Source organism: Pseudonocardia zijingensis, assembly GCF_042657305.1.
Classification (GTDB): domain Bacteria; phylum Actinomycetota; class Actinomycetes; order Mycobacteriales; family Pseudonocardiaceae; genus Pseudonocardia; species Pseudonocardia zijingensis.
Genome location: NZ_JBHSKO010000029.1, coordinates 55,091 through 96,812, shown reverse-complemented (window position 1 = coordinate 96,812; position 41,722 = coordinate 55,091). Strand labels below are relative to the sequence as shown.

The following is a 41,722-nucleotide window of genomic DNA, read 5'->3' as shown; positions in this document are numbered from 1 at the left end:
CGGTTATCACCGCGGGAGAGCCGTCTAGGGTTGGACACCGACATCCTCCTGTCGTGGTTGGGACACCAAGCCCGAGCACCACAACAGGGGGATGTCCTCGTTTTCAACCACTCAGGCACTTACTAGGGGGATGTCCTCGTTTTCAACCACTCAGGCACTTACTAGGCCCGGCGTACGTTGCCGGGCGTGGGCGTCGTGGTGGTGGGTGCGGGCATCGCCGGGGTGGCCTGCGCGGTCGAGCTCGCCGCGGCGGGCGTGCCCGTGCGGCTGGTGGACCGGGCCGGTGCGGTCGGCGGACGGATGGGTGGCCGGGTGGTGGCCGGCAGGCCGGTCGACCTCGGGGCCGCCTACTTCACGGTGCGCGACCCGGGCTTCGCGCAGGTCGTGCGGCGCTGGGAGGCGGCAGGGCTGGCCCGGCCGTGGACGTCCGAGCTCGCGGTGCTGGGCGACGGCGGGCCGGATCGGGCGCCCGGGCCCCAGCGCTGGGCGGCGCCCGGCGGGCTGGCCGCGCTCGTCGCCGACCTGGCGGCGGGGCTCCCCGTGGAGCGGGGCCGGGAGGTGCGGCGGGTGGGCCCGGGCCCGGTGGTCGACGGTGAGCGGGCGGACGCGGTCGTGCTCGCGATGCCCGACCCGCAGGCGCTGCGGCTGCTGGAGCCGGGTCACCCGGTGGCCACCCGGCTGGCCGGGCGCGGGTGGCAGCCCGCGATCGCCGTGGCCGCGGGCTGGGCCCAGCGGCAGTGGCCCGAGCTGCCGGCCGCGTTCGTCAACGGCCACCCGGTGCTCACCACGATCGCCGACGACGGCGACCGCCGCGGTGACCGCGCGCCCGTCCTGGTGGCCCACACCACCGCCGACGTCGCCCGGGCCCACGCGGCCGACCCGGAAGGCGCGGTCGCCCCGGTGCTCGACGCGCTGCGCGAGCTGCTCGGTGTGCGCGCGGCGCCGGAGTGGACGCTCGCGCACCACTGGCCGCACGCCTCCCCGGAGGGCACCCGCGACGAGCTGTTCCACCTGACGCCCGACGGCATCGGGCTGGCCGGTGACGGCTGGGGCAGCCCGCGGGTGGAGACGGCCTGGCGTTCGGGCCACATGCTGGGAAAGGAGCTCGCCGAACGCGTGCGGCGCGACCGTGCGGCGGGTTAGCGTGCTGAGCTGTGCCCGCCCCCGCTGATCCACTCGCCGATCCACTCGCCGATCCACTGGTGGTCGATCTACTCGCCGCGCTCCCGGCCGACCGCGTCCTCGTCGACCCGGACGTCGTGGCGCCCTTCCTCCACGACGAGGCGGAATGGGCGGCGTACGGGCGGGCGAGCGCGGTGGTGCGGCCGCGGACCACGGCCGAGGTCGCGGCGGTCGTGCGCGCCTGCGCCCGGCACGGGCGACCGCTGGTACCGCGTGGCGCGGGCACCGGCCTGTCCGGCGGGGCGAACGCGGTGGACGGCTGCGTGGTGCTGTCCACCGAGCGGATGCGCGAGATCGTCGAGATCGACGAGGCCGAGCGGCTCGCCGTCGTGCAGCCCGGCGTCGTCAACGACGATCTGCGCGCGGCCGCCGCGGAACGCGGGCTGTGGTACCCGCCGGACCCGGCGAGCTCGCCCTGGTCGACGATCGGCGGCAACGTCGCCACCAACGCGGGCGGCCTGTGCTGCGTGAAGTACGGTGTCACCCGCGACTACGTGCTGGCCCTCGAGGTCGTCACCGCCGCCGGTGAGGTGGTGCGCGTGGGGCGGCGCACCGCGAAGGGCGTGGCGGGTTACGACCTCGCGGGCCTCATGGTCGGCTCCGAGGGCACGCTCGGCGTGATCACCGAGGTCACGGTGCGGTTGCGGCCACTGCGCACCGGCAGCCCGCGCACGGTGGTCGGCTTCTTCGACACGCTCGCCGCGGCGGGCGACGCGGTGTCCCGGGTGACGGCCCGCGGGCTGCAGCCCTCGGCGTTCGAGCTGATCGACCGGGTGTGCCTGCACGCCGTGAACGCCTGGAAGCACGCGGGTCTGCCCGAGGACGCCGCCGTGCTGCTGCTCGCGCAGACCGACCTGCCCGAGCCCGCGGCCGAGCAGGAGGCCACGGCCATCCACGCCGAGTTCGAGGCGGCGGGTGCCCGGGAGGCGGTCTTCTCCACCGACGCCACCGAGGCGGAGGCGCTCTTCGACGCCCGGCGGCTCGCCTACCCCGCCCTGGAGCAGCGCGGCGACGCCATGCTCACCGAGGACGTCTGCCTCCCGCGCGGGCGCCTCGCCGAGATGCTCGCCCGCGTCGAGGAGATCGCCGCGCGCCACGACGTGCTGATCGCCAACATCGCCCACGCAGGCGACGGCAACCTGCACCCGCTCCTGATCACCCCGCACGGCGACGAGGCCGCGAAGGCCCGCGCGCAGGCCGCGTTCGCCGACATCGTCGACTCCGCGCTCGCCCTCGGTGGCACCGTCACCGGGGAGCACGGCGTGGGGCTGCTGAAGCTGCCGGGCATGCGCGCCGAGCTCGGCCCCGAGGTCCTCGCGCTGCAGCGCGCGGTGAAGCAGGCACTGGATCCGAACGGGATCCTCAACCCCGGCAAGGTGGTTTCGTGAATCCGCTGTTCCCCGCCCTCCTCGACCCGGACGACCGGCCCGCACTGCGGTTCGGCGACGACGCGCTGACCTACCGGCAGCTCGCCGGCGCCGCGGGTGCCCTCGCCGGATCACTCGCGGGCCGCGGGCGGGTGGCCGTGCACGCCACCCCGACGATCCACACGGCGGTCGGCGTCACGGCGGCGCTGCTCGCGGGCGTCGCGGCGGTGCCGGTGAACCCGAAGCTGGGGGAGCGCGAGCTGGGGCACGTGGTGGGTGACTGCGCACCCGAGCTCGTGCTCGCCGCGCCCGGCGTGCAGCTGCCCGGCCCGCTCGGCGCGCTGCCGCGGCTCGACGTCGACCTCGGCGCGAACGGCCCGGTGCCCGCGCACGAGCCCCCGGCGGACTCCCCGGCGCTGGTGATCTACACCTCCGGCACCACCGGCCCGCCGAAGGGTGCGGTGATCGCGCGCAGCGCCGTGGCGTACGACCTCGACGCGCTGGCCGAGGCCTGGGACTGGACGGCCGACGACCTGCTCGCCCACGCCCTGCCGCTGTTCCACGTGCACGGGCTGGTGCTCGGCGTGCTCGGCCCGCTGCGCCGGGGCGGGAGCCTGCACCACATCGGCAGGCTCGACGCGCCCGTGCTGGCGGCGGCCGGGGCGTCGATGGTGTTCGGGGTGCCCACGCAGTACCACCGCCTCGCCGACCAGCTCGAGTCCGACCCGGAGTCGGCGAAGGAGATCGGGCGCGCGCGGCTGCTCGTGTCTGGTTCGGCCGCGCTCACGGCCGTCGACCACGCCCGGCTGCACCGCGCCACCGGCCTGTCCGTCCGCGAGCGGTACGGGCTCACCGAGACGCTGATCCTCACGGCGGCGCGTGCTGCCGACGAGCCCGAGGTCGGCACGGTCGGGCGGCCGTTGCGCGGCACCGAGATGCGCCTCGCGCCCCTGCCCGGGGGCAGCGACGACGGGCTCGGCGCGGTCGAGGTACGCGGTCCCAGCCTGTTCACCGGCTACCTCAACCGCCCCGACGCCACGGCCGCCGCGCACACCGAGGACGGCTGGTTCGCCACCGGCGACATCGGCCGCTGGACCGAGAGCGGCGCGCTCGCGATCGTCGGCCGCAGCGCCACCGACCTGATCAAGTCCGGTGGCTACAAGATCGGCGCGGGCGAGATCGAGAACGCGCTGCTCGAACACCCCGGGGTGGCCGAGGCCGCGGTCGTCGGGGTGCCGGATCCCGACCTCGGGGAACGGATCGTGGCGCACGTCGTGCCCGCGGGTGCCGCGCCGGGCGAACGGGAGCTGATCGACCACGTCGCCGCGCTGCTCGCCCCGCACAAGCGGCCGCGCGAGGTGCGGTTCACCGAGGCGCTGCCGCGCAACGACATGGGGAAGGTGCAGAAGTCCCGCCTTCCGCAGGAGTGATTGCGTAGCGCGATTGGGGGACCCTTCTCGGATGACGGACACGACGACCCGCACAGAGAGCCGCACGTTCCGCGGATCCGCCGAGGCCGGAACCCCCCGATACGACGCCCTCCCCGGCGTGCGGCGGCAGGAACCCCTGCCGCGCCAGGTGATCGAGGTCGAGCGGTTCGACACCGCGGACCGCAGGCTCGCCGCGGCCGGCATCACGCTGGCCGTGCACCGGGCGGAGGGGGAGCAGCACCACTGGCGGCTCGACCTGCCCGACGCCGCGCACGCCGAGGACCTGCGCGTCCCCCTCGCGCCGGACGCGCCGCCGGTGCCCGAGGTGCCGGGTGAGCTGGCCGAGCTGGTGCGGGGCGTCGTCCGGGAGGGTGAGCTGCACCCGGTGGGGCAGCTGCGCCGCATTCGGACCGGCGTGAAGCTGCTGGGCGACGACGACCGTCAGATCGGCACGATCGTCCACGACCACGTCACGGTCGCCACGCTGGGCTCCTCCACCGAGGGGTCGGCGTGGACCGAGGTGCAGGTGGGCGGGGGAGCCGCCGACGAACTGGCGGACGCCGCCGCGCGCCGGCTCGCCGGGGTCGGGCTGCAGCCCGCGTCGACCACCGCGGAGGCCGAGCTCGACCGGCTCCTGCGGCCCGCCGACCCGGAGCCGGGCCGTCGCCCGGGCGGGAAGCGGGCGAAGCCGGGTTCGGCCGGTGAGGCGCTGGTCGCGTACCTGGCCCAGCACATCGACCGGCTCGCGGCCGAGGACCTGCGGGCGCGGCGCGGCGAGCACGACTCCGTGCACCAGCTGCGCGTGGCGTCGCGGCGGGTGCGCAGTGCGCTGCAGGCCTACCGCGGGTTGCTCGACCGCGATCGCACCGAGCCGATCGTCCACGCCCTGCGCGAGTTCGGCCGAGCCCTCGCCCCGGCCCGCGACGCCGAGGTACTGCACGCCCGCATCCGCGACGGCCTCGCCGAGCTCGACCCCGAACTCCTGCTCGGACCCGTGCAGGCGCGGGTCACGCGGCACTACGGGCGGGTGGAGCAGGAGACCGCGGCCGCCGTGCTCAGCACCCTCGACGGCGAGGCGTACGCCCGGCTGCGCCGCGACCTGGACGACCTCGTGCGCAGGCCACCGCTCGCGAAGCGGGCCCGCCGCAAGGCACGCAAGGAACTGCCGCGCCACGTCGCCCGCGCCGCGCGGCGGCTCGACCGGGCCGTCAGCGTGGCGGTCGACCCGGAGAAGCCCGCCGAGGAGCGCGACCCGGCCGTGCACGCCGCCCGCAAGGCGGGCAAGCGCTTGCGGTACGCCACGGAGGTGGCGCGCCCGGCCGTCGGGAGGGACGCCAAGCGGTTCGCCAAGTGCATGAAGGGGTTCCAGCAGGCCCTCGGCGAGCACCAGGACACCGTGGTGGCCCGCGACGCACTGCGCGAGCTCGCCGCGCTGTCGCACGAGAGCGGGGAGAACGGGTTCGCGTTCGGCGTGCTGTACGGGCGGGACGAGGCACGGGCCCAGCGCATCGAGGAGGAGCTCCCGCGGCTGTGGGCCGACGCCTGGCAGCCCCGCAACCGCCGCTGGCTCCGCTGACCGTGCGACGATCGCGGGCGTGACCGACCCCCGGGACGCCGTGGCCGACCTGCGGCGCATCGCCTTCCTGCTGGAGCGCGCGCACGAGTCGACCTACCGGGTGCGGGCGTTCCGCACCGCGGCGGCCGTGCTGCGCAAGCGGGACCCGGAGGAGATCGCGCGGCTCGTGCGCACCGGGGAACTGGTGCGGCTCAAGGGGATCGGCGAGGTCACGGCGAAGTGCGTGGCGGAGTCGGTGCGCGGCGAACCGCCCGCGTACCTGCAGAAGCTCGAGGAGATCGAGCCGACCCCGCTCGATCGGGCCGCCGAGGCGCTGCGCGAGGCGATCCGCGGCGACTGCCACAGCCACACCGACGCCTCCGACGGCGGCTCGCCGCTGCGGGAGATGGTCGAGACCGCGCAGGCGCTCGGCCACGAGTACCTCGTGATCACCGACCACTCGCCGCGGCTCACCGTCGCGAACGGGTTGTCGGCCGAGCGGCTGCGCGCGCAGCTGGCGGACATCGCGGAGCTCAACGCCGAGCTCACGGGGTTCCGGGTGCTCACCGGCATCGAGGTCGACATCAACGAGGACGGCTCGCTCGACCAGGACGAAGAGCTGCTCGCCCAGCTCGACGTCGTGGTCGCGTCGGTGCACTCGAAGCTGCGGATGCCGCGCGCGGAGATGACGGAGCGGATGCTCACGGCCATCGACAACCCGCACGTCGACGTGCTGGGCCACTGCACCGGCCGCATGGTCACGGGCAACCGCAAGCGCCCGGAGTCGCAGTTCGACGCCGACGCGGTGTTCGCGGCGTGCGCCGAGCGCGGCGTGGCCGTCGAGGTGAACTCCCGACCCGAGCGGCTCGACCCGCCGCGGCGGCTGCTGCGCCAGGCCGTCGAGGCGGGGTGCGAGTTCACGATCGACACCGACGCGCACGCCCCCGGCCAGCTCGACTGGCTGCGCAACGGCTGCGAGCGCGCGGCCGAGTGCGAGGTGCCCACCGAGCGGATCCGCAACACCTGGTCGCCGGAGCGTCTCACCCGTCCGCGTGGCTGATCTCGCGCCACACCCTCCCGCCGGTTCCAATGGGGCAGGAGGTGTCAGTGGTGCAGATGTCCGATTTCCTGCCGGCGGTGATGAGCGCGCTGGCCGTGCTCGCCGCAGGCCAGGCCCCGCCCGCGCCCGCGGACCCGTCCGAGTGCGCCACCACGGCCGCCGAGCGCTTCGGCTGGGGTGAACCGACCCGCCGCTCCGACTTCTCCGACGGCCTGCCCGGCGACTGGCACCCGTACGGTCCCGAGCCCGGCCACAGCAAGGAGGGGATCCGCACCCCGGAGGCGATCACGGTGGCCGACGGCGTCGTCACGATCTCGGCCACCGAGGACGGCACCACCGGCGCGATGAGCTGGCACCCCGGACAGCGCTACGGGCGGTGGGAGGCGTGTGTGCGTTCCGAGGCGGCCCACGGCGGCTTCAACGCCCTGCTGCTGCTCTGGCCGGTGGCCGAGGACTTCCCGGTGGGCGGCGAGATCGACTGGATGGAGATCACCTCCGACGACCGGCAGGAGACGGACTTCTTCCTCCACTACGGCCCGGAGAACGACCAGGACCACGGGTCCGTGCGGCACGACGCCACGCAGTGGTCGGCCTTCGCCCTCGAGTGGACCCCGACCGCGATCACCGCGTACGTGAACGGCGAGGAGTGGTACTCGAACACCGACACCGAGAAGTTCCCGCCGCGGCCGATGAACATGACGATGCAGCTGGACTACTTCCCGCCCGCGGGCGGGCCGGCCGCGATGCACATGGACTGGGCGAAGCAGTGGGCGTTGCCGGAGAGCGAGCCCGCCGAGCTGTCGCTCGCCCCCGGGGACCCGGCCACCGGCCAGCCCGACGACTACCCCGACCGCGCTCCGCGCCGCCTGCCGTGATCCCCATCGGCGTGCTCGCGGTGGCCGTCGCGGTCTGCTGCGGGCTGGCCGCGCCGACCCCGGCCCGCCACGTCGTGGACCCCGCTGGCGGCGATGACGGATCCGGCACGGGCGCGGAGCAGCGGCCGTTCCGGACGATCACCCGGGCGCTCGCCGTCGCCGGGCCCGGCGAGACCGTGCTCCTGCGCCCCGGGACCTACGACGAGGCCGTGGTGACGGTGCGGCCCGGCGTGACGATCGAGGGCCCGCGGGACGCGGTGCTGAGGGGCGCGGCCGGCAGCCAGCGGGTGGTGGACGTCCGACACGACGACACGACGCTGCGCGGCTTCACCATCGACGGCCGCGTCTGCGCGGAGCTCGTGGAGGCGTGCTTCCGCGGGAAGGGGATCTGGGTGCAGGGCACGGTGCCGCACGACGGCGTGACCGGCGCGCGGATCCTCGACCTGCGGGTGACGAACCTGGGCGACGAGTGCATCCGCCTCAAGTACTTCGCCTCGGACAACGTGGTCGCGGGCAACACGATCGGCCCGTGCGGCGTGCACGACTTCGCCGTGCCGAACACCGGGTCGGGCCAGAACGGCGAGGGCATCTACATCGGTACGGCGCCCGAGCAGCTCGACCGCAACCCCACCCCGGACCCCGACCTCAGCAACGGCAACCTCGTACACGGCAACACCATCGACACGCGCGGCGGCGAGTGCGTCGACATCAAGGAGGCCGCCCGCGACAACGACGTCGCGCACAACAGCTGCACCGGCCAGCAACCCCGCAACGGCAGCTCGGGCGCGATGGACGCGCGCGGCCCGTCCAACACGTTCCGCTACAACCACATCCACCACAACGCCGCGGCCGGCATCCGGATCGGTGGCGACCGCCCCGGCGACGCGGTGGGCAACGCCGTCCACCACAACGTGATCACCGACAACGCCCGCGGTGGCATCAAGGTGCAGGACCCCGGGCCGCACGGCGCGATCTGCGGCAACCTGATGCACGGCAACGTCGGCGGCGACGTGGTGGGCGCCCACACCGACGGCATGGACGACCCGACGCGCCCGTGCTCACGCACACCCGGGTTCGGCTGAACCCGCACCGTTGGTGGGAGGGCAGCTAGCGCTCGCGCGTGGTGCTTGATCGTCGTATCGGTGCGTTCCCCGACGCGAGGTGTCGGGAAACACGCCCGGCCGGTGATCATGGTTCAGCGGAACGCGGCCAGGTCGTCGGCGGTGGGCGGGTCGGCGCCCCGCCGGCTGCAGGTGATCGCGGCCGCCAGGGCGGCTTCGTCGAGCAGGGTGTCGAGGGTGTCGGCGTCGACGGCGCGCAGGGCGGGGCGGTTGGCCGCGCCCAGCAGCCCGCGCCGGTGCAGCCCGGCGAGCAGGGCGGCGGAGAACGTGTCGCCCGCGCCCACGGTGTCGATCACCGTGATGGGGACGCCGGGGCGGCGGGCGCGCACGCCCGACGCGGTGCCGGCCAGCACGCCGTCGCCGCCGAGCGTGATCGCGACGACGGCCGGGCCGCGCGCCAACCAGTCCTCCACCACCTGCTCGGGGCGGGTGCCGGGAAGGAGCCACTCGAGGTCCTCGTTGCTGACCTTCACGACGTCGGCGACGGCCAGCAGCTCGTGCACGCCGGCCAGCACGTCGGCGGGCTCGCCCATCAGCAGGGGGCGGCAGTTGGGGTCGTAGCTGATCGTGGCGGTGTCCGCGGCCTTGGTGATCAGCTCGCGCAGTGCGGCGGCGCCGGGCGGCATGGTGAGCGCGAGCGACCCGGAGTGCAGGGCGACGACGGGCCCGTCGAGCGCGCCGTCGAGCTCGTCGGCGCTCCACTGCCAGTCGGCGGTGCCGGCCACGCGGAAGTCGTAGCTCGCGCCGCCGTCGGGGCCGACGGACACCATCGCGAGCGTGGTCTGCTCGGTGGCGCGGACGGCGTGGTCGAGCTGCACGCCGTTGCCTGTGAGGTGGTCGCGGACACGGCGGCCGAGCATGTCGTCGGCGATCCGGGCGAGCAGCCGCGCGGGCACGCCCAGCCTCGCGAGCGCCACCGCCACATTGGCGGGGCTGCCGCCAGGCGCGGCCTCGAAGTACTCCCCGACGGGCGCCGGAACCATGTCGACCAGCGCCTCGCCCGCGACGGCGACGATGCCGTTCTCAACCCCTGCGGTGATGGTGACCCCCTCAGCCGCGCAGCGTGGTCGCGAGATTCGCGAGCACGCCGTCGTGGATCCGCTGCAGGCCCTTGGGGGCGAACGTGCGCTCGAAGAAGCCGCCGATCCCGCCGGCGCCGTTCCAGCTGCTCTCGACGGCGACGACGCTGCGGTCGTCCCCGGCGGGCGTGACGGTCCAGGTGGTGACCATGCTCGAGTTGGTGTCGCGCTCGACGATCCGGTCGGTGCCGGGGGTGCTGACCTCCACCAGCTGGTCGCGCACCCGCTTGCTGGTGGCCTGCAGCAGCCAGTGCACGCGGGTGCCCTCGCCCTGGCCGCCGGCCTCCACGCGGTAGTCGCGGTAGTGCTCGGTGAGGATCGCCGGCCGCACCTTCTCGTAGTCGGCGAGCGCCGCGCGCACCCGCTCGGCGGGGGCGTCGATCGTGCGCTCGGTCCGCGCCGTCACCTGTGCCATGGCGCCATCCTGCCGCCACCGGGCACCGGTGGTCACGACGGGGCCTGCCCCCACCCGCGTTCCCCCTGCGCGGCGGTGGCGTGCTGCTTGCCGTACTCGACGAACCGGGCGGCCCCGATGTGCTCGGCGGCCCGTTCGGCGTCGCGCACGACGGGCCGGGCCGCGCCGACGACGGCGGCGCTCTGCCGGATCGCACCGCTGATCTGCGCGGCGGTGCCGCCGGCGAGGATCATCGCGTCGAGCAGCCTGCCCACCAGCCGCGAGAGCTGGTGGGCGAGGGAGACGGCGCTCGTGATCAGCCGGACAGCGCCGACACCCAGCGCCCCGCCCGCGGTGACCAGCGCCGCGACCCCGGCCAGCACCGCCGTCTCGACGGCCTCGACGACCCACCCGACGATCCCGTCGCGGACCAGCGCCCGCACGGTGCCCACCTGCGCACCGGAGCCGAGGATCAACTCCGCGAGCCGGGCGGCGTCGCGCCCGGCCTGCTCGAGCGCGCCGCCGAACAGGTCGGCGGCCACGCGGTAGCCGTCGGCCGCGACGCCCTCCCACGCGCCGAGGGCCTCCGCGGCCGCGCGGTGCTGCTGGGCGACCGCGCCGAGCTCGACGCCGACGTGGTGCCAGGTGCGCGCCTCGGCGGTGATCTGCGCGGGATCGCCGGCGAGGGCGTCGAGCGGCTCGCGCAGGAACCACACGTGCTCGACGAGCCAGCCCAGCCCGGCCGTGAGCAGGCTGTCGAGGGGGTCGGCGACGAAGCCGAGGGTGTCGAGGCCCGCCCCGGCGGCGGTGAAGGCCACCTGGAACGGGTCGACGTGCTCCGCGGAGAGGGCGGCGCCCAGGTCGGCCCAGCTCGACGCCACGCCCGCGCCCTCCCAGTCGAGCGGCTGCGCGGTCACGGGTCGATCCCGCGCAGCGGTGCGGCGGCGCGCCGCTCGGCCTCCAGGTACTCGTGGACGGCGGCCCGCACACCGTCGCCGAGCGCCCGGGAGCCGTCGGCGAGCCGGCCGACCGAGCGGGACGCTTCGCCTGCGGCGTCCACCACCGCCACCGCGAACACCCGGCCGATCACCCCGTACGCGCCGAGGTCGAGCGGGGTGCCTGCCCCGCCGGCGGTGCGCAGCCGGGCGGTGAGCGCGTCGACCTCCCTGGCGTGGCGCGACAGGTCGTCCTCCTCGAACCGGAACCCCTCCATCACCGCTCCGGCACGGCGAGGTGCGCGCGCAGCACCTGCATGGCCGCGCTGCGCTCGCCGAAGACCGGCACGAGCGCGGCCTCGGCCCGCCGCGCCGCGTCCTGCCGGGCGAGGCGGGAGGTGTCGAGCACGGTGGCGGCGAGCTCCTGGCGCGACAGCGCCTCCGCGTGCGTGGTGAGCTCCAGGTGCTGCAGCGCACCGGACTGGTCGACCGTGACCGTGACCGCGCCGTCGCGGCTCGTGGCCGTGCCGGAGACGCCGGCCAGCTCCTGCTCGGCCCGGGCCGCGCGGGCCCGGACGTCCTCGAGGCGGTGGCGGTAGTCGGCGAGCCATTCGCGTCCGTCCATGGCTGGGACGGTAAGCGGCGGCCACCCGCTCGCGGGGCCGTTTCACAGAACTGCCCGCTACCCCAGCGCGAAGGACGCGAGGTCCTCCAGGAGCGGGCGGCGCGGGGCGGACCGGTCGGCCACGAGGGCGACCCGGTGCGCGGTCCACTCCGCCACGACCGGCCGGCCGGCGAGCGCGGCGGGCACGCGGCCCCGGGCCAGCACGACGTCGGCCTGGAACGGCTGCGGGTGGGTCACCGGCACCAGGCCGACCGTCGCGTCGAACACGACGGCGGCGAGGTCGTCCAGACCGGAGACCGGTGCCCCGAGCCACTGCCCGCCCAGCCTGCGGGTGGCCGGGCCGAGGGTGCAGCGCGCCGGCGGCACGCCCGCCAGCTCGTCGGACAGCGCCGTGGCGAGCGGCCCGACGAGGTGTTCCGGCACGTGCCCGAGCGGGCGCAGCTTCACCACCCACTGCTCGGGCACCGACCACGTGACGCCCGCGACGGGCTCACGGGGCAGTGCGGCGAGGACGTCGACGACGTGGGCGGGCGGCCGGACGGCGACGAACAGCCGCATCGCCCCAGCGTAGGGTCCGTCAGCCGCCCGTGAGCACCCCCCGCACCGAGGGCCATGCGGCGAGGGCGTCCCGGACGTCGGGGTTCGCCTCGTTCCGGATCGCCTCGGCGTGGGCCTCGGCGAGCACGTCGTCGATCAGCACCCGACGGCCGCTGTCGGCCGAGCGCACGGTGGCCTCCACCATCGCGAGGCTCAGCACGTTCTCGTGCACCTCGCCCATCGGGGGCACGCCGGTGCGCAGGGCGTCGGTGAACACGACGAGCGCGCCCTCGATGCCGGAGAACGGCGACGGCGTGCGGGCCGCGGGGGTGAACTCGGCCTCGAGGACCGGGTCGTGGTCGCCGTCCCAGTGGGCGGAGCCCTTCTCGGCGGACAGCCGCCACTCCCCGTTCCAGGACGTCTGCCTGCCCGGGCTGCACCAGCTGCCCGCGTAGGTGTAGCGGACACCGCCGGTCATCTCGAACACCGCGGTGGCGGCGGCGTCGCCCGCGAACCAGCTCCAGGGCGGGTTGTGCGACTCGCAGTACGCGGCGACCGGCTCGGCGCCGAGCACGAACCGGGCCGAGTCGAACGGGTGGATGGCCATGTCGACCAGCAGCGGGTGGGCCATCTCCTCCCGGAACCCGGGGAAGTGCGGGGCCCGGAAGAACTCGGTGGTGAGCGAGCCCGCGGCGCCGAGCTCCTCCGCCATGGCCCGCAGCGCGAACAGCTGCGGGTTCCACCGCCGCGACTGGCTCACCATGAACAGCCGCCCGGTGACCTCGCTGGCCGCGGCGAGGGAGAGCGCCTGCGCCACGGTCGGGGCCACCGGCTTCTCGCCGAGCACGTCGAGCCCGGCGAACAGGGCCGCGGTGGTGACGGGGTGGTGGGCCTCCGGCACGGTGACGTTCACGATCGCGCGTGCCCCGGTGGCGGCGGCGAGGGCGACGCCGTCGGTGCCGGTGGGGACCGGCCTGCCGAGCGCCGCCGCGGCCTCCGCGGCGGCGGCCGGGTCGATGTCGGCGATCCCGGCCAGCTCGACGTCCGGGGCGGCCTCGATCGTGTCGCGCCAGGCCCGCCCCATGAGGCCTGCGCCGACCAGCACCACCCGCAACGGGTCCGGGACGGTCATCCGAGCGGCCCCGTGTAGCCGGCGCCCTTGAAGAACTCGCCGGTCTCGTAGCGCAGGAGCACGGGTGCGGTGCGCTCGGGCCGGTCCGTCCTCGCCCACTTCACGCCGTTGGCGATCACCCGCCGGACGTCCTTGTGGTGGTAGGTGGGGTAGTCCTGGTCGCCGGGGCGGAAGTAGAAGATCTTGCCGTAGCCGCGGTGGAAGGTGCAGCCGCTGCGGAACGCCTCCCCGCCGGAGAACGTACTGATGAAGATCAGCTCGTCGGGGGCGGGGATGTCGAAGAACTCCCCGTACATCTCGTCCTCCTCGATCTCGAGGGGGTGCGGCACGCCATCGGCGATCGGGTGGGTGGGGTCGACGGTCCAGATCAGCTCGCGGTCGTGCTCGCTGCGCCAGCGCAGCGTGCAGCTGGTGCCCATGAGCTTCATGAAGATCTTCGACCAGTGCCCGGAGTGCAGCACGACGAGGCCCATGCCGGACAGCACGTGCTGGTGGACCCGCTCCACCACCTCGTCGGCGACCTCGCCGTGGGCGGCGTGGCCCCACCAGACCAGCACGTCGGTGTCCTGCAGCGCCTCCTCGGTGAGCCCGTGCTCCGGGTCGTCGAGGGTGACGGTGCGCACGACCGCACCGTCACCCAGGTTCTCCCGGATGCCGTCGGCGATCGTCTCGTGCATGCCGTCGGGGTAGATCTTGCGAACGTGTTCCTCGATCTTCTCGTGGCGGTTCTCGCCCCAGACGGTCACGCGGACGGGAGTCACAGAATTGCGTCCTCTCTACTTCACCGCGCCGCTGGCGACGCCTGCGGCGACGAATCGCTGGGCCACGAGCAGCAGCACCACTGCCGGGATGGAGGCGAGCACGGCGGTGGCCATCACCGAGCTCCAGTCGTTCACGTACGTGCCGATGTACTGGTAGATCCCGAGGGTGACCGGCCGCACCGTCTCGGTGGTGGTGAGCGTGAGCGCGAACAGGAAGTCGCTCCACGTGAACAGGAACGTGAACAGCGCCGCCGTCACCAGCGCGTTGCGGCTCATCGGCACGACGATCGAGACGAACGCGCGGATCTGCCCCGCCCCGTCCACGCGGGCGGCCTCGATGACCTCGCCCGGGATCGCGAGCAGGTACGCCCGCATGATCAGGATGGCGAACGGGATGCCGTGCGTGGAGTCGGCGAGGATCAGGCCGGGGATCGAGTTGAGCAGGCCGAGGTCGCTGTAGGCGTCGTAGAGCGCGTTGGCCACGACGATGCCCGGGATCATCTGGCTGATCAGGATCCCGAACAGCACCACGCCCGCGCCGCGCACCTTGAACTGCGCCAGCGCGTACGCGGCGGGCGTGGCCACCAGCAGGCTGAACACCACGCTCCCGGCCGCCACCACCAGGCTGGTGACCAGGTTGCGGCCCTGGTCGCGCAGTGCGGTGGCGTAGCCGTCCAGCGACGGCTCGAGCGGGATCCACGGCGTGCCGACGGCCGAGCCCGCGGGCTGCAGCGACACGTTGAGCATCCAGTACAGCGGGAACAGCATGACGGCGAGCAGCAGCACGCCGACGGCGGTGCTGCCCCACCCGCGGGTCTGTGTCACGGCGGGCCTCATCGGAGCGCGGCGCGCCGGTTGGCGCGCAGGTAGAGGAGTGCGAACACCAGCGAGATGACGATGAGCACGTTGCCCATCGCGGCGCCCTCGCCGAAGCGGAACTCCTGGAACGACAGGTGGTAGGCCTGGGTGGCGATCGTCTGGGTCGCGTTGGCGGGGCCGCCGTCGGTGAGCCCGAGGATGATGTCCAGCACCTTGATCGTGTAGACCACGCCGAGCACCAGCACCACGGTCACCACGGGGCGCAGCAGCGGCCACGTCACGTGCCGGAACGCGCGCCAGCCGGTGGCGCCGTCGAGCGCCGCGGCCTCGTACAGCTCCGGCGGGACGTCCTGCAGCCCGCCGTAGAGGATCGTGGTGTTGAACGGGATCCCGATCCAGATGTTCACGCCGATCACCGCGATCAGCGCGAGCGAGGTGCTCGTGAGCCAGCCGGGGTGGTCGGCGAGGCCGATGCCGGCGAGGAACCGGTTGAGCGCCCCGTGGTCCTGGTCGAGGATCCAGCGCCACACGGCCCCGGACACGATCAGCGGGATCAGCCACGGCAGCAGCAGCAGCGAGCGCAGCAGGCCCGAGAGCGGGAAGCGCCGGTGGAAGAAAAGCGCGATCCCCAGGCCGATCACGAACTGGCCCGCGATCGAGCCGACCGTGAACAGCACCGTGTTGAGCAGGGCGGTGCCGAACACGTTCGACGAGAGCACGGCGACGTAGTTGTCCAGCCCGACGAACGGCGCCTCGCCCGTGTAGAAGGTGCGGGTCGAGTACTCCTGGAACCCCATGAGGACGTTCTGGACCACGGGGTAGCCGAAGAAGAGCAGGACGTAGGCCACCGCGGGCACGAGGAAGGCCAGCTGCAGCAGCCGTTCCCGCCCGCGCGGCGACCACCACCCGCCCGCGGGCCCGCGCGGGGGAGCGGGCGCCGCGGCGGGTGGGGCGATCCGGTCGGGTGCGGTGGCCGTCTCAGCCATTCTGGGCCTGCTGGAGGGCCTGCAGCGGGGGCGCGCCGCCGGTGATCGCCGTCTGCACCGCGGTGTAGATGCGGGTGGCAGCGGCCGGCCACTCGGGGCCGAGCTTGCCGGTGCGGGCCCGCGCGGTCTGGACGATGTCGGTGAACGCCTCCATTCGCGGGACGTCGGCCACGAACCGGTCGCGCAGGGCCGTCTTCGTCGGCACCGTGGTGCGCTCGGTGGCCAGCGCGATCTGGTTGTCGTCGGTGTTGAGGCAGGCCACGATCTCGGCGGCCTTGGCCTGGCGGGCGGGGTCCCCGGTCTGCGGGATCGTCCACGTCTCGCCGCCGAGCGGGGCCACGACGGCCTCACCCGCCTGCGGCACCGGGATCGGCACGACCTCGTAGTTCAGGCCCTCGACCTTGTCGAGCGCCGGGAACTGCCACGGCCCGTTGACCATCATCGCCGCGTTGCCCGCCGCGAACTGGTCCTTGACGTCGGCCTGCTTCCAGTTCAGCACCGACCGCGACGCCGCCCCGGAGTTCACGAGGTCGACCCACAGCTGCAGGGCCTCGGCGGTCTCCGGGCTCGCGATGTTCGTCTCGTCGCCGCCGTTGGTCCACATGAACGGCAGGAACTGCCACGCGCCCTCGTAGTCGGCGACGGCCGAGAACGCGATGCCGTAGCGCTGGCCCTCGGTGAGCGCCGCGGCGGCGGTCTCGAGCTCGTCCCAGGTCTTCGGCGGGGTGATGCCGGCCTCGGCGAGCATGTCGACGTTGTAGAACAGCCCGATCGAGTTGGTCACCGGCTGCAGGCCGTAGACCTGACCCTCGAAGGTCGAGGCGGCGCGGACGCCCTCCTGGTACCCGTCGGCCGAGAGGCCGAAGTCGCTGAGCGGGGCGAGCGCGCCGGTCTGGGCGATCTGCTGCAGGTCCGGGTTGTCGAGCATGAGGACGTCGGGCAGCGTGCGCGACGACGCCTGCTGGAGCACCTTCTGGATCAGCGAGTCGCCGGGCACGACCTCGCGTTCGATCGTGACGCCCGCCTGCTGCCCGCACGCGTCGAGCGTGCGCGCGTAGACGGATCTGTCGGGTTCGTTGTTGTAGTAGTCGAGCACCCGGAGCGAGGTGACGTCACCGCCACCTCCGCCGCCTCCGCCGCCACAGGCGGTGAGCCCGAGTGCGGCGGCCGCGACCAGCGCGGGAAGGGCGGTCCGCAGCGGTGCTCCTCGTCGAGCCATGTCCGGTCCTCTCGTCGATACGTATCGATGACGGGCGTGGGGCGGCCGGCGGGCCGCGCGTGGGTGGTCAGGGGGCGGGCAGGGTGGTGTCGCGGCGGGTGAGCCGCGGGCGGATCAGCTCGACGAGCTCGGTGGGGCGTTCCCCGGACCGGTCGAGCAGGCGGAAGAGGATCTCCATCGCGCGCCGCGAGACGTCCCGCGGCTCGAGCGACACGTTCGTGACGGCGGGCGTGCTCGCCTCCGCGGACGCGTCGGTGCACAGGCCGACCAGGGAGACGTCGCGGCCCGGGACGACACCGCGGTCGAGCAGGGCCTGCAGCACCGGCTGGACCGCGGGCGAGTTGGGAACGACGATGCCGGTGCGCTCGCCGCCGCGGGCGAGGGCCTCCCGCACCGCGTCCTCGGCCCCCGCGCGGTTCGGCGGCACCGGGCTCACGAGCTCGATGGCGACGCCGTGCTCGTCGGCCGCGGCATCGGCGCCGCGCTGGAACCGGCGCACGAAGTTGATGTCGCGCTCCACGACGTCGGGGGCGTGGCCGATCACCACGATCCGGTCGTGCCCCGCGGAGGCCAGTTCGTCCACGGCGAGGCGCCCGGCCTCGGCGAAGTCCACGTCGACGCAGTGCAGTCCGGCGCTGTCGTCCGGGACGCCGATGAGGATCACCGGCACCCGCAGCGACGCGGCCACCGGGATCCGGGCGTCGTCGGCCTCGATGTCCATCATCACGATGGCGTCGCAGAGCGTGCGGCCTGCGAGGCGGGTGAGGCCCGCCGAGCCCTCGTCGGCCGTGACGAGCAGGACGTCGTGGTCCTCGGCGCGGGCGCAGCCGGCGATCGTCTCGATGAACGGGAGCAGGCCGGTGGTGTCCGCGCCCGGCCGGAACCGCACGACGAGGCCGATCACCTGCGTGCGCTGGCTCGCGAGCGCACGGGCCCCGGCGTTGGGCTGGTAGGTGAGCTGCTCGATCGCGTCGAGCACGCGCTTGCGGGTCTCGGCGGAGATCGACCGGCGGCCGCTCATCACGTAGGAGACGGTGCTCTGCGAGACCCCCGCGACGCGGGCGACGTCCCGGCTGGTGACCACGGCGCGCCCCCCTCCGTCGGAAGTTGTCGATACGCATCGACAGTGCGCGTGACGGTAGCCACTCGAAAGGGTGATCGCAACCCTCCGTGCGCGGGTACGAACCGATCAGCGGTGCCGGCCCGCCGGCGGAGCGGATCTACTGGCCACGACGATCGCGAGGTGACGGATGCCCAGTCCGAACGTGGACCCCAACGCCATACCCGCAGGCGAGCCCGTCGGGGTGGGCCGGCCCGCCGCCGAGGCGCAGGAGCACCCGCCGGTGTGGGACTCCCACCCCAGCCACCACAAGTGGGAGTACGTGCAGGAGATGGGTGGGTGGGTGCGCGACTACGACCCGGACTCGCTCTGCAACTCCGTCGCCGCGATCCCGTTCCAGCCCACCTTCGGCTACCCGCCACCGCACCCGCGCTGCCTCCTGGGTGAGTGCGGCTGCGGGGCCGAGGCGCCTGCGAGCTGATCACCGGGCGGCGGCGCCCGGGGTGGGAGGCTCGGACGATCGGACGGGTCCGGCGACCGGGGGTGCGAGGCAGTGGCCGCGACGATGCGCGATGTGGCCCGCCTGGCGGGGGTGTCGGTCAAGACCTTGTCCAACGTGGTCAAGGACTTCCCGTACGTGAGCGGCCCGACGCGGGAGCGGGTGCTGGCCGCGATCGCCGAGCTCGGCTACCGGATGAACTTCTCCGCGCGGAACCTGAGCCACCGGCCTCGTGCAGAGCGGCGCGACGCCCCCGGCGAGCATCACCGCGGAGCTCGCCGGGCAGCCCGACCCCGAGCAGACGCTGATCGGCCAGGGCCGGGCGGCGATGCGCTTCGGGTGGTCGAACCTGCTCTCGGCGTACCGGCAGGCCTCCGGCGCCGACCTGATCATGCTGCGCGCGCCGGGGGAGACCACGGCGCAGGGGCCGGCGATGTGGCTGCAGGCCTCCCAGCTCTACACGATCAGCAGGCGCAGCGAGCACCCCGATGCGGCCGCCCGCATGATCGACTTCCTGGTGTCCGACCCGCGCGCCGCCGACGTCATCAAGGCCGACCGGGGCATCCCGGCCAACCCGCAGATCCGCGCACACCTGGAGAGCGGCCTCGACGAGAGCCGGAAGGTGGAGTTCGCCTTCGTCGACCGGATGGCCGGGCTCGTCGACGGCCACTTCGTGATCGGCCCGACCGGCTCCACCGAGACGCTCGGCATCGTCACGCGGCTCAACGACTCGGTGCTCTTCGGCCGGCTCCCGCCGGCCGAGGCCGCCGAGCGGCTGGTCACGGAGATGAACGCCGCGGTCTCCTGATCACGGCCCGGTCGGGACGCCCAAAGCCTCGGCCGTGCGGACGATGGCCGCCCACGTGTTCACCGGGAGCGGCACGCCGCCCGCCAGCCGCGCCTCGCGGTTGGCGGCCTCCGGGTCGCCGGGGGCCAGCACCGGTTCGGCCGGGTCGATCGGGCGGGCGGCGAGCACCCAGTCCAGGTACTCGCGGGCGATCCGCTCGAACTCGTCCTGCGTGCCGAAGTGGGCGGGCGACAGGTAGATCGACAGCATGCCGTTGGCGATGCCCTCGCGCGGGCCCTCCAGCGGGCCGGCGCAGCCGTTCGCGGTGAGGGCGCCTGCGAGCAGCTCGCACATCAGCGCGAGCCCGGACCCCTTGTGGTCGCCGAACGCCCGGATGGCGCCCTCCCCGCCCCCGGGGGTGCGCAGGTCTGCGGGCCCGTAGTCGCCGTAGAGCACGCGCGGGTCGGTCGACATCTCGCCGTCCGGCGAGATCAGCGCATCGGGGGGCAGCGGCCGCCCGCCGTACGAGGCCACCTGCACCTTGCCCTCGGCCACGAGCGACGTGGCGAAGTCCAGCACCAGCGGCCGGTCCGGCAGCGGCAGGCCCACCGCGAACGGCGCGGTGGAGAACCGCCGCTCGGTGGCCCCGAACGGCGCCACGAGGGGTGACCCGGCGACGTTGACGAAGTGGATCGAGACGAGTCCGGCGGCCAGCGCGGTCTCCGCGTACGCGCCGACCCGGCCGATGTGGCCCGAGTTGCGCATCGCGACGATGCAGGTGCCGTTCGCGCGCGCCCGCTCCACGCCCAGCGCCACGGTCTGGGTGGCGATCGTCTGCCCGAACCCCTTGTTGCCGTCCACCACGAGGAACGCGCCGCCGTCGGTGACCACTTGCGCCGACTGCCCCGCGCGCACGTAGCCCCGGCCCAGCCAGTCGACGTAGAGCGGTACGCGCACCACGCCGTGGCTGTCGTGGCCCGCGAGGTTCGCGCCCACGAGCTCGCGGGCGATCAGCGTGGCCTCCTCCTCGGCGCACCCGGCCGCGGCGAAGATCGCACGCACGGTGGTTTCCAGCTCCGCGGCGGCGATCAGATGCACCTGACCGGTCCGGGCCGCACTCGTCTCCCCGATCGTCACGTGCCCAGCATGACTCATCGCCCCGCGCCGTCGGCGGGTCCTTCCAACGAGTGAGAAGCCAGGTTGCCGTGAACACCCTGTGACGACACCCTCACGAGCCGCTGCGCCGATGCGGGAGGCGGTCGTTACAAAAGGCTCACGCGACTGATCCCCGTTGTTACCCGAATCGGGTAGGAATTACGCCTCACCGCCGCATCGGGATTCGCGGAGTTGTTCGTTACCGGGCCTTTACGGTGTGCGACGCCCTGGTTACGCGCTCTTGGCATGGTCGGGCGGCCTGGGTCATCCGCCCGTTCGATCGCCGAACGTCGATCCGCCGGTCACGAGAAGGAGATGAGCGTGCCAGTAGTCACCTACGTGTACGACGACGGTTCGGAGCACACCGTCGAAGTGGATGTTGCGACGAGCCTGATGCGGGCCGCGCTGCGGAACCAGGTGCGCGGCATCGTGGGCGAGTGCGGGGGCTCCGCGACCTGTGGGACCTGCCACGTCTACCTCGACCACAGCACGGAGCAGTTCGGTCCGCCCTCCGGCGACGAGGACGAGATGCTGGAGTTCACCGCCGCGCCGCGCGCGGAGAACAGCAGGCTGAGCTGCCAGCTCGTGCCGAGCGACGAAGGGGCCCGGCTCGTCGTCCGCGTCCCGGCAGAGCAGATCTGACGTGCGGGGGTCGCAAGTGCGCGGGGTCGTGGTGATCGGTGCGGGGCACGCGGGCGTCGAGACGGCGGTGTCGTTGCGTTCGGGTGGCTACAGCGGGCCGGTGACGGTGGTGGGTGCCGAGCGGCACCTGCCCTACCAGCGGCCGCCGCTGTCGAAGGAGATGCTCGCCGACGCCGGCGATCCGGACGAGCTCACGCTGCGTTCCGGGGACTTCTTCCGCGACCAGCGGATCACGCTGTGCCACGGCACCGCGGTGGACATCGACCGGGCCGGGCGGCAGGTGCACGTCGTGGGTTCGCGCCCTGTCGACTACGACCACGTGGTGCTCGCCACGGGCGCCGTGCCCCGCCGGTTGGAGCTGCCCGGCCGGTCGCTGCGCGGGGTGGCGGAGCTGCGCAGCCTCGACGACGCGATCGCGTTGCGCGCGTCGCTGGCGGGCGCGCGACGGGTGGTGGTGCTCGGCGGCGGGTTCATCGGCATGGAGGTGGCGAGCGCGGCGCGCAAGCGCGGCGTCGAGGTGGCGGTGCTCGAGCTCGGGGACCGGTTGCTCAAGAGGGCGGTGTCGCCGCCGGTGTCGGAGGCGGTCGCGGCGTACCACCGCGCCGAGGGGGTGCAGCTGTTCTTCGGCGAGCACGCCACGGAGCTGGTCGGCAGCGCAGGCCACGTGGTGGGCGTGCGCACCGGGTCGGGCCGGGTGCTGCGCGCCGACGTCGTCGTGCTGGGGGTCGGCGCCACGGCGGTGGACGACCTCGCCCGCCGCGCGGGCCTCGACACGGACGGCGGGGTGGTCGTGGACCGGTGGCTCGCCACCTCGGACCCCCGGATCACCGCGATCGGGGACTGCGCCGTGGTGTGCGATCCCGCCGGCGGCACGCGGCAGCGGCTCGAGTCCATCCAGAACGCCACCGACCAGGGCCGCTACGCCGCGGCGCGCATCCTCGGCGAGCAGCGCCCGTTCCACGCGCTGCCGTGGTTCTGGAGCAACCAGGGTGCGCTGCGGCTGCAGCTCGTCGGGGTCGCCGGTGACGTCGACAAGCTGGTCGTGCGGGGCAGCGAGGGGCGCTTCTCGGTGTTCTGCCTGCGCGGTGGGCGGCTGTGCGCCGTCGAGTCGGTCAACGACCCGGGGTCGCACATGGCGGCGCGCCGGCTGCTCGAGCGCGGCACGCCGAACGAGGCGGAGCTCCTGGCCGTCGACTTCGACGTGCGCGTGCTCGCCCGCCGGGCGCGGACGAGGGAGAACGCCGTCGCCTGAGAACATGATCTGACGAATTCGTCAAAGGGCCCCCGGTCCGGCGCAGAATCGCCGGACCGGGGGCCCGTTGTCGTTTTCTGGGAAAAAGCGTGCGGCGGGCCTCGTTGTCAACGAGCGGGAGGTCGGTCGGTTACGGCTGTCGGCGGTTAAGTTCGGTTACCGGATGGCTCACACGGTGTAGTCCGTTAGGACTAGTGCCTTGTAACGGAAGAGTAATGCATATGCACCCATTGGTTACTCCTCGGGTGCAAACATTGCGCATCGCGCCACCCCGGAGTGACGCGCTGATTACTCCCCGCAGGGTGTTCTCCCGGGTCTCGGGGCGATCTTCGCTGGCCGAGTGACACAGCTGAGGAAGAAGAGGAAATACATGTCCGCAATCGCTCCCCAAGGCCCTCCGGGGCCTGGTAAGAGACGACGTCGACTCGCTGCCGTGACGCTGATGGCGGCGGTCGGCGCGACTACGGTGACGGCCACCCCCGCGGCCGCCCAGCAGCCGATCGGCGTCGGTCCGCTGCCGATCACGTTCAACCTGACCGACAAGAACGGCGCGTGGTTCGACTCCGGGCTGAACCTGTTCGGCAGCAGCTCGCTCGCGGTCGCCGTGCTGCCGCGGCTCGGCACGGACGTCGCCGTGCCCGGCATCGGCGGCCCGGTGCTCGAGGAGGACCTCGGCGGCCTCGTCAACGGGGTCACCGGCGGGGCGACGGAAGGGCTCACCGACGGCCTGACCGAAGGCCTCGGCGGGATCGTCGGCGGCCTGCTCGGCGGTGGCGAGGAACCCGCCGCCGCCCCGGCGCCCTCCAGCGCGCCGGCCCCCGCTCCGTCGACCTCCGCGGCGCCCACCTCGGCACCGTCCACCTCGGCGGCAGAGGACGAGGAGGACGAGGACGACGAGGACGCCCCGACCACCTCGTCCACCTCGGCTGCTCCTGCTCCCGCCGCGGCGCCCGCGCCCGCCCCCGCTCCTGCTCCCGCACCCGCGGGCGGCGGCGGCCTGCTCGGCCTCGACGCGCTCGGGCTGGAGCAGACCCTCTCGGCGGTGAAGGGCATCGGTGCCGCCAAGCCGGAGGCGGCGGGCCTGGCGCTGGAGGCCGAGTCGCTGATCGGCGAGCTCAACGGCGTGCTGGACGGCCTGCCGGCCGACGCCCCGGTGAACCTGCTCGACCTCCCGGTCGGGGTGAACCTGCAGGGCGTGCTCGACCGCCTCGCGGAGTTCGCCGTGGTGGGCCCGCCGGTGTCGGTGACCTTCAACGTCGACCCCGCCCGGTCCGAGGGCATCCGCAACCCGATCGGGCTGATCGCGCCCGATGGGGCCAAGGAGTTCCCGTACATGGACGCGGGTGGCGCGTTCTTCGGTGAGAAGACGATCCAGCTCACCGAGCCCGGCCTGTACGCGTTCACCGACTCGGTGGCGCCCTACATGCTCGGCGCCGTCGTGGTGGACGACCCGCTCACGCTGGGTCTCGACTTCGGCAAGAAGCTGCGCGTGAACGGCAAGGACGCGGCGGTCCCGTCGAACGCGGACATCATCCAGCGGCTGGTGAACACGTTCTTCACGGTCACGAACCCGAACAACTGGCAGCGGTTCAGCGAGACCGAGGACGTGGCCTGGAACCCGTTCCAGCCGCCTGCGCCGATCCTGCAGTACGACGGTGCCGGAAACCCGGTCCTCATCCCGAACCTGGACGCCTACTACGACCAGAAGTTCGACTACCCCCGGACGCTCCCCGCGCTGAACAAGAAGCCGGACGTGCCCGGTGTCGGTGAGGTCTGGATCGCCACGCAGATGGAGGACTTCGCCGGCAAGGAGAAGCACGGCTCCATCACGAAGATCAACGCCGAGGACTGGTCGATCGACCGGAAGATCGCCGCTCCCGGGATCGACATGAACAACCCGCACAACATGTGGACGGACAAGGACTACAAGTACGTCTACGCGAACGAGTGGTTCGACAACGAGACCGACGTCTTCGACCGCGAGACCGGTGAGACGATCCGGCAGATCGAGGTCGGCCCGAACCCGGCGCACGTGATGACCCGCCCGGACACCGACCAGCTCGTGGTCGGCATCAACGCCGGAACGGACATCGTGGAGCTGGCCCCGGGCGGCACCGAGATCACCCGTCGCATCCACGTCGACCCGGAGAGCGGCATCACGCCGCACCCGCACGCGCACTGGACCAGCCACGACGGTAAGACGGTCGTCGCGCCCAACACCATGACCAACGAGGCCGTCATCGTGGACATGGAGTCGGGCACCGTGAAGCACGACCCGGTCGGGGCCTTCCCGATCGCCACGTCGATGACGCCGGACTCGAAGAAGGCCTACCTGTCCGACTTCCTCGGCATGAGCATCTCGTGCGTCTCGCTGGCGGAGGACGCGTGCGCGACCCCCGACGGCGGCGTGGCACACGGCTCCTCGATCGACCTGTGGAAGAACTACAACCCGCTGACCGGTCCCACCGGCCCGTGGGGCGGCCTGACCATCCAGCTCCCCGTGAGCCCGGACGGCAAGGCCCTGCTGGCCGCGAACACCCTGTCGCAGACGGTCTCGGTGATCGACCCGAAGACCAACAAGGTGGTCAAGGACCTGCCCTGCAACGCCGGTTGCCACGGCGGCAACTTCGGCGCCAAGAAGGGTGGCGGCTACTACGCCTACATCTCGAACAAGTTCTCCAACGCGGCGCAGGTCATCGACGTCGACCCGAACAACGACGGTGACATCAGCGATGCCGCGGTGGCCGGCCAGATCGTGCTGGACGGGAACAGCGGCACCGCGACCGACGACCAGATCGTCGCGCACGCCGGTGTGGGCGGTCAGGGCGTGCTGCCCATCCCGCTCGTCTACAACGGCTGGTCGCAGAAGGTCCCCGCGGGCTGGCGTGAGGAGCTGACTCCCGCGCAGATCAACCCGATCGGCTGATTCCGGCCCGTCACATGCGGTCCGGGGCTGCTCCCCGGCCCCGGACCGCACCCGCGGTTCCCCTTCCCCGTGAGGAGCCCCCATGGCCTGCAACCGGAGATCGATCCCGCACGTCCTGGCCACGGCGTTCACGACCCTGCTGGTCTGCGTGCTCGGCACGCTGCTCTCGGCACCCGAGGCAGCGGCCCGGGTCACCGTCGTGCCCGGTGCGGTGACGGGTGGCGGCACCGAGACCTTCGCCGTCCGCCTGTCCAACGAGCAGTCCGACCTCGTCACCACGCGGCTCGAACTCACCTTCCCGGAGGACGTCGTGGTCCCGCTGGCCGAGGTGACGGCCGTCGGCAAGTGGAAGGCGACGGTCAGCATGCGGCGGGTGGACCCGCCGGTCACCATCGAGGGCAAGGAGGTCGACACCGCGGTGGAGTCGATCGTCTGGACGGGCGGCAAGGTGGGCCCGAAGCAGTTCGAGCAGTTCCTCGTGACCGCGGGCCCGCTCCCCGCCGAGGGCGGTGACCTCGTGCTCGCCGCCGCGCAGGGCTACGCCGACGGCTCCGTCGACCGGTGGACCGCACCGGCGCGGCCGGGCTGGCCCGGAGCACCGGTGATCACCATCGCCGCGGACCCCGCCGCCGCGCCCACCGGACCGGCGCCCGCGGACGCTCCGGCGGCGCCGCAGCCGAGTGCTGCCGCGGCCGCCCCGGCGGCGCAGGCGGAACCCGCCACCCGGTGGACCTCGGTGCTGCCGTGGGTGCTCCTCGTCGCCGGTGTGCTCGTGGCGGGCGTCGGGAGCGTCGTCGGCTACCAGCAGCAGGAGCGGCGCAAGCGCGTGGCCGAGCGGCGGCGCACGCGCGCGGCCCGCCACCGGCTCGACGTCACGAAGATCGAGGAACTGCCGACGGGAGCGGGCAGGCGATGACCGCACGAGCCAAGGCCACCCGATCCCTGCTCGGGCTGCTCGCCGTGATCGCCGCCTGCTGGGGCACGCTGCTCCTCGCGAACCCGGCTCCCGCGCCCGACCCGGTGCTGGTGGCCACCACGCCCGCCGAGGGCGAGGTCGTCACGTCACCGGACGAGGTCCGGCTCACCTTCGACCGGCCGGTGCCCGCCGGGCTCTCGACCGTGCGCATGACCGTTCCGGGTGGTGCGCAGGTCGTCGAAGGCAGGCCGTACGCGGTGGCGGACGACCCGAACACCATCGCCGTCCGCATGCCGCCCACCCGCTACGCCGGCACGTACTCGGTGGCGTGGTCCGTTCCGTCCAGCACGCTGCGGCCGATCACCGGTACGTCGGAGTTCCACGTCTTCTCGTCCGCCCCGCCGACGGCGGTGCCGCGGATCCCGGTCGACCGCGACCCGGTCGTCGCCGCGGTGTACGACGTGTTCCGCGCGGCTGCGACCGCGGCGTTCGCGCTCGGGCTCGGGGTCGCCTTCGCGCTCGGGGTGGCCTGGCCCGCCGGAGCCGAGCACGCCCCGGCGCGTCGCACCCTCGTCTACGCCTGCTGGGGCCTGGTCCTGGCGACGCTCGGCACCATCGCCTCCTACGGGGGGTACGCCGGCCGCCTCCCGCTCGCCGAGGCGTTCGACCCCGCCGTGGTGTCGGCGGCGTTCGGGTCGGAGGTCGGGGCCGTGCTCCTGGCCCGGCTGCTCGTGTTGGTGCCGGTCACGGTCGCGCTGCTGCAGGTGCTCGCCCGCCCGGCCGGCTCGGCCGGCGCGCGGTGGCTGCGGGCGGGCGCGGTGCTCGGCGCCGCCGCCGCACCCGCCGCCACGTGGGGCCTGGCCGAGCCGCACGGGTCGGCGGGGTACGACCTGTTCGCCGTCGGCACGCAGATCGTGCTGCTGCTCGCGCTCGGGATCGGCGCGGGCGGGCCGGTGCTGCTGTGGGTGCTCGCCCGCACCCAGGGCGACTCCGCGCTGCGGGTCGCCGCACCGCGGCTCGCCCGGCTCCTGCCCGTGGCGGGTGTCCTCCTGCTGGTGGTCGGCCCGCTCACGACCGCGGGCCGGCAGGTCGTCGCGTTGCTGGTGCTGGGCGTGCTCGTCGTCGGCACCGGGGTCGCGGCCGGGTGGTGGACGCGCCGCCGGGCGCAGACCCGCGGGCGTGACCTGGCCGGGCGGGAGCGGCTGCGCCGGTGGGCGGCGATCGGCGCGATCGCCGCGACCGTGGCGCTCCTCGCCGCCGCCGGGCCGGAGCCGGTCGTGCAGGCCGACGGCGTCCAGCCCGTTTCCGCGGGGTCCGCGCGATGACCACCCGCCCCGCCACCCCGCTGGCCGCCCAGCTGCGCCCGCTCGCCCGCCGGGTGCACTTCCTGGCCGGGATCCTGGTGGCGCCGTTCGTGCTGCTGTTGTGCCTCACCGGCCTCGTCTACGTGTGCAGCCCGCAGATCCACGAGGACCTCTACGCCAACCAGCTCTTCGTGCCCGCCGTCGGCGACGCCGCCCGGCCGGTGACCGAGCAGGTGGCCGCGGCGCTGGCCGCCCACCCCGAGGGCGAGCTGCGGGCGGTGGTGCCCCCGCCCGGACCCGACCGCACCACGCGCGTGGACCTGGCCGTGCCGACCCTGACCCGGCCCGGCGAGGCGCGCACGGTCTTCGTCGACCCGTACACGAACCACATCAGCGGGGAACTCACCACGGTCGACGGCCGGATGCCGGCCAACGTCTGGCTGCGCGAGCTGCACTCCGACCTCCACCTCGGGCCGATCGGGCGCCTGTACTCGGAGGTGGCCGCTAGCTGGCTGCCCGTGCTCCTCGTCGGAGGGCTGCTGCTGTGGATCGCCAAGCAGGGACGCCGCAGGCGCAGCGTCCGCGAGCTGCTGACCCCACTGCCACGGGGCAAGGGGGAGCAGGCGCGGATGCGGGCCGTCCACGGGCCGCTCGGGATCTGGACGACCGTGGGCCTGCTCGTCCTCAGCGTCACCGGCCTCACGATGAGCCGGTTCGCCGGGTGGGGCCTGCCCGCCGTGCAGGCTCCCGAGCTCGCCGCGGAGCCGGTCGCGGTGGCGGGTGGCCTGCGGCCCGTCGGGGTCGACCGGGTGCTGCAGGTGGCGCGCGCGGAAGGGCTCGACGGCGAGCTGCGCGTGGTGGCGCCCACCGCGCCCGACCGGCCGTACACGGTGGCGGAGACCTCGCCCGGCCTGCCGATCCGCCGCGACAGCATCGCGGTGGACCCGTACACCGCGCAGGTCACGGAGCGGGTCGGGTGGGACGACTACCCGGTGCTCGCGCAGCTGCGGGAGGTCGGCCAGCAGGCGCACACCGGCACCCTCTTCGGGGTCGCCAACCAGATCGTGCTGGCGCTGCTCGTGATCGCCACCATCGTGCTGGTCCTCGTCGGGTACCGCATGTGGTGGAAGCGCAGCCCCTACCAGGAGCGGGGGCTCCCGCCGGTGCCGCAACCCGCGCTGCGCGAGCTCACCCCGCGGGTCGGGGTGCCGGTCGTGCTGGTCACCGTGGTCCTCGGCTGGCTGCTGCCCGCGTTCGGGCTCAGCCTGCTCGCCTTCATCGTGGTGGACCTGGCGGTGCGCGCCGTCCGGGAGCGGCAGGAGCGGCTGCGCAGCGGCATCACCGCGGGCGCCCTGCTGGTGGCGGGGTCCGCGCTCGGCGCGGCGGTGGTGCTCGCCGCGCCCCCGCCCGTGACCCGGGTGGACGCCGCGATGATCCCGAGCCGGCCCGCACCCGAACCGGTGGCGCCGCTCGTCGAGCCCCCTCTGCCGGTCGAGGTGCCGCCCGCCGAGCCCCCGCACGCGGACGGGGCCGGTACGCCGCAGACCCCGCCCGGCCCGGCCGTCCGCGGCGTGGCTCCGCCGGCACCGGGCCGTGCCGCGGGTCCGGCTGCTGCGGGTCCGGGTGGCGCCGGTCCGACTGTCGCGCCGCCCACCCCGGGAGAACGGCCCGCGGCCGCCGATCCCGCGCGCGACACCGGCGACGACGCCGACCCCACGACCGACGACGACGCCGACCGGGGTGATGGGTCCCGGGAGGACCGCGACCGGGACGACGCCCGCGATCCGGACCCCGCGGCTCCTCCAGCGGAGACCCCGATCGGTGTGGCCGCCGGTCCCCCGGCCACGGCCCCCGCCCCGGCGTCCCCGCCCGCCGCGCCGGCCCCCGCTCCGCAACCGGCCGTGGAGAGCCCCGGCCTCGTGAAGGGGCTCGTCGGCAGCCTCGTCGAGACCGTGGACCGCGTGACCAGCCGGATCCTCGGCGGCTGACCCCCTTACGTGGGCGCGCGCGCAAACTCGGGGTGCGCGGTCGGCCCACCGCGCCGGGTGGCCCCGTCCCCCTCAGCGGGGCCACCCGGCGTCCCGGGCGCACGCGATAGTGAGTGCGCGCTCATTTAAGCTGGCTCCGTGACCACCCCGCACCGCCGGGCCCGGCGGATGGCGCCCGCACAGCGCCGTGCCGCCATCATCGAGGCGGCGCGGCCGCTGGTGATGCGCCACGGCTCCGCGGTGACCACCCGCCAGATCGCCGAAGCCTGCGGGATCGCCGAGGGCACGATCTTCCGGGTCTTCCCCGACAAGGAGTCGGTGGTGCACGCCGTGGTCGCCGAGGTCTTCGACCCGGCGCCCACGCTGCGCGCCCTCGCCGCCGTCGATCGCGGGCTCCCGCTGCGCGCGCGGCTCGTTGCGGCCACGGCGGTGCTGCAGGAGCGGCTGTCGGACGTGTTCGGCCTGCTCGACGTGCTCGGCTGGTTCCGGCCCCCCGAACCGGAGGAGGTCGAGCAGCGGTCGCAGCTGCCCGCGGCGGTAAACGACGCGCTCCGCGCGGCGATCGCCGATATCGTCGGCCCCGACGAGCACCTGCTGCGGGTCCCGGCCCCCGAACTGGCCCACGTGCTGCGGTTGCTCACCTTCGCCGGCACCCACCCGAAGATCTCCGACGGACGCCTGCTCGCCCCGGAGCAGATCGTCGCGGTCGTGCTCGACGGACTCGCGACGACCACCACCGAGGACGCCCCATGTTGATGCGCCTGCTGCGCACCCACCTGCGCGACTACTCCCGGCCGTTGCTCGCGGTCGTCGCGCTGCAGTTCGCGGGCACGATGGCCTCGCTGTACCTGCCCAGCCTCAACGCCGACATCATCGACCGGGGCATCGCCGTCGGCGACACGGGCCACATCCTCACCGTCGGCGGGTGGATGCTCGTGGTCACGCTCGTGCAGATCGTCTGCTCGGTGGCCGCGGTGTACCTGGGCGCCCGCACGGCGATGGGGTTCGGTCGCGACGTCCGCGCTGCCCTGTTCCACCGGGTCGGCGAGTTCTCCGTGCGCGAGGTCAACCGATTCGGGGCGCCGTCGCTGATCACCCGCGGCACCAACGACGTGCAGCAGGTGCAGATGCTCGTGCTGCTGTCCTGCACGATGCTGGTCACCGCGCCGATCATGTGCTTCGGCGGCGTGGTCATGGCGCTGCGGGAGGACACGCACCTGTCGTGGTTGATGCTCGTGTGCGTGCCGGTGCTGCTGGTCGCGATCGGCTCCGTGATCATGCGGATGGTGCCGGGGTTCCGGGAGATGCAGACCCGCATCGACGCGGTCAACCGGATCCTGCGCGAGCAGATCACCGGCATCCGCGTGGTGCGGGCGTTCGTGCGGGAGCCGCAGGAGAGCGCCCGGTTCGCCGCCGCCAACGGCGACCTCACCGCCGTCGCCACCCGCGTGGGACGGCTGATGGCCATGGCCTTCCCGATCGTCATGGTGGTGCTGAACCTGTCCAGCGTGGCCGTGCTCTGGTTCGGCGCCGAACGCATCGAGGCCGGTCAGATGCAGATCGGGGCGCTCACGGCGTTCCTGGCCTACCTGATCCAGATCCTGATGGCGGTCATGATGGCCACCTTCATGACCATGATGATCCCGCGCGCCGCGGTGTGCGCGGAGCGGATCGTCGAGGTGCTCGACACCGAGTCGTCGGTGGCTCCGCCCGCCGCGCCGGTCACGCCGACCACCCCCACCGGCACCCTCGAGCTGCGCGGAGCGGGCTTCACCTACCCGGGTGCCGACGCCCCGGTGCTGCACGACGTCACGATCACCACCACCCCGGGCACCACGACCGCGATCGTCGGCAGCACCGGCGCGGGCAAGACCACGCTGCTCGGCCTCGTGCCGCGGCTGTTCGACGCCACGAGCGGGGAGGTCCGGGTCGACGGCGTCGACGTGCGCGAGCTCGACCCGGAGTACCTGTGGAGCCGGGTCGGGATAGTGCCGCAGAAGCCGTACCTGTTCTCCGGCACCGTGGCGAGCAACCTGCGCTACGGCAACCCGGACGCGAGCGACGACGAGCTGTGGGCCGCGCTCGAGGTGGCCCAGGCCGCCGACTTCGTGCGCGCGATGCCCGAGGGCCTCGACGCGCCGGTCGCGCAGGGCGGCACGAACGTGTCCGGCGGCCAGCGCCAGCGCCTCGCGATCGCCCGGGTACTGGTGCGCCGCCCCCAGATCTACCTGTTCGACGACTCGTTCTCCGCGCTCGACCTCGCCACCGACGCCCGGCTGCGCGCCGCGCTGCGGCCGGTCACCGCCACCGCCACGGTCGTGATCGTCGGCCAGCGCGTGGCGAGCATCCGCGACGCCGACCAGATCGTCGTGCTCGACGACGGGGCGGTCGTCGGGGTCGGCACCCACCACGAGCTGCAGCTCACGTGCCCGACCTACGCCGAGATCGTCACGTCCCAGTTCATCCCGGAGGAGGTGGCATGACCCGGCCGAAGCCCGCCGCGGACACCAACCGTGCCGCGCGCGAGATGACCGCCGCCCGGCGCGGCGGCCCGCCATGGGCCGGCATGGGCATGCCCGCCGAGAAGTCGATGGCCTTCGGGCCGTCGGCGCGCCGGCTGCTGCGTCGGCTCGCGCCCGAGCGCGTCGGCGTGACCGCGGTCGTCGTGCTGGGCGTGCTCAGCGTGGCGCTGTCCTCGATCGGGCCGTTCGTGCTCGGCCGCGCCACCGACGTGATCTTCGCCGGGGTGATCGGCAGGCAGCTGGAGCCCGGGGCGTCCGTGGAGGAGGCCGCGGCGCGCGCCCGGGCCGAGGGCGACGACACGTACGCGAACGTGATCGAGGGCGCGGGCGTCGTGCCCGGTCAGGGCATCGACTTCGGCCTCCTCGCGCAGGTGCTCGCGGCCGTCGTGGTGATCTACGTGGCCTCGTCGCTCTTCGCCTGGCTGCAGGGCTACCTGCTCAACGGCGTCGTCCAGCGCACGATCTTCGCGCTGCGCCGCGACGTCGAGGACAAGATCAACCGGCTGCCGCTGCGCTACTTGGACCGCCAGCCGCGCGGCGAGCTGCTCAGCCGCGTCACCAACGACATCGACAACGTCTCCCAGAGCTTGCAGCAGACGCTCTCGCAGCTGCTGACGTCGCTGCTCACGGTGGTCGGCGTCGTGCTCATGATGCTGGTGATCTCCCCGCTGCTCGCGCTGGTGGCGCTCGTGTCGATCCCGCTGTCCCTGCTGCTCACGCGGGCCATCACGCGGCGCTCGCAGAAGCAGTTCGTGGCGCAGTGGCGCCACACCGGCGAGCTGAACGCGCACATCGAGGAGGCGTTCACCGGCCACGAGCTGGTGCGGGTGTTCGGCCGCCGCGGCGAGGTGGAGGCCGAGTTCGCGGCGCGCAACGAGCGGCTCTACGGCGCGAGCTACCGGGCGCAGTTCATCTCCGGGATCATCATGCCGTCGATGATGTTCATCGGGAACCTGAACTACGTGCTCGTGGCCGTGGTCGGCGGGCTGCGCGTCGCGTCGGGCGCGATGAGCCTCGGCGACGTGCAGGCGTTCATCCAGTACTCCCGCCAGTTCACCCAGCCGCTCACCCAGATCGCGTCGATGATCAACCTGCTGCAGTCCGGGGTGGCGTCGGCCGAGCGGGTGTTCGAGCTGCTCGACGCCGAGGAGCAGACGCCCGACCCGGAGCAGCCCGCCGTGCCGCGCACCCGCAGCGGGCGCGTGGAGTTCGAGGACGTCTCGTTCCGCTACGAGCCCGACCAGCCGCTCATCGAGCACCTCTCGCTGGTGGCCGAACCGGGGCAGACGGTTGCGATCGTCGGGCCCACGGGGGCGGGCAAGACCACGCTCGTCAACCTGATCATGCGCTTCTACGAGCTGGACTCCGGCCGCATCACCCTCGACGGCGTCGACATCGCCGCCATGGACCGCGCCACCCTGCGCTCCACCACGGGAATGGTGCTGCAGGACACCTGGCTCTTCGGCGGCACGATCCGCGACAACATCGGCTACGGCAACCCGGCCGCCACCGAGGAGGAGATCGTGGCGGCGGCCCGCGCCACCTACGTCGACCGTTTCGTGCGCAGCCTCCCCGACGGCTACGACACCGTGATCGACGACGAGGGGTCGAACGTCAGCGCGGGGGAGAAGCAGCTGATCACGATCGCGCGCGCGTTCCTCGCCGACCCCACCCTGCTCATCCTCGACGAGGCCACGAGCTCGGTGGACACCCGCACCGAGCTGCTCGTGCAGCAGGCGATGGCGGCGCTGCGCACCGACCGCACCAGCTTCGTGATCGCCCACCGCCTCTCGACGATCCGCGACGCCGACCTGATCCTCGTGATGGAGTCGGGCCGGATCGTGGAGCAGGGCACCCACGAGGAGCTGGTCGCGCGGGGCGGTGCATACGCCGCGCTCTACGAGAGCCAGTTCGCGGGAGCTGTCACGTCGCACGACTAGGTGAGAGGATCTTGCCGTGCGCGTCGTCGTGATCGGTTCCGGAATCGCCGGGGCGTCCTGCGCCTACCACCTCGCGCGGCGCGGGGTCTCCGTCGTGGTGGTGGACGACGCGCGACCCGGCGTGGCGACGGACGCCGGCGCCGGGATCGTCTCGTCGTGGGCCTCGGCCGACGAGGCGGTGTTCGCCCTCGCCGCCCCCGCGTCGGCGTACTACCCGGAGCTCGTGGCCGCGCTGGCCGAGGACACCGCCGAGCCCACGTCGTACTCCGTGGTCGGCTTCCTCGTCACCGACCCGGATCCGGCCGCGCTGGGGGAGGTCCAGCGCCGCGCCGCGGCCCGGGCCGCGCAGCACCCGGCCGCGGGCACCGTGTCGTTGCTGGACCCGCCGCAGGCCGGGGAGCTGTTCCCGCCGCTGGACCCCGGGCTCGCCGCCGTGCACGTCTCCGGCGGAGCCCGCGTCGACGGGCGGCAGCTGCGGGCGGCCCTGATCGACGCCGCCCGCAGGCGAGGTGCCGAGCTGCGCACCGGCACCGCCGTGCCCAGCGCCGAGGGCGTGCGGGTCGACGGCGAGCCGCTCGGCGCCGACGCCGTGGTCGTCGCGGCGGGGGCGTGGAGCGGCGAGCTCGCGGCGGCCCTCGGCGCGCAGCTGCCCGTCGCCCCGCAACGCGGGCAGATCACCCACCTCGGCCTCGGGGACGACCACGACACCGCGAGCTGGCCGACCGTGTCGCCGCACGGCACCGGGCACTACCTGCTCGCGTTCCCCGGCGGGCGGGTGGTCGTGGGCGCCACGCGGGAGACCGGGTCCGGCTTCGACCACCGCGTCACCGCCGCCGGGCAGCTGGAGGTGCTCGACCACGCCCTCACCGTGGCGCCGGGGCTGTGCGACGCGACGTTCCTGGAGACCCGCGTCGGGTTCCGCCCCGCCACCCCGGATGGGCTGCCCGTGCTCGGCCCGCTCCCCGATCACCCCCGCGTCGTGCTCGCCACCGGGTTCGGGCACCTCGGGCTCACGCTCGCCCCGCTGGCCGGCGCGCTCGTCGCGGCCACGGTGCTGGGCGAGACCCCGCTCGTCGACGTGCGTCCCTACGGCCCCGAGCGCTTCGCGACCGCGGGCTGAGGGGCACCTGCCAGCTCACGGGACACCAGCGCCACCGCCTCCGCGACCGACGCCGTCTGCGGGATCAGGCGTTCCCCGGGCAGGCCGAGCAGGTCGCGAGGCAGGAACCACTCCCGCATCTCGGCCTCGCCGAACTCGGCCGACTGCGGGCGCGTGGCGTGCCGGCGCAGCGTCTCCTCCCACGGCACGTCGAAATAGAAGACGGCGGTGCGCCCGCGGTGCGCCGCGCACAGCTCGGTGAGCACCGCTCCGTAGCGGGCCCGAGCGAGGATGCCCTCGAGCACGACGTGGTAGCCGTGGTCGAGGGCGTAGCGCACGGTCTGCGCGATCAGGCCGGGGGCGATGCCGCCGTCCACGTCGCGCTCCCGCAGCAGGACCCGGCGCAGGTAGTCCTGCTCGACGAGCGCGCAGCCCCGCCCGTAGCCCGTCCGCACGGCGCGCGCCACGGTGGTCTTCCCCGACCCCGAGTTGCCGCGCAGGACGATCAGCCGCGTCCGTTCCGTCCCGCTGGGGGTCACCGGGCGAGCATCGCACCGGCGGGACCGGATGCGAGACTCGGCCGTCGTGAGCTCCCCACTCCTGACCCGGCTCCTCTGCGCGCTCGGCGCCCTGCTCGGCGTCGTTGTCGCCCCCGCGGTGGCGCACGCACAGGAACCGGGAGCCGAGTTCGCCCCGACGATGGTGGTGCTCGACGCGTCCGGGTCCATGACGGGCACCGACCCGGCGGGCGGCACCAAGATGGACGCCGCGCGCAGCGCCGTGCACGCCTTCCTCGACGCCGCACCGGACGCGGCCCCGGTCGGCCTCGCCGCGTACGGCACCTCCACCGGCAACTCCGACGCCGAGCGGGCGCAGGGCTGTCAGGACGTCTCCGTGGTGAGTCCGGTCGGGCCGCTCGACCGGGACCGCATCGGCGCCGCCGTCGACGGGCTCACCCCGCGCGGGTACACGCCGATCGGGCGGGCCCTGCAGGTGGCGGCGCAGGAGCTGCCGCAGGAGGGGCCGCGCTCGATCGTGCTCGTCTCGGACGGGGTCGACACCTGCGCGCCGCCGCCACCGTGCGAGGTGGTGCGCACGCTCGCCGGGCAGGGCGTCGACCTGGTCGTGCACGCCGTCGGGTTCGGCGTCGACGGCGAGGCGCGCGCCGAACTCAGCTGCATCGCCCAGGCCACCGGCGGCACGTACACCGACGCCCCGGACGCCTCCGCGCTGCAGCGGGTGCTCCCGCGCGTCACCGGGTCCGCGCTGCGCAACTACCAGCCCGCGGGCAGCCCGATCACCGGCGCCCCCGCCGTGGCGGAGGCCCCCGTCGCCGCGCCCGGCCAGCACCTCGACACCATCGGGCAGCGCGAGCAGCGCCACTACGCCGTGGACGTCCCGGAGGGCGCCACCGCCTACTTCAGCGCCACCGTCTCGTTCCCCCGCGTGCCCGGTGTGGACATCCTCGACGACTTCAACTCGCTCCAGCTGCGCACGTACGGCGAGGCGGGCGAGGACTGCCACGAGTTCGAGTCCGAGCAGGCGAGCGACTCCAGCGCCGGGCAGGCCCTGACCGTCGCGACGACGTGGACGGGCGCCACCGAGCCCGACACCGGCAGCGAGAGCGGCGACCGCTGCCGCGGCGCCGGCCCCTACACGTTCGCGCTCACCTGGGACCGCGTGTCGGCGGGCGTGCCGGAGCGGCTGCCCGTGGAGCTGCTCGTGGCCGTGGAGCCCGCGGCCACCGACCCCGGCCCTGCCGCCGTGCTGCCCGCGCCAGAGTTCGCCGAGCCCCAGGGCCCGCCGCAGCCCGTCGTCGGGGGTGGTTCGTTCAACGTGGCCGCCGCCCTCGACGGATCCGGGACCTACACCGACACCGTGCAGCGCGGCGAGTTCGTGTTCTACCGCGTGGCGCTCGACTGGGGGCAGGGGCTCGCCTACCGCGTGCGCCTCGGCGAGACGCCCGGCCGCGGCCTGGCCAACCTCTCGCCCGTCTCGACCACGGTCTACGCCCCCTCCCGGGAGGAGATCGACAACGACTTCACCTCCTACAACGGGTCGGAGCAGGTGCTGCCCGCCAACGACCCGGCCCTCACCACCGCGCCGGTCCGCTACCTCAACCGCACGGCCGACGACCTCGACGTGCGCACCCAGAGCATGGCGGGCACCTACTACATCGCCGTCCACGTCGGCCCCACCCGGGAGGACCCCGACGCGGCCGCGCCCGTTCCGATCCGGCTCGACGTCACCGTGGCGGGCGACCCGGAACCGGGGCCCCGGTACGACCCGTCGGCGCCGCCGCCCGCCGCCGACGCCCCGGTGGCGCCGGAGGCGCAGGCCGCCCCCACCAGCACTGTGGTGTCGCCCGCCGGGTGGGTGGCCGCAGGCGCCGCCGCGGTGGTGGTGCTCGGGCTGGTCGTCGCGGTCGTCGTGCGGCGCCGCCGTGATGCATGATGCGAGGACTGTCCGCTAACGGGGGGAGCGCGCGTGGAGCACCTCGACGTCCTCGTCGTCGGCGCAGGCATCTCCGGGATCGACGCCGCGTACCGGCTGCAGACCGAGCACCCGCAGCGCACCTACGCGATCCTCGAGGCCCGCGACGCGATCGGCGGCACCTGGGACCTGTTCCGCTTCCCCGGGATCCGCTCGGACTCCGACATGTTCACGCTCGGGTTCCCGTTCCGCCCGTGGCGCTCGTCGGCCACGATCTCCGACGGTGACTCGATCCGCGCCTACGTGCGCGACACGGCTGCCGAATTCGGCATCGACCGCCGCATCCGCTTCGGCAGGCGGGTCACGGCCGTGGCGTGGTCCACGCAGCAGCAGCGGTGGGAGGTGCAGGTGCAGGCCGATGCCCGCACCGAGCACTACACCTGCCGGTTCCTCTACCTCGGCACCGGCTACTACCGCTACGACCGCGGCTACCTCCCCGAGTTCCCCGGCATCGACGACTATCGCGGCACCGTCGTGCACCCGCAGCACTGGCCGCAGGACCTCGACTGCACGGGCAAGCGGGTGGTCGTGGTCGGCAGCGGGGCCACCGCCGTCACGCTCGTGCCCGCGCTCGCCGAGCGCGGGGCGCACGTCACGATGCTGCAGCGGTCCCCGAGTTGGCTCATCTCCCTGCCCGGCACCGACCCGCTCGCCGATCGGCTCCCCGGCTGGGCCCACCGGCTGATCCGCTGGAAGAACGTGGCGGTGACCTCGGCGTTCTACGAGATCGCGCAACGCCTCCCCGGCGTCGCCCGGAAGCTGCTGCGCGCCGGGCTCGAGCGCCAGATCCCCGACCCCGCGATCATCGACCGCGACTTCACCCCCCGCTACCAGCCGTGGGACCAGCGCCTCTGCGTCGTGCCCGACGGCGACCTGTTCCGCGCGATGCGGTCGGGCCGCGCCGAGGTCGTCACCGACACCATCCACACCTTCACCGGGACCGGCATCCGCCTCGCCTCCGGCCGCGAGCTGGCGGCCGACGTCGTGGTCACGGCCACCGGGCTGCAGGTGCAGGTCGGCGGCGGCATGCGGATCACCGTGGACGGCAGGGAGGTCGACCCGGGCCGCACCCTCGTCTACCGCGGCTGCCTGCTCTCCGGGGTGCCGAACCTCGCGCTCTGCATCGGCTACGTCAACGCCTCGTGGACGCTGCGGGCCGACCTCACCGCGCGCTACGTCTGCCGGCTGCTCGCCCACATGGACGCCCACGGCTACAGCTCGGCCACCCCCGAGCCCAGCGGCGACGTCGGCGAGCGCCCGCTGCTCACCCTCACCTCCGGTTACGTGCAGCGCGCGGCGGGCGTGCTGCCCAAGCAGGGCCGCGCGGCGCCGTGGCTGATGCGCCACAGCTACCCGCGCGACCTGCTGTCCACCCGCTTCGCCGACGTCGCCCGGGACATGGTGTTCACGGCGCGCCCGATGCGCCGCGCGCCCGTCCCGGTCGACGCCGCCGCCCCTGACCCCGACTGAACGCGCACCTCACCCCCCGAAACGGGAGACTCGCGCACAGATGGGGGCGAGTCTCCCGTTTCGGCGGCTGAATTGCGCGCGGCGGGAGCGTTCAGCGGGCGTCCGGCGGGCCGACCTCGCGCAGCGTGCCGCCGTCGAGCCGCAGCCAGCGGTCCACCCCGATCGCGGCGAGGAAGCGTTCGTCGTGGCTCACCACCACGAACGCGCCCTCGTACGCGGTGAGCGCGCTCTCCAGCTGCCCGACGCTCACCAGGTCGAGGTTGTTCGTCGGCTCGTCGAGGAGCAGGAGCTGGGGCGCCGGCTCGGCGAACAGGACGCACGCGAGGGTGGCGCGCAGCCGCTCGCCGCCGGAGAGCGCCCGGATCGGGAGGTGGACGCGGTCACCGCGGAAGAGGAACCGGGCGAGCAGGTGCATCCGTCGCGACGGCGGCATGGTGGGCGCGGCGGCGGCCAGGCTCTCCGCGACGGTCCGGTCCGGGGGCAGCAGGTCCAGCCGCTGGGACAGGTACGCGATGCGGCCGTCGGCGCGGCTGGTGGTGCCCGCGTCGGGCCGCAGCTCGCCGTCGACGACGCGCAGCAGCGTGGACTTGCCCACCCCGTTGGGCCCGGTGAGCGCGATGCGCTCCGGGCCGCGGATCGACAGGTCGATCCCGCCGCCGGCGAACAGGCCGCGGACCTGCAGGCCCTCGCCGGCGAACACGGTGCGTCCGGCGGGCACCCTGGTCTCCGGCAGCTCCAGGGCGATCTTCTGCTCGTCGCGCAGCGCCTGGCTCGCCTCGTCGAGCCGGGTGCGGGCGGCGTCGACGCGCGCGGCGTGGGTGCCGTCCGCCTTCCCGGCCGACTCCTGCGCCCGCCGCTGCCGCGCCGTGGCGAGGATCTTGGGCAGGCCGGCGTCCTTGAGGTTGCGGGCCGCCGTGCTCGCCCGGCGCGCGGCGCGCTCGCGGGCCTGCTGCATCTCCCGCTTCTCGCGCTTGACCTCCTGCTCGGCGTTGCGCAGGTTCCGCTCGGCCACCTCCTGCTCGGCGGTCACGGCCTCCGTGTAGGCCGTGAAGCCGCCGCCGAAGAAGCGGACGTCGCCGCGGTCGAGCTCGGCGATGCGGTCCACCCGGTCGAGCAGCGCCCGGTCGTGGCTGACCAACAGCAGGCAGCCGGACCAGTCCTCGAGTACGTCGTAGAGCCGGTGGCGGGCCTCGAGGTCGAGGTTGTTCGTCGGCTCGTCGAGCAGCAGGACGTCGGGGCGCGCGAGGAGCCGCCCCGCCAGGCCGAGGGAGACGACCTGGCCGCCGGACAGCGTGCCGATGCGCCGGGTGAGCTCGACGTCGCCGAGCCCGAGGCGGTCGAGCTGGGCGCGGGTGCGCTCCTCCACGTCCCAGTCGCTGCCGATGGTCGTGAAGTGCTCCTCGCTCGCATCGCCCGCCTCCACGGCGTGCAGCGCCGCGAGCACCGGTGCGACCCCGAGCACCTCGGCCACGGTCAGGTCAGCGGTGAACGGGAGTTCCTGCGGGAGGTAGCCGGCCACCCCGTCGACGGTGATCGTGCCCGCGGTGGGCGCGAGCTCCCCGGCGATCAGCCGCAGCAGCGTGCTCTTCCCGGCGCCGTTGGGTGCGACGAGGCCGGTGCGGCCCGCGGGGACGGTGAACGACAGGTCCTGGAACACCGGGGTGTCGTCGGGCCAGGAGAAGGACAGGTGGGAACAGACGATGGACATGCGGCGGCCTCACGAGGAGTCGGGCGTGTGATGGGGAATCGGCGAGCTCGTCCGGGATCACCCGGAGATGTCGTCGTCCCCTGCGCCGCCTGCCACGTCCCCGACCTTAACAGGGCCGGTGCTCAGGCCGGGGTCTTGGATCCTGAGGGGTCGCGCGGCCCCGGTGGCGGCGTGGTGAGCTTGCGGCCGCCACCCCCTCCGCCGCCGCCGGTCTCGACGGCGATGGCCACCGGGTGGGCCGGAGCGACCCGGGTGCCCGCGCTCGGCGCCTGCGCGATGACGGTGCCCGACACGGGAAGGGGCACGTCGGGGTCGGCGGAGACCACGACGATGCGCGCCTCGAACGCGAGCTCGTGCGCCTCGCTCACCTCCAGCCCGATGAGCGCCGGCACGAGCACCTTCTCCTGATCGCCCACGGTGCAGGTGTACCCGATCGGCCGCGTTCGGTCACGACTTCCGGTTCCCGCCACCGTGTACGGAGCGGGACGATGCGTACGCACCGAGGCACCGGGAGGCAGGTGTGGCACGGTTCGTCATCGCCACCGTCAAACGCCGAGTGGATGAACGACTGGTTCGCCCCCGACCGCGCGGACGCGACGTGGCGCCCCTCGTTCATGCGCGACGGCGTCGAGTGCGACACCGAGCAGGCGGCGGGCCTGCTCGCCGGTCTGATCGCGGACCTCGACGCTGACCTCGTCGCGCTCCAGGAGGCGCCTGCCGCGTGACCCTCGACGGGTAGCCGCTGCGGCTCGTGGTGGCCCACCTCAAGTCGAGCTTCATCAACCAGGGCGAGCGGTTGTGGCGCGACCGCGGCCGGCGCCTCGAGTTCGTCCGGGGCCCCTGCAGAACCGGCGCCGCACCGCGAACGAGGGCATGCGGATCCG

Annotated in this window: 39 protein-coding genes and 1 pseudogene (1 of these 40 only partly in view); 24 read left to right on the top strand and 16 right to left on the bottom strand. The window is 74.0% G+C overall.

What is annotated here, in order from left to right:
- Window positions 1-186: 186 nt before the first annotated feature.
- From ACFPL3_RS36380 to ACFPL3_RS36350, 7 genes are read left to right on the top strand one after another with little or no spacing between them, the layout of a single operon-like run.
- Window positions 187-1,143: an NAD(P)/FAD-dependent oxidoreductase gene (locus ACFPL3_RS36380; RefSeq protein ID WP_379590440.1), complete on the top strand. Its 957-nt coding sequence runs from the start codon at window positions 187-189 to the stop codon at window positions 1,141-1,143.
- An 11-nt stretch (window positions 1,144-1,154) separates the two neighbouring features.
- Window positions 1,155-2,570 (top strand): FAD-binding oxidoreductase, encoded by a 1,416-nt coding sequence (locus tag ACFPL3_RS36375; protein WP_343937420.1) that lies wholly within the window; start codon window positions 1,155-1,157, stop codon window positions 2,568-2,570.
- Window positions 2,567-3,979 (top strand): AMP-binding protein, encoded by a 1,413-nt coding sequence (locus ACFPL3_RS36370; protein WP_343937422.1) that lies wholly within the window; start codon window positions 2,567-2,569, stop codon window positions 3,977-3,979. Before ACFPL3_RS36375 ends, ACFPL3_RS36370 begins: the two co-directional genes overlap by 4 nt.
- A 31-nt stretch (window positions 3,980-4,010) precedes the next feature.
- Window positions 4,011-5,555: a CYTH and CHAD domain-containing protein gene (locus tag ACFPL3_RS36365; protein ID WP_343937424.1), complete on the top strand. Its 1,545-nt coding sequence runs from the start codon at window positions 4,011-4,013 to the stop codon at window positions 5,553-5,555.
- Window positions 5,556-5,574: 19 nt separating this feature from the next.
- A complete protein-coding gene (locus ACFPL3_RS36360; protein WP_343937426.1) occupies window positions 5,575-6,594 on the top strand; it encodes a PHP domain-containing protein in 1,020 nt (339 codons plus the stop codon).
- Window positions 6,595-6,650: 56 nt separating this feature from the next.
- Window positions 6,651-7,469, top strand: a complete 819-nt coding sequence (locus tag ACFPL3_RS36355; protein ID WP_343937464.1) for a glycoside hydrolase family 16 protein — start codon at window positions 6,651-6,653, stop codon at window positions 7,467-7,469.
- Window positions 7,466-8,551 (top strand): right-handed parallel beta-helix repeat-containing protein, encoded by a 1,086-nt coding sequence (locus ACFPL3_RS36350; protein ID WP_343937428.1) that lies wholly within the window; start codon window positions 7,466-7,468, stop codon window positions 8,549-8,551. The genes ACFPL3_RS36355 and ACFPL3_RS36350 overlap by 4 nt, the downstream gene beginning before the upstream one ends.
- A 113-nt stretch (window positions 8,552-8,664) precedes the next feature.
- Here ACFPL3_RS36350 and ACFPL3_RS36345 read toward each other — a convergent pair whose 3' ends face one another.
- From ACFPL3_RS36345 to ACFPL3_RS36290, 12 genes are all read right to left on the bottom strand, one after another.
- Window positions 8,665-9,606 carry a carbohydrate kinase family protein gene (locus ACFPL3_RS36345; protein ID WP_379590445.1) on the bottom strand — a complete coding sequence of 314 codons (942 nt, stop codon included), beginning with the start codon at window positions 9,604-9,606 and terminating at the stop codon, window positions 8,665-8,667.
- Window positions 9,607-9,640: 34 nt separating this feature from the next.
- On the bottom strand, window positions 9,641-10,084 hold the full coding sequence (locus tag ACFPL3_RS36340) for an SRPBCC family protein (protein WP_343937430.1): 444 nt from the start codon (window positions 10,082-10,084) through the stop codon (window positions 9,641-9,643).
- Between the two features lie 32 nt (window positions 10,085-10,116).
- Window positions 10,117-10,980, bottom strand: a complete 864-nt coding sequence (locus tag ACFPL3_RS36335) for a hypothetical protein (protein WP_343937432.1) — start codon at window positions 10,978-10,980, stop codon at window positions 10,117-10,119.
- Complete coding sequence (locus ACFPL3_RS36330) at window positions 10,977-11,276, bottom strand: hypothetical protein (protein ID WP_343937434.1); 300 nt, start codon at window positions 11,274-11,276, stop codon at window positions 10,977-10,979. The genes ACFPL3_RS36335 and ACFPL3_RS36330 overlap by 4 nt, the downstream gene beginning before the upstream one ends.
- Window positions 11,276-11,623 carry a YbaB/EbfC family nucleoid-associated protein gene (locus ACFPL3_RS36325; protein ID WP_343937436.1) on the bottom strand — a complete coding sequence of 116 codons (348 nt, stop codon included), beginning with the start codon at window positions 11,621-11,623 and terminating at the stop codon, window positions 11,276-11,278. The genes ACFPL3_RS36330 and ACFPL3_RS36325 overlap by 1 nt, the downstream gene beginning before the upstream one ends.
- Before the next feature lie 57 nt (window positions 11,624-11,680).
- Window positions 11,681-12,181, bottom strand: coding sequence for a 2'-5' RNA ligase family protein (locus ACFPL3_RS36320; protein ID WP_343937438.1), 501 nt, complete (start codon window positions 12,179-12,181; stop codon window positions 11,681-11,683).
- A gap of 19 nt (window positions 12,182-12,200) precedes the next feature.
- The gene (locus ACFPL3_RS36315) at window positions 12,201-13,292 is read right to left on the bottom strand and encodes a Gfo/Idh/MocA family protein (protein WP_343937440.1); all 1,092 of its coding nucleotides are present in this window, start codon (window positions 13,290-13,292) and stop codon (window positions 12,201-12,203) included.
- The gene (locus ACFPL3_RS36310; RefSeq protein ID WP_343937442.1) at window positions 13,289-14,053 is read right to left on the bottom strand and encodes a ThuA domain-containing protein; all 765 of its coding nucleotides are present in this window, start codon (window positions 14,051-14,053) and stop codon (window positions 13,289-13,291) included. The genes ACFPL3_RS36315 and ACFPL3_RS36310 overlap by 4 nt, the downstream gene beginning before the upstream one ends.
- 15 nt (window positions 14,054-14,068) lie before the next feature.
- Window positions 14,069-14,821, bottom strand: a complete 753-nt coding sequence (locus ACFPL3_RS36305) for a carbohydrate ABC transporter permease (protein ID WP_343937468.1) — start codon at window positions 14,819-14,821, stop codon at window positions 14,069-14,071.
- A gap of 65 nt (window positions 14,822-14,886) precedes the next feature.
- Window positions 14,887-15,858, bottom strand: a complete 972-nt coding sequence (locus ACFPL3_RS36300) for a carbohydrate ABC transporter permease (RefSeq protein ID WP_343937444.1) — start codon at window positions 15,856-15,858, stop codon at window positions 14,887-14,889.
- On the bottom strand, window positions 15,851-17,077 hold the full coding sequence (locus ACFPL3_RS36295) for a sugar ABC transporter substrate-binding protein (RefSeq protein ID WP_343937446.1): 1,227 nt from the start codon (window positions 17,075-17,077) through the stop codon (window positions 15,851-15,853). The genes ACFPL3_RS36300 and ACFPL3_RS36295 overlap by 8 nt, the downstream gene beginning before the upstream one ends.
- A 67-nt stretch (window positions 17,078-17,144) precedes the next feature.
- Window positions 17,145-18,161, bottom strand: a complete 1,017-nt coding sequence (locus ACFPL3_RS36290; protein ID WP_343937448.1) for a LacI family DNA-binding transcriptional regulator — start codon at window positions 18,159-18,161, stop codon at window positions 17,145-17,147.
- A 166-nt stretch (window positions 18,162-18,327) separates the two neighbouring features.
- Between ACFPL3_RS36290 and ACFPL3_RS36285 the strand changes: the two genes are divergently transcribed.
- From ACFPL3_RS36285 to ACFPL3_RS36275, 3 genes and pseudogenes are all read left to right on the top strand, one after another.
- Window positions 18,328-18,618: a hypothetical protein gene (locus tag ACFPL3_RS36285; RefSeq protein WP_343937450.1), complete on the top strand. Its 291-nt coding sequence runs from the start codon at window positions 18,328-18,330 to the stop codon at window positions 18,616-18,618.
- Window positions 18,619-18,702: 84 nt separating this feature from the next.
- A pseudogene (locus ACFPL3_RS36280) lies at window positions 18,703-18,825 on the top strand (LacI family DNA-binding transcriptional regulator); the annotation flags it as partial.
- 43 nt (window positions 18,826-18,868) lie between these two features.
- Entirely contained in the window at window positions 18,869-19,444 is a 576-nt protein-coding gene (locus ACFPL3_RS36275) for a type 2 periplasmic-binding domain-containing protein (protein ID WP_343937452.1), read from the top strand.
- Here the strand turns inward: ACFPL3_RS36275 and ACFPL3_RS36270 are convergent, their stop codons facing one another.
- A complete protein-coding gene (locus tag ACFPL3_RS36270) occupies window positions 19,445-20,560 on the bottom strand; it encodes a malate/lactate/ureidoglycolate dehydrogenase (RefSeq protein WP_343937454.1) in 1,116 nt (371 codons plus the stop codon).
- A 339-nt stretch (window positions 20,561-20,899) separates the two neighbouring features.
- Here ACFPL3_RS36270 and ACFPL3_RS36265 point away from each other — a divergent pair, with 339 nt between their 5' ends.
- The 10 genes from ACFPL3_RS36265 to ACFPL3_RS36220 all read left to right on the top strand — a co-directional run bounded on the left by ACFPL3_RS36265 (window position 20,900) and on the right by ACFPL3_RS36220 (window position 35,188).
- The gene (locus tag ACFPL3_RS36265) at window positions 20,900-21,220 is read left to right on the top strand and encodes a 2Fe-2S iron-sulfur cluster-binding protein (RefSeq protein WP_379590432.1); all 321 of its coding nucleotides are present in this window, start codon (window positions 20,900-20,902) and stop codon (window positions 21,218-21,220) included.
- Window position 21,221: 1 nt separating this feature from the next.
- On the top strand, window positions 21,222-22,472 hold the full coding sequence (locus tag ACFPL3_RS36260) for an NAD(P)/FAD-dependent oxidoreductase (protein ID WP_343937458.1): 1,251 nt from the start codon (window positions 21,222-21,224) through the stop codon (window positions 22,470-22,472).
- A 442-nt stretch (window positions 22,473-22,914) separates the two neighbouring features.
- Window positions 22,915-25,398: a YncE family protein gene (locus tag ACFPL3_RS36255; protein WP_379590443.1), complete on the top strand. Its 2,484-nt coding sequence runs from the start codon at window positions 22,915-22,917 to the stop codon at window positions 25,396-25,398.
- Between the two features lie 82 nt (window positions 25,399-25,480).
- Complete coding sequence (locus ACFPL3_RS36250; protein ID WP_343937460.1) at window positions 25,481-26,314, top strand: DUF1775 domain-containing protein; 834 nt, start codon at window positions 25,481-25,483, stop codon at window positions 26,312-26,314.
- Window positions 26,311-27,639 carry a copper resistance CopC family protein gene (locus tag ACFPL3_RS36245; protein WP_379590429.1) on the top strand — a complete coding sequence of 443 codons (1,329 nt, stop codon included), beginning with the start codon at window positions 26,311-26,313 and terminating at the stop codon, window positions 27,637-27,639. Before ACFPL3_RS36250 ends, ACFPL3_RS36245 begins: the two co-directional genes overlap by 4 nt.
- Window positions 27,636-29,606, top strand: a complete 1,971-nt coding sequence (locus tag ACFPL3_RS36240) for a PepSY-associated TM helix domain-containing protein (protein WP_379590427.1) — start codon at window positions 27,636-27,638, stop codon at window positions 29,604-29,606. The genes ACFPL3_RS36245 and ACFPL3_RS36240 overlap by 4 nt, the downstream gene beginning before the upstream one ends.
- A 138-nt stretch (window positions 29,607-29,744) precedes the next feature.
- Entirely contained in the window at window positions 29,745-30,362 is a 618-nt protein-coding gene (locus tag ACFPL3_RS36235; RefSeq protein ID WP_343945864.1) for a TetR/AcrR family transcriptional regulator, read from the top strand.
- Window positions 30,356-32,089, top strand: coding sequence for an ABC transporter ATP-binding protein (locus tag ACFPL3_RS36230; protein WP_343945863.1), 1,734 nt, complete (start codon window positions 30,356-30,358; stop codon window positions 32,087-32,089). Before ACFPL3_RS36235 ends, ACFPL3_RS36230 begins: the two co-directional genes overlap by 7 nt.
- Complete coding sequence (locus tag ACFPL3_RS36225; protein WP_379590424.1) at window positions 32,086-34,068, top strand: ABC transporter ATP-binding protein; 1,983 nt, start codon at window positions 32,086-32,088, stop codon at window positions 34,066-34,068. Before ACFPL3_RS36230 ends, ACFPL3_RS36225 begins: the two co-directional genes overlap by 4 nt.
- A gap of 16 nt (window positions 34,069-34,084) precedes the next feature.
- The gene (locus tag ACFPL3_RS36220; RefSeq protein ID WP_379590422.1) at window positions 34,085-35,188 is read left to right on the top strand and encodes an NAD(P)/FAD-dependent oxidoreductase; all 1,104 of its coding nucleotides are present in this window, start codon (window positions 34,085-34,087) and stop codon (window positions 35,186-35,188) included.
- On the opposite strand, the gene ACFPL3_RS36215 is transcribed toward ACFPL3_RS36220, so the two are convergent.
- Window positions 35,155-35,706 (bottom strand): kinase, encoded by a 552-nt coding sequence (locus ACFPL3_RS36215; protein ID WP_343945861.1) that lies wholly within the window; start codon window positions 35,704-35,706, stop codon window positions 35,155-35,157. The two genes, ACFPL3_RS36220 and ACFPL3_RS36215, sit on opposite strands and share 34 nt — an antisense overlap.
- A 46-nt stretch (window positions 35,707-35,752) precedes the next feature.
- Between ACFPL3_RS36215 and ACFPL3_RS36210 the strand changes: the two genes are divergently transcribed.
- The gene (locus ACFPL3_RS36210; RefSeq protein WP_343945860.1) at window positions 35,753-37,621 is read left to right on the top strand and encodes a vWA domain-containing protein; all 1,869 of its coding nucleotides are present in this window, start codon (window positions 35,753-35,755) and stop codon (window positions 37,619-37,621) included.
- Window positions 37,622-37,654: 33 nt separating this feature from the next.
- Window positions 37,655-39,130 (top strand): flavin-containing monooxygenase, encoded by a 1,476-nt coding sequence (locus tag ACFPL3_RS36205; RefSeq protein ID WP_343945859.1) that lies wholly within the window; start codon window positions 37,655-37,657, stop codon window positions 39,128-39,130.
- Window positions 39,131-39,221: 91 nt separating this feature from the next.
- On the opposite strand, the gene ACFPL3_RS36200 is transcribed toward ACFPL3_RS36205, so the two are convergent.
- Entirely contained in the window at window positions 39,222-40,838 is a 1,617-nt protein-coding gene (locus ACFPL3_RS36200; protein WP_343945858.1) for an ABC-F family ATP-binding cassette domain-containing protein, read from the bottom strand.
- A 122-nt stretch (window positions 40,839-40,960) separates the two neighbouring features.
- Window positions 40,961-41,254 carry a PASTA domain-containing protein gene (locus ACFPL3_RS36195; RefSeq protein WP_343945857.1) on the bottom strand — a complete coding sequence of 98 codons (294 nt, stop codon included), beginning with the start codon at window positions 41,252-41,254 and terminating at the stop codon, window positions 40,961-40,963.
- Window positions 41,255-41,398: 144 nt separating this feature from the next.
- Between ACFPL3_RS36195 and ACFPL3_RS36190 the strand changes: the two genes are divergently transcribed.
- Complete coding sequence (locus tag ACFPL3_RS36190; protein ID WP_343945856.1) at window positions 41,399-41,563, top strand: hypothetical protein; 165 nt, start codon at window positions 41,399-41,401, stop codon at window positions 41,561-41,563.
- 148 nt (window positions 41,564-41,711) lie between these two features.
- Window positions 41,712-41,722, top strand: partial view of a hypothetical protein gene (locus ACFPL3_RS36185; protein ID WP_343945855.1) — the 5' end (the start) only. The gene runs 283 nt beyond the window's last position; the window shows 11 of its 294 coding nt (coding positions 1-11); it begins with the start codon at window positions 41,712-41,714; its stop codon lies off the right edge, out of view.

What these genes read in the sequence shown, in the direction of transcription:
- ACFPL3_RS36250 (WP_343937460.1), top strand. Translation starts at nt 25,481, where the DNA reads ATGGCCTGCAACCGGAGATCGATCCCGCACGTCCTGGCCACGGCGTTC.
- ACFPL3_RS36190 (WP_343945856.1), top strand. Translation starts at nt 41,399, where the DNA reads ATGAACGACTGGTTCGCCCCCGACCGCGCGGACGCGACGTGGCGCCCC.
- ACFPL3_RS36320 (WP_343937438.1), bottom strand. Translation starts at nt 12,181, where the DNA reads ATGCGGCTGTTCGTCGCCGTCCGGCCGCCCGCCCACGTCGTCGACGTC.
- ACFPL3_RS36315 (WP_343937440.1), bottom strand. Translation starts at nt 13,292, where the DNA reads ATGACCGTCCCGGACCCGTTGCGGGTGGTGCTGGTCGGCGCAGGCCTC.
- ACFPL3_RS36305 (WP_343937468.1), bottom strand. Translation starts at nt 14,821, where the DNA reads ATGCTGTTCCCGCTGTACTGGATGCTCAACGTGTCGCTGCAGCCCGCG.
- ACFPL3_RS36365 (WP_343937424.1), top strand. Translation starts at nt 4,011, where the DNA reads ATGACGGACACGACGACCCGCACAGAGAGCCGCACGTTCCGCGGATCC.
- ACFPL3_RS36340 (WP_343937430.1), bottom strand. Translation starts at nt 10,084, where the DNA reads ATGGCACAGGTGACGGCGCGGACCGAGCGCACGATCGACGCCCCCGCC.
- ACFPL3_RS36230 (WP_343945863.1), top strand. Translation starts at nt 30,356, where the DNA reads ATGTTGATGCGCCTGCTGCGCACCCACCTGCGCGACTACTCCCGGCCG.
- ACFPL3_RS36355 (WP_343937464.1), top strand. Translation starts at nt 6,651, where the DNA reads ATGTCCGATTTCCTGCCGGCGGTGATGAGCGCGCTGGCCGTGCTCGCC.
- ACFPL3_RS36240 (WP_379590427.1), top strand. Translation starts at nt 27,636, where the DNA reads ATGACCACCCGCCCCGCCACCCCGCTGGCCGCCCAGCTGCGCCCGCTC.
- ACFPL3_RS36285 (WP_343937450.1), top strand. Translation starts at nt 18,328, where the DNA reads ATGCCCAGTCCGAACGTGGACCCCAACGCCATACCCGCAGGCGAGCCC.
- ACFPL3_RS36225 (WP_379590424.1), top strand. Translation starts at nt 32,086, where the DNA reads ATGACCCGGCCGAAGCCCGCCGCGGACACCAACCGTGCCGCGCGCGAG.
- ACFPL3_RS36245 (WP_379590429.1), top strand. Translation starts at nt 26,311, where the DNA reads ATGACCGCACGAGCCAAGGCCACCCGATCCCTGCTCGGGCTGCTCGCC.
- ACFPL3_RS36200 (WP_343945858.1), bottom strand. Translation starts at nt 40,838, where the DNA reads ATGTCCATCGTCTGTTCCCACCTGTCCTTCTCCTGGCCCGACGACACC.
- ACFPL3_RS36300 (WP_343937444.1), bottom strand. Translation starts at nt 15,858, where the DNA reads ATGGCTGAGACGGCCACCGCACCCGACCGGATCGCCCCACCCGCCGCG.
- ACFPL3_RS36255 (WP_379590443.1), top strand. Translation starts at nt 22,915, where the DNA reads ATGGCGGCGGTCGGCGCGACTACGGTGACGGCCACCCCCGCGGCCGCC.
- ACFPL3_RS36330 (WP_343937434.1), bottom strand. Translation starts at nt 11,276, where the DNA reads ATGGAGGGGTTCCGGTTCGAGGAGGACGACCTGTCGCGCCACGCCAGG.
- ACFPL3_RS36325 (WP_343937436.1), bottom strand. Translation starts at nt 11,623, where the DNA reads ATGGACGGACGCGAATGGCTCGCCGACTACCGCCACCGCCTCGAGGAC.
- ACFPL3_RS36295 (WP_343937446.1), bottom strand. Translation starts at nt 17,077, where the DNA reads ATGGCTCGACGAGGAGCACCGCTGCGGACCGCCCTTCCCGCGCTGGTC.